Here is a 57,142-nt window from a genome sequence, read left to right as displayed (position 1 = left end):
AGCCCGTCCAGAACCTGAAAGACGTACTGCGCGATGTCCCTGGGGTCCAGCTCACTAACGAAGGAGATAACCGCAAGGGCGTCAGCATTCGCGGTCTGAGCAGCAGCTATACCCTGATCCTCGTCGACGGGAAACGCGTCAACTCCCGCAACGCCGTCTTCCGCCACAATGACTTCGACCTGAACTGGATCCCGGTGGATGCCATCGAACGTATCGAGGTGGTGCGCGGCCCGATGTCCTCCCTTTACGGTTCCGATGCGCTCGGCGGCGTGGTCAACATTATTACCAAAAAAATCGGCCAGAAATGGACCGGGACGCTGAGCGCCGATACCACCATTCAGGAACACCGCGACCGCGGTGATACCTGGAACGGCCAGTTCTTCACCAGCGGTCCGCTGATCGACGGCGTGCTCGGGATGAAGGCCTACGGCAGCCTGGCAAAACGCGCCAAGGACGATCCGCAGTCTTCCAGCAGCGCCACCGGCGAGACGCCGCGCATCGAGGGCTTCACCAGCCGCGATGGCAATGTTGAATTCGCCTGGACGCCGGGCGAAAACCATGATTTTACGGCGGGCTATGGCTTTGACCGTCAGGATCGTGATTCCGATTCCCTTGACCGCAACCGCCTTGAGCGTGAGAACTACTCCCTGAGCCATAATGGCCGCTGGGATATGGGTAACAGCGAGCTCAAGTTCTACGGCGAAAAGGTGGATAACAAAAATCCGGGGCAGAACGGGACCATCACCTCGGAAAGCAATGCCATCGACGGCAAGTATGTCCTGCCGCTGGACATGATTAACCAGCTGGTGACCTTCGGCGGCGAATGGCGCCACGATAAACTCAAAGATCCGGTCAACCTGAGCAGTGGCGGCCAGTCGACCTCCGCCAGTCAGTACGCCCTGTTTATCGAAGACGAATGGCGCATTATCGAGCCGCTGGCGCTGACCACCGGCATTCGTATGGACGACCATCAGACCTATGGCGATCACTGGAGCCCACGGGCCTATCTGGTGTATAACGCCACCGATACCGTCACCGTCAAAGGCGGCTGGGCGACGGCGTTTAAAGCCCCGTCGCTGCTGCAGCTTAACCCCGACTGGACCACCAACTCCTGCCGCGGGTCGTGCAGCATCATCGGTAACCCGGACCTGAAACCGGAAACTAGCGAAAGCTTCGAGCTCGGTCTCTACTACCGTGGGGAAGAGGGCTGGCTGCAGGATGTTGAAGGCAGCATCACCACCTTCCAGAATAATGTCGACGATATGATCGATGTTCTGCGCACCTCCAGCGCCAGCGAAGCGCCGGGCTACCCGAACTTTGTCGGCTGGAAAACCGTCAACGGCAAGCGCGTGCCGATCTTCCGCTATTTCAACGTCAACAAAGCCCGCATCAAAGGGGTGGAGACGGAGGTGAAGATCCCGTTTGGCGATGAGTGGAAGCTGACGATGAACTACACCTACAACGATGGCCGCGATCTGAGCAATGGCGGCGACAAACCGCTGCAGACGCTGCCGTTCCATACCGCCAACGGCACGCTTGACTGGAAACCGCTGGACGACTGGTCCTTCTACGTGACGGCCAACTATACCGGCCAGCAACGCGCGGTAAGCGCCACCGGCAAAACGCCGGGCGGCTACACCCTGTTTGACGTTGGCGCGGCATGGCAGGTGACCAAAAACGTGAAACTGCGCTCCGGGGTGCAGAACGTGGGTGATAAAGATCTGAGCCGGGACGACTACAGCTATACCGAAGAGGGCCGTCGCTACTTTATGGCGGTGGATTATCGCTTCTGATCGTCGGCACTAAAACGTGGCCTGCGGGCCTGAGCATGCGCCGCGAAGCTGCTTCGCGGCGCATTGGCGTTTAGGCAAAGAGATGCTGCGCATGGAAGCGCAGATGGTCTTCAATAAACGAGGCAATGAAGTAATAGCTGTGGTCGTAGCCAGGCTGGATACGCAGCGTTAACGGCCAGGCCTTCTGGCGGGCGGTTTCCGCCAGTACGGCCGGCTGTAATTGCCCGGCGAGGAACGGATCGTTATCGCCCTGGTCGATCAGCGTCGGCACGGCGTCAGCCGGCTGGCTGGCCTGCATCAGCGCGCAGCTGTCCCACGACTGCCATGTCGATTCATCCGCGCCCAGATAGGCGGTAAACGCTTTCTTGCCCCACGGCACCTGGCCGGGATTGACGATCGGCGCGAAGGCGGAGACGCTGGCGTAGCGGCCCGGATTTTTGAGCGCCATCACCAGCGCGCCGTGACCGCCCATCGAATGGCCGCTGATGGCGCAGCGTTCGCCGACGCTAAACTCGCTACGGATCAGCGCGGGCAGTTCATCGCGCAGATAATCATACATCCGATAGTGCGCCGCCCACGGCGCCTCGGTGGCATTCAGGTAGAAGCCGGCGCCTTGCCCCAGATCGTATCCATCATCGTTGGCGACCTCATCACCGCGTGGGCTGGTATCCGGCATCACCAGCGCGATGCCCAGCTCAGCGGCAATGCGCTGGGCGCCCGCCTTGGTGGTAAAGTTTTCGTCGTTACAGGTCAGCCCGGACAGCCAGTACAGTACCGGCGGCGGCGTTTCGCGCTCAGGCGGTAAAAAAATGCTGAACGTCATGGCGCAGTTCAGGACAGGGGAGTGATGACGCCAGCGTTGTTGCCGACCGTCAAAACAGCGATGCTCTTCAAGCAGTTCCATGCAAGGCTCCTCGAAAGGGGGGTGCGCGTAAACGTTCATAATACAGATATTTCATTAGCCGGTGAGTAACTTTCACTTTCTCCTTTTGAGAACTTACTGCATCATTAATGCAACTTATAGCCAACATGCCGGTGTAGCGATGGCGCTTATGGATGCGTACAGCGGTTAGATCATTCCGGATTCGGCGATAAGGATTTGGCGCCGCGCCTGAGGCGCGGCTTCAGGCCCTAATAAAAGGCAGCGCCAATTTCAATAATTATCGTTACGGCTACTGGATTCTGTGCGCCACCTCACGCACAATGAATACAAACTTTGCCCCCAGAAAAAGCAAAGAGCGCCACACCTGCAGGAGAAACCCAAATGTCATCACTGAGTAAAGAAGCCGTCCTCGTTCATGAAGCGCTGGTCGCTCGTGGGCTGGAGACGCCGATGCGTGCGCCAGTACAAGAAATTGATAACGAAACACGCAAGCGTTTGATTACCGGTCATATGACCGAGATTATGCAACTGCTGAATCTGGATCTGAGTGATGACAGTCTGATGGAGACCCCGCATCGCATCGCCAAAATGTATGTCGATGAGATCTTCTCCGGGCTGGATTACTCCCGCTTCCCGAAAATCACCGTCATTGAAAACAAAATGAAGGTTGATGAAATGGTTACCGTGCGCGATATCACCCTGACCAGCACCTGCGAACACCATTTCGTCACCATCGATGGTAAAGCGACAGTAGCCTATATCCCGAAAGATGCGGTGATCGGCCTGTCGAAAATCAACCGCATCGTGCAGTTTTTCGCTCAGCGTCCGCAGGTCCAGGAGCGTCTGACCCAGCAGATCCTGATCGCGCTGCAGACGCTGCTCGGCACCAGCAACGTGGCGGTATCCATTGACGCGGTGCATTACTGCGTGAAGGCGCGCGGCATTCGCGATGCGACCAGCGCCACCACCACCACCTCTCTCGGCGGCCTGTTTAAATCCAGCCAGAATACCCGCCAGGAATTCCTGCGCGCAGTACGTCACCACAACTAAAACGGAGCAGGGTACATGGAGAGAAATGTCACGCTGGACTTTGTCCGCGGCGTCGCCATCCTCGGTATCCTGCTTCTCAATATCAGCGCCTTCGGCTTGCCGAAGGCCGCTTACCTCAATCCCGCCTGGTCAGGAAGCGCGACCCTCAGCGATGCCTGGACGTGGGCACTCCTCGACCTGCTGGCGCAGGTGAAGTTTCTCACCCTGTTCGCGTTGCTGTTTGGCGCCGGTCTGCAGCTATTGCTCCCGCGAGGGAAGCGCTGGATCCAGTCGCGGCTGACGCTGCTGGCGCTGCTCGGTTTCATTCACGGTCTTTTTTTCTGGGATGGCGACATTCTGCTGGCCTACGCCCTGGTGGGGCTGGTGAGCTGGCGCATGGTGCGTGAGGCGCACCATGTCAAATCGCTGTTCAATACCGGGGTGGTGCTCTACCTCATCGGCATTGCGGTGCTGGTCCTGCTGGGAGTCATCTCCGGGACGGCGGCGAATCGCTCCTGGGTGCCGGATGCGGCGAACCTGCAGTATGAGCAGTACTGGAAGCTGCACGGCGGCATGGAGGCGGTCAGCAACCGGGCGGATATGCTATCGGACAATCTGCTGGCGCTGGGCGCCCAGTATGGCTGGCAGCTGGCGGGGATGATGCTGATGGGCGCGGCGCTAATGCGCAGCGGCTGGCTCAAAGGGCAGTTCAGTCTGCGTCACTACCGGCGCACGGGTGCCCTGCTGGTGGTTGCCGGCATGGCGGTAAATCTGCCGGCAATATTCGCCCAGTGGTATCTGGCCTGGGACTATCGCTGGTGCGCGTTTTTGCTGCAGGCGCCGCGCGAACTGAGCGCCCCCTTACAGGCGATCGGCTATGCCTCGCTGGCCTGGGGCTACTGGCCGCAGCTGTGCCGTTTCCGCCTGGTGGGCGCTATCGCCTGCGTCGGACGCATGGCGCTGACCAACTACCTGTTGCAGACCCTGATCTGCACCACCCTGTTTTATCATCTCGGGCTGTTTATGCGCTTCGAACGTCTGCAGCTGCTGGCCTTTGTTCCCCCCATCTGGGCCGTTAACCTCCTTGTCTCATCGCTGTGGCTGCGCCGCTTCCGCCAGGGGCCGGTGGAATGGTTGTGGCGTCAGTTAACCCTGCGTGCGTCAGGCACATCATTGAAAGACACATCCAGATAACGATCTCGATCACAATCATTAACAAAACGGATGTAAACGTTTCCAGCCGTGTGACCTCACTCACGTAGCGGACCGCGGGTCGCTGCCAGAATAGCCTCCTTGCTGAGCACAGGAGGTGAATGTGACGTGCTGTAATTCTCTTAAGGTCGCTGAGTATGATCACCATTCGTGATGTCGCCCGCCAGGCGGGTGTATCCGTGGCCACCGTGTCGCGGGTGCTGAACAACAGCGCGCTGGTGAGTCCGGATACGCGCGACGCCGTGATGAAAGCGGTGACCCAACTGGGCTACCGGCCCAACGCCAACGCCCAGGCGCTGGCCACCCAGGTGAGCGATACCATCGGCGTGGTGGTGATGGACGTCTCCGATGCCTTCTTCGGCGCGCTGGTGAAAGCGGTGGATACCGTCGCCCAGCAGCATCAGAAGTATGTGCTGATCGGCAACAGCTATCACGAGGCGGAAAAAGAGCGCCACGCCATCGAGGTGCTGATCCGCCAGCGCTGCTCGGCGCTGATTGTCCATTCGAAAGCGCTCAGCGATGATGAACTGAGCGACTTTATGCAACATATCCCGGGAATGGTGCTGATCAACCGCATTGTGCCAGGCTTTGCCCATCGCTGCGTCGGGCTCGACAACGTCAGCGGCGCGCTGATGGCCACCCGCATGCTGCTCAATCACGGTCACCAGCGCATCGGCTATCTCTCCTCAAACCACGGCATTGAAGATGACGATATGCGCCGGGAAGGGTGGAGCAAAGCGCTGCAGGAGCAGGGCATCATCGCCCCGGACAGCTGGGTCGGTTCTGGCTCCCCGGATATGCAGGGCGGCGAGGCGGCGATGGTCGAACTGCTGGGGCGCAATCTCGGTCTCACCGCGGTATTTGCCTATAACGACAGCATGGCGGCCGGCGCGCTGACGACCCTGAAGGACAACGGCATTGTCGTGCCGCAGCATCTGTCGCTGATTGGCTTTGATGATATTCCTATTTCCCGTTACACCGATCCTCAACTCACTACCGTGCGCTATCCGGTAATGTCGATGGCAAAGCTGGCCACCGAGCTGGCGCTGCTGGGGGCGGCCGGCAAGCTGGATCGCGAGGCAACGCACTGCTTTATGCCGACGCTGGTGCGCCGTCATTCCGTTGCCCAGCGGCAAACTGTGGGGCCGATCACTAACTGAAGCGGTGATGGGATGTAACCGCTTTCAATTTGTGAGTAAATTCACAGTATATTAACATTCGCCTGATTATGATGGCAGCGTTTACCAGTCTGAACCACGAGGTGATGGGTTATCCTCACTTTTTTAAGTAGGAACAAGGCGTTAAACGAGTTTTAGAGTCGTATTTTTCTGGAGCGTTACCCGACACGGAAGACCGAATTTTCGTCGTGAAATGCGTTGTGCGGTAACACTAATGCAACAAACCCCGCCCGCACTTTTTCACAATAATGACCCTGCATAATAAAACCGGAGATTCCATGAATAAGAAGGTGTTTACCCTGTCTGCTGTAATGGCTGGTCTGTTATTTGGCGCCGCCGCACACGCAGCAGATACCCGTATCGGCGTGACGATTTATAAATATGACGACAACTTTATGTCGGTGGTGCGTAAGGCGATTGAAAAAGATGGCAAATCCGCGCCTGACGTCCAGCTGCTGATGAATGACTCGCAGAACGACCAGTCGAAGCAAAACGATCAGATTGACGTGCTGTTGGCGAAAGGCGTGAAGGCGCTGGCGATTAACCTGGTTGACCCGGCGGCAGCGGGAACAGTGATTGAAAAAGCGCGCGGGCAGAATATTCCGGTGGTGTTCTTCAACAAAGAGCCTTCCCGCAAAGCGCTGGATAGTTATGACAAGGCTTATTACGTCGGTACCGATTCGAAAGAGTCCGGGATTATTCAGGGCGATCTGATCGCCAAGCACTGGAAAGCCAACCCGAACTGGGATCTGAATAAAGACGGTCAGATCCAGTTCGTCCTGCTGAAAGGCGAGCCGGGCCATCCGGATGCGGAAGCGCGTACCACCTACGTTATCAAAGAGCTGAATGATAAAGGTCTGAAGACCCAGCAGCTGCAGCTGGATACCGCCATGTGGGATACCGCGCAGGCGAAAGACAAAATGGACGCCTGGCTCTCCGGCCCGAATGCGAACAAGATTGAAGTAGTGATCGCGAACAACGATGCCATGGCGATGGGTGCGGTTGAAGCGCTGAAAGCGCACAACAAGAGCAGCATTCCGGTGTTTGGCGTCGATGCCCTGCCAGAAGCGCTGGCGCTGGTGAAATCCGGTGCGATGGCCGGTACCGTGCTGAACGATGCCAACAACCAGGCGAAAGCGACCTTCGATCTGGCGAAAAACCTCGCGGAAGGTAAAGAAGCCGCGGCGGGCACCAACTGGAAAATTGACAACAAGATTGTTCGCGTACCGTACGTGGGCGTCGATAAAGACAACCTGAGCCAGTTTACCGGCAAGTAATCGTGATGTGAGTTGCGGGCGTGGTTTAACCACGCCCGATTATTCCTGATACAGAACCAGACTCCTGCTGGCGTAATTGCGCCGGACGGGGCGTGCATGAACGCAGCCAGGTATAACTATGGTCAGCAATAATAGCGAACGGTCAGGCGAATATTTGTTGGAAATGACCAACATCAACAAATCGTTTCCTGGCGTCAAGGCTCTTGATAATGTCAACCTGAAGGTTCGTCCGCACTCCATTCATGCGTTAATGGGTGAGAACGGCGCCGGCAAATCGACATTATTAAAATGCCTTTTTGGGATCTATCAAAAAGATTCCGGTAGCATTCTTTTTCAGGGAAAAGAGATCGATTTCCATTCGGCGAAAGAAGCCCTGGAAAACGGTATATCGATGGTGCATCAGGAATTAAACCTGGTTTTACAGCGTTCAGTCATGGATAACATGTGGCTCGGACGCTATCCCACCAAAGGCATGTTTGTCGATCAGGACAAAATGTACCGGGATACCAAGGCCATTTTTGATGAGCTGGATATTGATATCGACCCGCGTGCCCGCGTCGGTACCTTATCGGTATCCCAGATGCAGATGATTGAGATCGCTAAGGCGTTTTCCTATGACGCCAAAATCGTCATCATGGACGAGCCGACGTCATCGCTGACGGAAAAAGAGGTCAACCATCTGTTTAAGATCATCCGCAAGCTGAAAGATCGCGGCTGCGGTATCGTCTATATCTCGCATAAAATGGAAGAAATTTTCCAGCTGTGCGATGAAATAACCATCCTGCGCGACGGCCAGTGGATCGCCACCCAGCCGCTGGAAGGGCTGGATATGGACAAGATTATCGCCATGATGGTCGGGCGCTCGCTCAACCAGCGTTTTCCGGATCGCGAAAATACCCCGGGAGAAGTGATCCTCCAGGTGCGCAATCTCACCTCGCTGCGTCAACCCTCCATTCGCGATGTCTCCTTTGATCTGCATAAGGGCGAAATTCTCGGTATCGCCGGCCTGGTAGGCGCTAAACGCACCGACATCGTGGAGACCCTGTTCGGGATCCGTGAGAAGGCCAGCGGCACCATCACCCTGCACGGTAAGAAGATCAACAACCACAGCGCCAACGAGGCGATTAACCACGGTTTTGCACTGGTGACCGAGGAGCGGCGCTCCACCGGGATTTATGCCTATCTGGATATCGGTTTTAACTCGCTGATCTCCAATATTAAGAAATATAAAAACAGCATCGGCTTGCTGGATAACTCGCGAATGAAGAGCGACACCCAGTGGGTTATTGACTCGATGCGCGTTAAAACACCCGGCCAGCATACGCAGATCGGTTCGCTTTCCGGTGGTAACCAGCAAAAGGTCATTATAGGCCGCTGGCTGCTGACCCAGCCGGAGATCCTGATGCTGGATGAGCCAACGCGCGGTATCGACGTCGGCGCCAAATTCGAGATCTACCAGCTGATTGCCGAGCTGGCTAAAAAAGACAAAGGGATCATTATTATTTCTTCCGAAATGCCGGAACTGCTGGGGATTACCGACCGCATTCTGGTGATGAGCAATGGCCTTGTCGCGGGCATTGTAGAGACTAAAACCACCACGCAAAACGAAATACTGCGTCTTGCGTCATTGCACCTTTAAGATCAGGGGCTTCACATGAGTGCGTTAAATAAAAAGAGTTTTCTCACTTACCTGAAAGAGGGTGGGATATATGTCGTCCTTCTGGTCCTGTTGGCCATTATTATTTTCCAGGATCCGACATTTTTAAGTCTGCTCAACCTGAGTAATATCCTGACCCAGTCTTCGGTGCGTATTATTATTGCCCTGGGCGTGGCCGGACTTATCGTCACGCAGGGGACCGACCTCTCCGCCGGCCGTCAGGTGGGACTGGCGGCGGTCATTGCCGCCACCATGCTGCAGGCGGTGGATAATGCCAACAAGGTGTTCCCGGATATGGCGACCATGCCGATCCCGTTGGTGATCCTGCTGGTGTGCGCCATCGGGGCGGTCATCGGCCTGATTAACGGGATCGTCATCGCCTACCTGAACGTGACGCCGTTTATTACCACCCTCGGCACTATGATCATCGTGTACGGCATTAACTCGCTGTACTACGACTTCGTGGGCGCGTCGCCGATCTCCGGTTTTGACAGCCACTTCTCCCATTTTGCCCAGGGGTTTGTGGCGCTGGGCTCGTTCCGCCTGTCCTACATTACCTTCTACGCGCTGATTGCCGTCTTCTTTGTCTGGATCCTGTGGAACAAGACGCGCTTTGGTAAAAACATCTTCGCTATCGGCGGTAACCCGGAAGCGGCGAAAGTCTCCGGGGTTAACGTGGCGCTGAACCTGCTGATGATCTATGCCCTCTCCGGGGTGTTCTACGCCTTCGGCGGCCTGCTGGAAGCCGGTCGTATCGGCTCGGCGACCAATAACCTCGGCTTTATGTACGAACTGGACGCCATCGCCGCCTGCGTGGTGGGCGGCGTATCGTTCAGCGGCGGGGTAGGGACCGTATTCGGCGTGGTGACCGGGGTGATTATCTTCACCGTCATCAACTACGGCCTGACCTATATCGGCGTCAACCCTTACTGGCAGTACATCATTAAGGGGGCGATTATTATCTTCGCCGTGGCGCTGGATTCCCTGAAATACGCCCGTAAGAAATAAGATTGAACGCATCAAAAACCCGCGCCTGGCGCGGGTTTTTACTATTTAAATAGAGAAGAAATAAGTGTTTTAGAAATAGGGACGAGTCCTGTTTCAAGGCCAAACGGCTTATAGATTTTATTAATGATCTCGGCAGAATAATTGCCTTTATCATTTTCCACATCAGATAAGGTCTTACGAGAGACATCCACTAGCCGGGCATATTCATCCTGGCGTAAACCCAGAACTTCTACTCTCAGTTTTTTCAGGGCCTCTCCCTGGCTGATGGCGCCTAGCATGATGTCATGGATAATGGCGTGAATGACCGCCTGACGATCGACCGTATTGACTTTTTTTAAACCAGCCGAGACGCGTTGTCTGCTTATCTCTGAACGAGCTTTTTTTTCCGTAGCCGTTACCCCGGTGGCGGGTAGGGATGGTGGGTTATCCGCCCGTAGCCTGGCTAAGGTATTTTGGGTTTCTGTTTCTTTTTTATTCAGGGTCTTCATAACAGCCCCCAGCGAGCGAGTTTGTCAGGTATAAATTTAAAACCAATTGATGGCATTTCCAGAATCTGAACAGGAACGCCGCGTACTTTAAGACGGGATGGTAAATCAACGAGTTGAGATGCGGTTTCACTTAAAGCATTAAGCAATGTGTCAGGGGTGATCCATTCAGCCAAAGCTTGTGCGATGGCGCCAAAGTTATATTCGCCTCCTGATTCGCAGGCTAATGACCACTTCATCGTGCGCGGTATACCTTCCGGGTCGGCTTTCATTGGTGCAAAATCGTAGATTGGCGCAAGGATAATTTCATTATCTGCTTTCATAAATGCAGTATTACGTCCATGGTTATCACTATTGCCAAAAATAATGTTTAATAAGTCTCGACGTACCCAATCGATGATAAATCCTTGAACATCAAAGCGATAATTCTGTACTCTTACCATATTACTGGATGTGATCTTTTCGATCAGGATCCGCAGCGTGGTTTCATGATCAAGTATCGTCGCTGGCGCTTTTTGTAACAGAGAATAGACTGACTCCATTCCCAATCTCATTATCCGGCCATCACCGTCTCTTCTGATATCAAATCGCGGCAACCAGAGAGAGGGATAATGTAGCCCCTCCTGCTGCGGCTCCTCGTTCCTGGTCATAGTCGAGAAAATCACTGGCACGATTCATGACATCAGTGACAGAGAACGTTTTACTGCTTGCCAGACTATCCCAGTCCGGCACCGAGTCTTTAATGCGTAAATTTCCCACTGGCGACATCGTGCCGAATTTGAGCAAGATGAAATTCTGCTGGCCCTGAGGAAGTTCACTGATATCTAAAAAGTTAACCCAGTAACGTCGGCTGGCGCCGCCTGGAATGATATCGTCTATAAATCTTAACCATCCAGGATTTCCGTGATCCTCAAAATAAAGCGAAACGGGATGGTTGAGCGACACGGCGTGAAAGTCATCGCGTTCCAGAAAGTCGATGGCGTAATCGATAAGATAGTCGATTTGTGTTGTAAACCAGTCCCCTTGCTCACTACCGGGGAATTTTATCAACGCAATGTCTTGCCACTCCGCATTGAGAAAGGCTTGTACCGTTAATGTTTCCATCGCGCCCTCCAAAAAGGATGATGAGTGAAATATTACTCATTAAAGAGCATTCATGCAATTAACGTTACTTATAATACGCATTGTTTTGGCATCGCATGATTAATGCATCTTATATCACTCATTGGCGGGTTTTGTGTTTTTCTGCAGTTCCAGCAGCTGCTCCGGAGTGACTGCCGGGTAGGACTGGGCGTCATCCGGTACGTCATGCTGTTGAGCCGGAATCGGGATGAGAGGGCCGAGAAAGCGCGGTTCCCGTTTGAAGATATAGAGGTCCGCCAGCGCGCCAAAGCGGGCGCCGAACTCGCGCAGCCGCACGCTCCACATATCCTTCGGCGACGGCACCGCGTAGCACTGGGCCTGGATCCCCATATGCAGGGCGATAAACAGCGCCCGTTCGCAGTGGAAGCGCTGGGTGATGATAATGAAGTCGTTGGTATCGAACACTTTGCGGGTGCGGACAATCGAGTCGAGCGTACGGAAGCCGGCATAGTCCAGCACGATATCGGCGGGATCGACGCCGCCTTTAATCAGGTCCCGACGCATGGTCATCGGTTCATTGTAGCTTTGCAGAGCATTATCGCCGCTCAGCAGCAGATAGTTGACCTTGCCGCTGTTGTAGGCGTTCAGCGCACCCTGGATGCGGTAGCGGTAATACTGATTGATGACGCCGGTGCGGTAATATTTGGCGGTGCCCAGCACCACGCCGACCTGACGGTAGGGCAGGTCCTGCAGCTCATCATAGATATAGGGCGCGGTTTTCCAGCTCATCCAGCGGTCAAGGCCCAGCACGGTCAACAGCAGCAGGCCGAGCAGGACTAACAGGCTGTAGAACACACGCTTTAACATGAACTTGGCTCAATAATAGACAACGGAGTCTTCAGGCTACTTTACCCGCCGGGTAAGCGCAAGAAACCCGCGTTTGATTGCGGGGATTTTCAGCAATATAGACAGATCGCCGAACGCAGGTCGGGTAAGGCGTGAGCCGACACCCGGCATAGTGATCTTCAGCTCGCCATGGCGCGAACCGTAGGTCGGGTAAGCGTAGCGCCACCCGACAACATCTCGGTATATCAGGTCGACGGTATATCAGGTCGGCCGGATAAGGCGAAACCGTCATCCGGCAATCTGCTCAGGCTGATCAACCTAACAGGACGCGCTCGATATTCTGGCAGCCCAGCGCCTTCAGGGTGGCGACGGTGGCATCCCACTGGATCAGCGCCGCGTCGGCTTTCTCCGCGAGGATTGCCCGCTGGATAGCGGGATAATCATAGCCGTTGAGGCTCAGGAGATTCAGCGCCCCCTGCAGCGGCGGCAGCGTCGGATTGAACGCCGCGTTTTCCGCATAGCTGCCGCTGAAAATGGTGCCGTCTTTCAGCTCCAGCGCCACGCCGGAGGGCGAGTGGCTGTAGGGCGCATGGCAGCGGTTGGCGGCCTGAATGGCTGCCTGGGTCAGGGCATCGCCGCTCACCGGGTAGCCATGGTCCTGTGCATCCATCAACAGGGTTTTTATCTCCAGATCTTTCGGACCAAAGGCGTCCGGCAGATAGTGCTCCAGGGCATGCGCTTCGCGGCCCGGCAGATGAATGCGCAGCGCCAGTCCGCTGTTCAGTTCGTTCATAAACTGACGGCAATGGCCGCACGGCGTGTAGTTCACCGTAATAGCGCGCAGGGAGGTCTCGCCGCGCAGCCAGGCGTGGCTGATGGCGCTCTGCTCGGCGTGAACGGTCTGCTGCATGGTCGCCCCGAGAAATTCCATATTGCCGCCAAAGTACCAGCGGCCGCTGACGCCGCGGGCGATCGCCCCGACGTTAAAATGAGAAAGGTCGGCGCGCGCGCAGGCGGCAGCAAGCGGCAGTAGCGCAAAGGCCAGCGCGTCTTCGTCCAGACCTGTCGCCTGCTGCAGCGTCGCCACCTGATCGGCTTCGAGCAGCGCCGGGAAGTGCGGGTCGGCGAGCATCGGGGCGATGGCCGCCTGCAGGTCTGCTGCCAGAGTCGTCAAAGCAGCTTGAAAACGTGAGTGCATAGCGTTGCCTCATAACAATGTAATGGGAAGCCAGTGTACGGGCGTCCAGCAGTCTCATATGTGACGAATATCTCATTGTTTATGCAACTTTGATTTGTTGCATTAAAAAATGTGATTTAAATCACAATTTATCCCACCACCGCGAGGATCAGCGGAAATAAGAACGGTGCCATCAACGAGGTGATGATCCCGCACAGCACCAGCGCCAGCGAGCTAAACGCCCCTTCCTGGTAGTCCAGTTCCGCACAGCGGGCGGTGCCGAGGGCGTGCGAGGCGGTACCCATTGACAGGCCGCGTGACGCTTTGGTGCGAATGCGCATCAGGTTAAGCAGCGTATGGCCGAATACCGCGCCGAGGATGCCGACAAAAATCACGCACACGGCGCTGATAGCCGGAATACCGCCGATGCTGCCGCTGACCGCCATGGCAATTGGCGTAGTGACTGACTTAGGCAGAATAGAGGCGGCGATTTGCGGCGTGGCGCCCATCAGCAGGGCGACGGTAGTACCGGTGATCATCGCCACGCAGCTGCCGATAAAGCAGATGGTGATGATTGATTTCCAGCGCGCGCGGATCTGGTGCAGTTGCTCATACAGTGGAAAGGCCAGCGCGACCACCGCCGGCTGCAGCAGATCGTTCAGGACTTTGCTGCCGGCAAAATAACGCCCATAGGAGATCCCGGTCAGCAGCAGAAACGGAATTATAACTACCATCGCCACCAGCAGCGGGTTGAGCAGCGGGAACTTAAAGCGGGCGGCCAGCCTGCGGGCGAGAAAAAAGACGATCAGGGTTAGCGGCAGCGACCACCAGATTTCATGCATCATTTTTCTTTTCCTTTTGCCCAATCACTTTACGTTCGCCATGCACCAGGTGAGAGCTCCAGCTCACCACCACAAACACCACCAGCGTGCTGATGGCGCAGGAGATGACGACTGGCCCCAGCTGGGCGCGCAGCAGATCCCAGTATTGCATCACGCCGACGCCGATGGGCACGAACAATAGCGCCATATAGCGGATCAGGATATTGCAGCCAGGATTGACCCACTGCGGCGGCATAATTTGCAGCGCCAGCAGCACGAAAAGGATCAGCATGCCGATGATGCTGCCGGGGATAGTGATGGGCAGCAGTCCGGCGATAAAAATTCCGGCGTATAAGCAGGCGTAAATCAGGACGAAGGCCCGCAGGTACTGCCAGATAATAGTCAGCGATTTACTCATGGTAATAACCCTTGATGAAGTGCATTCATCATACAATTAATCCCTAAAATGTGCTACCGATCACATCATGAATTCTACGCATAGCGCTGATAGCGTACGGGAACAATAGCCTCTCCCGGCAGGACCCGACAGCTCGCAGCTTAGGGTATATGGAGTCCCACGCTACCTTTTTGAACGAGGCGCGGCAAATAAAGGCGGCATGAGACGCCGCAGACTCCTGTAAAGCATAGAGATTATCTCCTCGCTTTGCCGCATTCGCCGAACGGGGAATGGCGTACGGCAGGCCGGACGCATTGAGCGCTTTCCACCAATGCCTGGAGGCGCTACCATAGCGCCTCTTTTTTTTCCGGATAACGATATGCGTGTTCTACTGGCGCCGATGGAAGGCGTGCTCGATTCGCTGGTGCGCGAGCTGCTGACCGAGGTTAACGATTACGATCTGTGCATCACCGAATTTCTGCGCGTGGTGGATCAACTGCTGCCGGTAAAATCGTTCTACAGGCTGTGCCCGGAACTGCATCATCAGAGCCGCACGCCGTCCGGCACCCGCGTGCGCGTCCAGCTGCTGGGACAATATCCCGAGTGGCTGGCGGAAAACGCCGCCCGCGCGGTGGAGCTGGGGTCGTGGGGGGTGGATTTAAACTGCGGCTGTCCGTCTAAGCTGGTGAACGGCAGCGGCGGCGGGGCGACGCTGCTGAAAGATCCGGAGCTGATCTATCGCGGTGCGAAAGCCATGCGCGAAGCGGTTCCCGATCATCTGCCGGTGACCGTCAAGGTGCGACTCGGCTGGGACAGCGGCGAACGGCGCTTCGAAATCGCCGATGCGGTGCAGCAGGCCGGGGCCAGCGAGCTGGTGGTTCACGGCCGCACCAAAGAAGATGGCTACAAAGCCGAACGGATTAACTGGCAGGCGATCGGTGAGATCCGCCAGCGTCTGACCATTCCGGTGGTGGCCAACGGCGAGATCTGGGACTGGCAAAGCGCCCAGGATTGTATGGCCGTCACCGGCTGCGATTCGGTGATGATTGGCCGCGGGGCGCTCAACGTGCCGAACCTCAGCCGGGTGATCAAATACAACGAACCGCGCATGCCGTGGCCGCAGGTGGTTCAGCTGTTGCAAAAATATACCCGCCTGGAAAAGCAGGGCGACACCGGTCTGTATCATGTGGCGAGAATTAAGCAATGGTTAGGCTATTTACGCAAGGAATATAGTGAGGCGCTGACCCTGTTTAATGAAATTCGCGCCCTGCAAACATCTGCTGAAATAGCGGCGGCCATCGCCCGCTATTAAACACCATACTGTTATTTGCTTCACATATTATTACTTGCCTGCCTATTGCTGGTAGGCACGAGTTGAATAAAGTGATAATGTGCGGTCAATCAATTCAGGATTGCTACTGAACCCAGGCAAAACCTAAGCACTTTCGTCATTCGTGGCGGAAAGTGCTTAGGTTTTTTTTTGGCTAAAATTCAATGGTGAAAAAATGGTTATGTAAAAAAATAGGTTGTAATTAACGTTTTCTCTGGCATCGTCGCGGTTTTATTACCGGCGGACGCCCTTTGCCATTCATTTTTTAAAAAAGAAAACAGGTAAATAAATAGCCTGGGGATCCCCTTTGTTTTTATTCAGTCACGGTGGATATCACAATGCATAACAAAAAAATAAATCAGCTTTTGATCGGCGCGGCGCTGGCGGCAATGGTGCCTGCCGTGAGCGCCGCGGAAACTCCGGCGTGGAACGGCAGCGTGCTGGGGTTCGAAGCCGGGCAGCAGGGGCTGCTGGGCGATATGCTGGGCATTCGTCCGATCCTCGAAGAGAACGGCTTTCATTATAATCTCGGGTATCTTAACGAGATGGCCTACAACGCCGGCGGCGGTTACGACCATGATAAACACCTGGCCTATATTGACCAGGTGGCGCTGACCTTTACCCAGGATCTGGAGCGCTGGACCGGCATACCGGATGCGCGTCTCGAAGGCAACATCGTCAACCGTAACCACGATGATAACCTCACCACGAAACGGCTGCAGGATCCGCGGGTGAGTTTCAACGATCTGTCGCAGGAGAGTTGGGGCGGCGGGTCGATCACCCGCCTCGGCTGGCTGACCTTTGCCCGCAGCTTTGACGACCGTCGCCTGACCTGGCGCATCGGCATGATGAACAAGGTGCAAACTTTCGACCAGATCATTCCCTGCGATTTTCAGCTACTGACCCAGTGCGGTGGGAAATCGGCCAACTCGCTGACCTGGAATAACTGGAACATCCACACCTGGGGCACCACCCTGGAGTACAAGCTGACGCCGACGGTCACCCTGAAAGGCGGGGTGATGGAGCAAAACCCGCAGGCTACCGCGCGCAGTCACGCCTGGAGCGGGTCGACGAAGGGCAGCAAAGGCATTTTACTGCCGATGGAGATCGAAACCCGTCCGCTGATGAATGGCCTGCCGGGAGCCTATAACCTGGGTGTGGTCTGGACCAACGCGCCGCAAACCGACCTCTACAGCGGCAAATCCGGCGGCGCCGGGGCGACCGATCCGCAAGGCTACGCCGAGCACGACAGCACCTGGTTTATGTACGCCGGCCTGAATCAGCAGATCACCCGCCACGCCGACGACCCGCTGCGGGGGATGAGCGTCTCGCTGAGCGGCAGCCTCAGCGACCAGCGCAGTAACTATATCCACTCCGCCGTCGCCGCCTCCATGCGCTACCGCGGGCTATTTGACGCCCGCCCGGAGGACTGGATTGGCTTTGGTCTGACGTGGATCGACATGAGCAGCCACTACGCACGTAACCAGCGCTATATGAATCAACTCAGCGGCGCCACCGACTATAACGATCCGGCTTACCAGCCGGTGGCCGGTCATTCGCTGAACGGCGAGCTCTATTATCGCTTCCGCCCGGTTTCCTGGCTGGAGCTGCAGCCGGGCCTGCAGTACTGGCACCGTCCGGGCGGCGTCGCGCAGACCCAGGACGCATGGGTGGTGGAGTGGAAAACGGTGGTGACTTTCTGATAGTCGCGATCTTAATCACGTTTTTTCACTTGTCAGGTTGAGCGCGCAGCAGAAGTTGTTACAGTGCGGGTGTTGGATTGCAACTGCTGCGGCAGGCAAAACCTGATCACCTGGCGTTTCGTCGGGGGTCAGGTTTTTTTGTTTCTGGGGTCTATATGCAAATCGCCAAAGTACTCAATAACAATGTGGTGGTGGTTCTTGACGAGCACCGGCGCGAACAGGTGGTGATGGGGCGAGGGCTGGCCTTTCAGAAACGCCCGGGCGACGTGCTGGACGACAGTAAAATTGAAAAAGTCTTCGCCTTACAGAGCGATGAACTGGTAGGCCGTTTAGGTGAGTTACTCAGTCAGATACCGCTAGAAGTGATGACCACCTGCGATCGCATTATCGACCTGGCACGCGGGCGGCTGGGCAAGCTACAGGAAAGTTTGTACATCACATTAACGGATCACTGTCATTTTGCTATCGAGCGGCAGAAAAAGGGCATCGCACTGCGTAACGTGCTGCTGTGGGAGATTAAGCGGCTGTATCCGAAGGAGTTCGCGCTGGGTCAGGAGGCAAGGGCCATTATTGCCAAAAGGCTTGGTGTGGAGCTGGCGGAGGATGAAGCCGGATTTATCGCCCTGCATCTGGTGACGGCGCAGCTCAACAGCGAAATGCCGGAGGTCATGCACGTGACCCGGGTGATGCAGGAGATCCTGCAGCTGGTGAAGTATCAGCTGCAGCTTAACTATGACGAAGAGTCATTGAGCTATCAGCGCTTTGTCACTCATCTCAAGTTCTTCGCCCAGCGGATGCTGACGCGCACGGTGGTGGAAGATGACGACGTCTCGCTGCACAGCGCGGTGAAAGATAACTACGCTAAAGCGTGGAAGTGTGCGGAAACGGTGGCGACGCATCTGCAAAAGCAGTATCAGCGGTCGCTGACCACCGAAGAGATTATGTTTCTTGCCATTCATATCGAACGGGTAAGAAAAGAGGGGCGTTAATTCCCCCCAACAAAACTGGATTGTTACTGCATGATGCAGGCAAAACCTGAGCGCGACGCCCACCGGCGTGGTTCTCGGGTTTTTTTATTTTTTACTACTCAGTCGCCGGTTGTCTGCGGGCAGCGGCAGTAAGGAAAAGAGCATGGAATATAAAGCACTCGCGCAGGATATTCTCAACCGCGTCGGCGGCAAAGAGAACATTGTGAGTCTGGTTCACTGTGCGACACGTCTGCGTTTTAAACTGAAAGATAACGGCAAAGCCGATGCCGAAGGGCTGAAGGCCAATCCGGGCGTCATTATGGTGGTGGAGAGCGGTGGCCAGTTTCAGGTGGTGATTGGCAACCACGTTCACGACGTCTGGCTGGCGGTGCGCCAGGAGGCGGGGTTAAGCGATGACAGCGAACCGGTTGCCGGGGAAAAAGCGGCCAAAGGATCGGTGTTAAGCCAGCTTATCGACATCATTTCCGGCATTTTTACACCGTTTATCGGCGTGATGGCGGCGACCGGTCTGCTGAAAGGCCTGCTGGCGCTGGCGGTGACCTGCGGCTGGCTTACGCCGGAGCAGGGGACTTATAAAATCTGGTTTGCCGCCAGCGACGCGCTGTTCTTTTTCTTCCCGCTGTTTCTTGGCTATACCGCCGGGAAGAAGTTTGGCGGCAACCCGTTTATCTCGATGGTGATTGGCGGGGCGTTAACCCACCCGCTGATGATTCAGGCCTTTGAGGCCAGCCAGGCGCCGGGCGCGGCGGTGGAGCACTTTCTCGGCATCCCGGTGACCTTTATCAACTACAGCTCGTCAGTGATCCCGATTATTCTCGCCTCGTGGGTCTGCTGCTGGCTGGAGCGCAAGAGCAACGCGCTGTTGCCGTCATCGATGAAAAACTTCTTCACCCCGGCGATCTGCCTGGCGGTGGTGGTCCCGCTCACCTTCCTGGTGATTGGCCCGGTCGCCACCTGGCTGAGCCATCTGCTGGCCAACGGCTACCAGTTCATTTATGCGTTTGCCCCATGGCTGGCGGGCGCGGTACTGGGCGCCATGTGGCAGGTGTGCGTTATTTTTGGCCTGCACTGGGGGCTGGTGCCGTTGATGATCAACAACATGACAGTACTTGGTCACGACTCCATGCTGCCGATTATTCTTCCGGCGGTGATTGCCCAGGTGGGGGCGGTTCTGGGGATTTTGCTGGCCACCCGCGATGCGCGTCAGCGGATGCTGGCCGGTTCCGCCTTCTCTGCCGGGCTGTTTGGCATCACCGAGCCGGCTATCTACGGTCTGACCCTGCCGCTGCGTCGTCCGTTTATCTTCGGCTGTATCGCCGGCGCCATCGGCGGGGCGATCACTGCCTTCAGTAATAGCCATGCTTACTCGTTCGGTGTGCCGAATATCTTTTTCCCGGCGCAGATGATCCCGCCCGGCGGCATTGACGCCAGCGTCTGGGGCGGGCTTATCGGCACCGGCGTGGCTTTCGTGCTCGCCTGCGTGCTGACCTTCTTCGCCGGCATGCCGCGCGCCAGCGCTGCACCGGGCGCCGTGACGGTAGCCCCGGCCTCGGCAAACGATATTCTGGCGCCGATGAGCGGCAGCGTTATCGCCCTCGAGCAGGTGCCGGATAGCACCTTCGCCAGCGGCCTGCTCGGTAAAGGGGTCGCCATTATCCCGGCGGTGGGCCAAGTGATTGCCCCGTTCCCGGGCGAAGTGGCTTCCCTGTTTCAGACTAAACATGCCATCGGCCTGCAGAGCGACAGCGGCATTGAGCTGTTGATCCACGTCGGCATCGACACGGTCAAACTCGACGGCGTGCCGTTTACCGCACATGTCAAAGAGGGCGACAGGGTGCAGGCCGGCGATCTGCTGATCGAGTTCGATCGTCAGGCGATTCTGGATGCCGGTTACGACCTGGCGACCCCGATCATTATCAGCAACAGCGACGACTACCGGGAAATTGATACGGTGGCGTCCAGCGCCGTCGAAGCCGGCCAGCCGCTGTTGTCAGTCAGCCATTAATCACAGGAGAGAGAGATGAAAACATTCCCGGCGGATTTTTTATGGGGCGGCGCGACCGCGGCGAATCAGGTGGAAGGGGCTTATCTGGAAGAGGGCAAAGGCTTATCCACCTCCGATGTGCAGCCGCACGGCGTGTTCGGCGAGGTGGTCGAGCGCGTACCCGGCGACAGCGGTATTAAGGATGTGGCGATCGATTTTTACCATCGCTACCCGGAAGATATCGCTCTGTTCGCCGAGATGGGCTTTAACTGCCTGCGGGTGTCCATCGCCTGGACCCGCATCTATCCCAACGGCGATGACGCCGAGCCCAACGAAGCCGGTCTCGCGTTCTACGACAAGCTGTTCGACGAGATGGCGAAGCACAACATCACCCCGCTGGTGACGCTGTCGCATTATGAAATGCCGTGGGCGCTGGTAAAAAACTACGGCGGCTGGGGCAGCCGGGAGGTGATTGGTTTCTTTGAGCGCTACGCCCGCACGGTGTTCAGCCGCTATAAAAATAAGGTCAAATTGTGGCTGACCTTTAACGAAATCAATATGTCGCTGCATGCTCCGATGACCGGCGTCGGCCTGCCGGCCGGCAGCAGCAAAGGCGAGGTGTATCAGGCGATTCACCACCAGCTGGTGGCCAGCGCTCTGGCGGTTAAAGCCTGTCACGAGCTGGTGCCCGAGGGCAAAATCGGCAATATGCTGCTCGGCGGGCTGATGTATCCCCTGAGCTGCAAACCGGAAGATGTGTTTGAGACGCTGCAGGAGAATCGCAGCTGGCAGTTCTTTGGCGACGTGCAGGCGCGCGGCGCGTACCCGGGCTATATGCAGCGCTTTTTCCGCGACAACGGCATCACGCTCACCATTACCGATGCCGATCGCGAGGCGCTGAAAACCACCGTCGACTTTATCTCCTTTAGCTACTACATGACCGGCTGCGTCACCGCCGACGAGGCGCTGAACCAGCAGGCGCGCGGCAATATTCTCAGCATGGTGCCGAACCCGCACCTGGCGAGCTCGGAGTGGGGCTGGCAGATAGACCCGCTGGGCCTGCGTACGCTGCTGAACGTGCTGTGGGATCGCTATCAGAAGCCGCTGTTTATCGTGGAAAATGGTCTGGGCGCCAAGGATAAGGTGGAAGCCGATGGCAGCATTAACGATGGCTACCGCATCAGTTACCTGAACGACCATCTGGTGCAGGCGCGGGAAGCCATTGACGATGGCGTTGAGCTGATGGGCTTTACCAGCTGGGGGCCGATTGACCTGGTGAGCGCCTCGAAGGCGGAGCTGTCGAAGCGCTATGGCTTTATCTATGTCGACCGTCATGATGACGGCACCGGCACCCTGGCGCGCAGTAAGAAGAAGAGTTTTGACTGGTATAAAGAGGTGATTGCCAGCCGCGGCGCCAGCCTGAAAGCGTAAAGCATGCCCGCCCGGCCATCGCCGGGCGGGGAATTAGCCCGGTTTACGCGCGCGCAGTAAAAAGATCATCGGACGTTCTTTCTCTTCATCCAGGGCGGGCTGTTGGACAATCTGTTCGGCGCTCGGACCCCACTCATCCAGCTGCTCCAGCACAAAACCCGCGGCGATAAGCGCGTTTATCCAGCTTGAGAGCTTGCGATGTTGCTTGATGACGCCCTCGGCAAACCAGTTGCTGACGCGCTCACCCTCCTGCTGATAGTGACTGACCGGCCAGCTTTTCTGTCCCTGGTCATCCACCCGCCAGCCCTGCTGCAAGGGGGCGGTATAGATGGGATGTTCGGCGGAAAAGACCAGGGTGCCGCCGGGAACCAGCGCCTGCTGCAGGGTGGCGAAGAGCGGGGCAATGTCCGGTAAATAATGCAGCGCCAGCGAGCTGTAGACCAGATCGCAGCTGTTGGCGGGCAGCGTCAGGGTTTGCAGATCGGCGCAGCGGTAGACAATCTCATCCCCGCGGGTCATCTCCCGCGCCTGCGCCAGCATGCGCTGGGAGATATCAAAACCGGTTATCTGGCTGGCTCCCTGCTGCTGTGCCCAGCGGCAAAACCAGCCGTAGCCGCAGCCGAGATCCACCACCCGCAAACCGGTTATCGGCGGCAACATTGCCTGCAGGGAAGGCCACTCCGGTGCGCCATCCAGCCCCTTCACCGAGCGATCGAGGGTCGCATAGCCGGCAAAAAACTGCGGGTCGTCATAAATATTCTGACTCATATTCATCCCTTGAATTGATAAGGTTGTTTATTTTTAGCTAACTAATAATTTAGTCACACGCTTTACTAAACGCGTTTAATTCAATTAACTTATGATAACCAACCTGATTAAGTTATCTGACCTGTCTAATGAAATTGATATTAAATAAAAGCGTGCTGGCGGCATTGCCCCTGGCCATCGCGCTGGCTGGCTGCGCGCCATCTCATGAGGTTGCTAATCCGCCGCAGCAGCAAATTCCAGCCTCCCATGTTTCCATGGATCTCCCTGCCGCCGTGAAAAATGGCTGGCCGCAGACCGACTGGTGGAAAGACTACCACGATGCCCAACTGGATAATCTGATTCAGCGCGCACTCGCCAATGCGCCGGATATGCAAATTGCCGAACAGCGCATCAGGCTTGCCGAAGCGCAGGCGCGAATGTCGCAGGCGAATCTTGGCCCGGAGATGGATTTCTCCGCCGATGTTGAACGCCAGCGCATGTCGGCCGAAGGCCTGATGGGGCCGTTCGCCACCGACACCGACGGCAATACCGGCCCGTGGTACACCAACGGCACCTTCGGCCTGACCGCTGGCTGGGATCTGGACCTGTGGGGTAAAAACCGCGCGCTGGTGAAAGCGCGCATCGGCGAGCTGAAAGCCCAGGTGGCGGAGCAGGCCCAGACCCGCGAATTGCTTTCTGGCAGCGTGGCGCGCCTGTACTGGCAGTGGCAGACGGAAGCGGCGATTAAAGCAGTGCTGCAGCAGGTGAAGGGTGAGCAAAATAATATCGTGACGGTCGACAAGGCCCTGTTGCAGCGCGGGATCACCAACTCCGCCGAAGGGGCGGAGAACGATATTAACGTCAGCAAAACCGACCAGCAGCTGGCGGACGTGGCGGGCACGATGAAAGAGATTGAAGCGCGCCTGATGGCCCTGACCAACAGCCAGAGCCAGTCGCTGAACCTCAAACCGGTCAGCCTGCCGACGGTCAGCGCGCAACTGCCTGATACCCTCGGCTATGAGCTGCTGGCGCGCCGCCCGGATCTGCAGGTTGCTCACTGGTACATTGAGGCATCGCTGAGCGAAGTGGACGCGGCGAAAGCGGCGTTTTATCCCGACATCAATCTGATGGCGTTCCTGCAGCAGGATGCCCTGCACTTAAGCGATCTTTTCCGTCACTCGGCGCAGCAGATGGGCGTCACCGCCGGACTGACGCTGCCGATCTTTGACAGCGGCCGCCTCAATGCCAATCTGGATATTGCCAGCGCGCAGAACAGCCTGTCGATAGCGCAGTACAACAAAGCGGTGGTGGATGCCGTCAACCAGGTGGCGAAAACCGCCAGCCAGGTCGAGACGCTGATGGCCAAAAGCCAGCAGCAGCAGCAGGTTGAAAAAGACGCCCAGCGGGTAGTGAACCTGGCGCAGGCCCGAATGGCGGCGGGGATCTTACCCGGCTCCAGAGTCAGTATGGCGAAGCTCCCGGCGCTGCAGGAGCGCATTACCGCATTGCGCCTGCACGGCCAGTGGATTGACGCCAGCATTCAGCTGACTTCTGCTCTCGGCGGCGGCTATCACCAGAGCGTGAAATAACCGGCGCAACGGCGCGCCTGCGGGTGCGCCGTTTAGTCTTTCTTCTTCCTTTCTCGCCGCCTGAGCCACCAGTGGGCGGCAACCACAAGTCCTACCGCGAGGATCAGCCAGATCCAGTGCTTCAGATGGGCGTCCAGATGGTGCAGCCACGGGCCAACCACCTCGCCGCCGAGATAGCCAATGGTGGTAAACAGCAGGGCCCACACCAGCGCTCCGACAATATTCAACGGCAGGAAAATGCGCGGCGGCAGGCGGCTGGCGCCGATCAGCAGGGGGCCGATTACCCGGAAGCCATACATAAAGCGGGTGCCGATGACAAACAGCCACGGCCGGTGCTGGATCATGCGCTGCGCTTTACGTATTCGCGCCTTCTGGCTGGCGAAACGGCGCAGAATGCGTCCCCCGAAGCGGCGGCCGACCAGATAGAGCAGCTGATCGCCAATCATCCCGCCGAGGGCGACGGCGATCACCACCAGGGGAAACTTCAGTAACCCCTGATGCGCTGCGACGCCGCCCAGCAGGGTAATGGTCTCACCTTCCGCCATGCTGCCGACGATCAGCGCCGCGTAGCCATACTGGGAAATCAGGTGATTGATATCCATAAACAGCTTATCTCCTTATCTCATCACCTGTTAATCATACACCCTGCTGACCAAAACGCGGCGACGCAGTTTTTTTGCGCTGTACACAAAATAATCTACAGGGTGAATTATACTTGGATCAGTGCAGTACGAAGCCGTGACAAGGGGGACGCTATGAACCATGTCTGGGGGCTCTTCGCTCATCCCAACCGGGAGATGAGCGTGATAAAGAGCGAGAATGAAACCATTTCTCATCACTATACGCACCATGTGCTGCTGATGGCGGCGGTTCCGGTGGTGTGCGCCTTTATCGGCACTACGCAGCTGGGCTGGAACTTCGGCGACGGCACCGTTATTAAACTGTCGATGTTGACCGGTCTGGCGCTGGCGGTACTGTTTTACGCCGTGATGCTGGCCGGGGTGGCGATCATGGGGCGGGTTATCTGGTGGATGGCCAGGCAGTATCCGCAGCAGCCTTCGCTGAAACGCTGCATGGTGTTTGCAGGCTATGTGGCCACGCCGCTGTTCCTGAGCGGGATTGTGGCGCTCTATCCGCTGGTCTGGCTGTGCGCGCTGATCGGTACCATCGCGCTGTTTTACACCGGCTATCTGCTCTATCTGGGCATCCCGACCTTCCTGAGCATTAACCGGGAAGAGGGTTTAAGCTTCGCCAGTTCGACGCTGGCCATCGGAGTGCTGGTACTGGAAGTGCTGCTGGCGATCACCGTGGTACTGTGGGGGTATGGTTACCGACTCTTCTGATCGCACGTCACTGGATAATATGCATTGCCGGCAAATATGTATTTTGTGTCGGCAATGCAGCATTTCTTCACGATTCTTATTAGGCACAGGGCCTTACGGCGCGGTATGATGGCGTTTGCCAGCGATGTTGCCCACTTAACCTCGCGGCGTACGTTCCATAACGTGCAAAAATACTTTTCAGAATGCCCATGATGCCGAAATTTCGAGTCTCTTTGCTCAGCCTGACCTTGCTGCTGGCTGTGCCTTTTGCGCCCCAGGCGTTAGCAAAAACCTCCGTGGCGGTTGCCGCCTCGCAGCCGGATATCGCCTCCGGCAGCGCCATGATCGTCGATCTGGCCACCAAAAAAATCATCTATGCCAGCCAGCCGGATCTGGTGCGCCCGATGGCGTCAATCACCAAAGTGATGACCGCCATGGTGGTGCTCGATGCCCATCTGCCGATGGATGAGATGCTGACGGTGGATATCAGCCATACGCCGGAAATGAAGGGGATCTACTCCCGCGTGCGCCTCAACAGCCAAATCAGCCGCCGCACGATGCTGCTGCTGGCGCTGATGTCTTCCGAGAACCGCGCGGCCGCCAGCCTGGCGCATCACTATCCAGGCGGCTACGATGCCTTCATTCGCGCGATGAACGCCAAAGCCCAGGCGCTGGGCATGACTCATACCCGCTACGTGGAGCCGACTGGCCTGTCGGTGCATAACGTCTCCACCGCCCGCGATCTGACCAAACTGCTGATCGCCAGCGAGCAGTATCCGCTGATCGGTCAGCTGAGCACCACCAAAGAAGAGACCGCCACTTTCGCCCATCCGGCCTACAGCCTGCCGTTCCGCAACACCAACCATCTGGTGTATCGCGATAACTGGAATATCCAGCTGACTAAAACCGGCTTCACCAACGCTGCCGGCCACTGCCTGATTATGCGTACGGTGATTAACCAACGCCCGGTGGCGCTGGTGGTGATGGATGCCTTCGGTAAATACACCCACTTCGCCGACGCCAGCCGCTTGCGGACCTGGATTGAAACCGGGAAGGTGATGCCGGTACCCGCCTCGGCGCTGAGCTATAAAAAGCAGCGCGAAGCGCAGATGGCAGAGGCGATGCTGAAAGGCGGCGCGCAGACCGCGCAGAACGATTAATCTGCCTGTCCCCCGGATGGCGGCGCATTGCGCCTTATCCGGGCTACGTGATTTGGCACCGGGTTCGCCCCCTTCGCAAGCCCGGCAAGCGCAGCACCGCCGGGCAATATACCCGACACCGTGCCGCGTTTGTGCCGGATGGCGGCGCATTGCGCCTTATCCGGGCTACGTGATTTGGCGCCGGGTTCGCCCCCTTCGTAGGCCCGGCAAGCGCAGCGCCGCCGGGCAATATACCCGACACCGTGCCGCGTTTGTGCCGGATGGCGGCTCGCGCCTTATCCGGGCTACGTGATTTGGCGCCGGGTTCGCCCCTTTCGTAGGCCCGGCAAGCGCAGCGCCGCCGGGCAATCAGGCCGAGTGCCGGTGTTTGTGCCGGATGGCGGCTGACGCCTCTCCGGAACCGCGCTGAACGGTAGCCCGGCTAAGGCGTTTACGCCGCGAGCCGGGGATTTGACGCCGTATATCACTCCGGCAGCGTCCAGTCGCCGTCACCCAGCGCGCGCTGCATAATCAACGTATCTCGCCAGTCGCCCATCTTGTAGCCCACGCTGCGCAGTTGACCCGCCACGGTAAAACCAAACTTTTTATGGATCGCCAGCGAACCGGCATTGTTATGGCCATCGCCAATGATCGCCAGCATCTGCCGCCACGGGCCTTTCTCGCATTCGGCGATCAGCCGCGACAGCAACGCGCTGCCGATGCCGCGCCCGCCCATCCCGGATTCCACGTAGATCGATTCCTCAAGCGTGTAGCGATAGGCCGGACGAGGCCGATAGAAGGTGGCGTAGCAGTAGCCGACGATGGCGCCGCGCCACAGCGCCACCAGCCAGGGCAGCCCGTTATCGCGGACGGTTTTGATCCGTTTACGCATTTCGTCAACGGTAGGGGGGATCTCTTCAAAGGAAGCGCGGCCATTGAGCACGTGCCAGACATACAGCGCGGCGATGGCGTGCGCATCGTCGGGCAGCGCTTCACGAATTTCTAAATCACTGTCGAGTAACGGGGCCTCTGCGGGCATGGCGGCGCTCCTGAATCTGCCGGAGAGACATTCTCCGGCGTGCAGCGTAATACAGAAGCGCCAGGCTGAATAGTCCTGCCGCTGATTATTGCGGATCTGCCGGGGAGACCGGCGTTGGTGCCGCTTCACCCCAGTATTTCTGCTTACTGGTTTTACCAATCCCCGGGTTCATGCTGTTGGTCGGATCGTTCTGGCGATAGAACTGCTGCAGGCTCTCCGGGGCCTCATACAGATGACCCACGTTATGCTCCGCCGGGTACTGGGCGCCGCGCGCTTTCAGCAACGCCAGCATCTGCTCTTTCAGAGCGTGGGCGTCGACCCCTTTCTTGACGATGTAATCCTGATGGAACACATGGCACATAAAGTGGCCATAGTAGAGCTTATGCACCAGCTGGCTGTCGATCTCCGGCGGCAGATGTTCGAACCACTCGGTATCGTTGCGGCGCAAGGCGATATCCAGCGCCAGAATATCTTCCACTTCGTCAGCATGCACCGCCTGATAGCGGATGGCCGCGCCGGCGGCGGCAAAGCGGTGCAGAAACGCCTTGCTGCCTTCCTCCGGCGTACAGGCGAAGAAATCCCCCTCGGCCTGCTGGAAGTATTCCGTCAGCCAGCGCTGCGCTTCTTCGATGCCATCCCCGGCCATCTTCAGCAGCAGATGATGTTCATATTTATCACGCCAGGTTTTCATCCGCTCCGGTAAGTGCGCCGGGAAGACGTGGCCGAGCTTCTGCATAAAGCGGTCGGTAAAGTGCGGCTTAAACAGCGAGACTTTCTCCAGCATCGCGTCGGTGCGCCCCTTCATGGTGAAGAAGAACGGCATTTTGTCGGTGCCGAGCTTGTCGATCATCAGGAAGGTGTCTTTGCCATACTTCTCGGCGATATCGTAAATATCGCGGTGCATATATTCCCCGGCCACCGGCAGATGCTGGAACTCGGCGAGGATATGGCGGCGGATCTCGGTCAATACCTGCGGCTGGTTGGTGCCAATGTAAAACACCTGCTGGCGTTTTTCCGCCGGGAAGGTATCCAGACGCGCGGCGAAAACCGCCAGCTTGCCGGCGCAGCCGGAGGATTCGAACAGGCGGTCCGGGTCGGCGTTGTAGCGCGCCGGGGTGTCGGCATCGACATCGCGCACGCGGGTCACATAGTCGTGATCGTGGGCGTGGCGGCCGTCGTGCAGCACATCGCTATCGCTGATGCGCTCGTCGTCGAGGCGGCTGAGGATCTGCTCCGGCGTGCTGCCGAGATCAATGCCCAGATGGTTGACCAGCTTCAGCTTGCCGTCGGCGTCAATCTGCGCGAACAGCGACATCTCGGTATAGGCGGGCCCGCGCTGCACCAGCGAACCGCCGGAGTTGTTGCAGATCCCGCCGATCACCGATGCGCCGATGCATGACGAGCCGATCACCGAGTGCGGCTCGCGACCCAGCGGTTTGAGCGCTTTTTCCAGCGAATAGAGGGTAGTGCCGGGCCAGGCCAGCACCTGCTCGCCTTTGTCCAGCAGATGCAGTTTGTCCAGGCGCAGGGTGCTGATAATCACGATCTCGCGATCGTAATCATTGCCGTTGGGGGTCGAACCTTCGGTCAGGCCGGTGTTGGCCGCCTGCATCAGAATAATTTTATCGGCGTCTACGCAGGCGTTGAGCACGCGCCAGAGTTCCAGCAGGGTGCCGGGAAAGACAACCGCCAGCGCCTCGCCCTGACCGGAGCGGAAGCCTTTGCGGTAGCGTTGGGTTTTTGCCGGGTCGGTCAGCAGATGCGAAGGGCCAACCAGGCGCGCCAGATCCGCCAGAAACGTTTTATGGGTATTAGTGGGTGCAGATGACATGTTCCACTCCTTGTGGTGGTGCGCGAAATATCGAGGATAAGCATAGCGCTTTGTATGACAATTTGATGCATGAATGTTTCGCAAAAATCAGAGAAGAACCTTAGCATTCTGCGGGCGCGTTGTTTATATATATGGCAAACTGCGGTTTTTATTATGTTTTACCGAGTCCCCGTCTGAGAAAAAGCGAGATAACAATGAAATGGCTCTGCACTGTAGGCGTCGCCGTGAGTCTGGCGCTGCAACCCGCGCTGGCGGATGAACTGTTTGGTAACCACCCTCTGACCCCGCAGGCGCGGGATGCCTTTGTCACCGATCTGCTGAAAAAAATGACGGTAGACGAGAAAATCGGCCAGCTGCGTCTGATAAGCGTTGGCCCGGATAACCCGAAAGAGGCGATCCGCGAAATGATCAAAAACGGTCAGGTGGGGGCGATTTTTAACACCGTCACCCGGCCGGATATCCGCGTGATGCAGGATCAGGTGATGCAGCTTAGCCGCCTGAAGATCCCATTGTTCTTTGCCTACGATGTGCTGCACGGTCAGCGCACCGTGTTCCCGATAAGCCTCGGCCTGGCCTCATCGTTTAACCTTGACGCCGTGAAGACCGTGGGCCGCGTGTCAGCTTATGAAGCCGCCGATGACGGCCTGAACATGACCTGGGCGCCGATGGTCGACGTCTCCCGCGACCCGCGCTGGGGACGCGCTTCCGAAGGGTTCGGGGAAGACACGTATCTGACCACGATGATGGGCCAGGCGATGGTGGAGTCGATGCAGGGCAAGAGCCCGGCGGACCGCTATTCGGTGATGACCAGCGTCAAGCACTTCGCCGCCTACGGCGCGGTGGAGGGCGGGAAAGAGTACAACACGGTCGACATGAGCCCGCAGCGCCTGTTCAACGACTATATGCCGCCGTACAAAGCCGGGCTTGATGCCGGCAGCGGCGCGGTGATGGTGGCCCTGAACTCGCTGAACGGCACCCCGGCGACTGCTGATTCCTGGCTGCTGAAAGACGTCCTGCGCGACCAGTGGGGCTTTAAAGGCATCACGGTCTCCGACCACGGCGCCATCAAAGAGTTGATTAAGCACGGCGTGGCCTCCGACCCGGAAGACGCGGTGCGCGTGGCGCTTAAGTCCGGCATCAACATGAGCATGAGTGACGAGTATTACAGCAAGTACCTGCCGGGGCTGGTGAAGTCTGGCAAGGTGACCATGGCCGAGCTGGATGACGCCACCCGTCATGTGCTCAACGTCAAATATGACATGGGGCTGTTCAACGATCCTTACAGCCACCTGGGACCAAAAGATTCTGACCCGCAGGACACCAACGCGGAAAGCCGCCTGCATCGCAAAGAGGCGCGGGAAGTGGCCCGCGAAAGTCTGGTACTGCTGAAAAACCGTCTCGATACGCTGCCGCTGAAAAAATCCGGCACTATCGCGGTGGTCGGTGCGCTGGCGGACAGCAAACGCGACATGATGGGCAGCTGGTCCGCGGCCGGGGTGGCCGACCAGTCGGTGACCGTCCTGACCGGCATCAAAGAAGCGCTGGGTGATAACGGTAAAGTGATTTACGCCAAAGGGGCGAACGTCACTGACGATAAAGGCATCGTCGATTTCCTTAACCTGTATGAGAACGCGGTGCAGGTTGACCCGCGCTCGCCACAGGAAATGATCGACGAAGCCGTCGCGGCGGCGAAGCAATCCGACGTGGTGGTTGCCGTGGTGGGCGAAGCGCAGGGCATGGCGCATGAGGCCTCCAGCCGGACCGACATCACCCTGCCGCAGAGCCAGCGCAATCTGATTGCCGCCCTCAAAGCCACCGGCAAACCGCTGGTGCTGGTGCTGATGAACGGGCGTCCGCTGGCGCTGGTGAAAGAGGATCAGCAAGCCGATGCGCTGCTGGAGACCTGGTTTGCCGGCACTGAAGGCGGTCACGCCATCGCCGACGTGCTGTTTGGCGACTATAACCCGTCGGGCAAACTGCCGATGTCTTTCCCGCGCTCGGTGGGGCAGATCCCAACCTACTACAGCCACCTGAATACCGGCCGGCCGTATAATCCGGAGAAACCGAACAAGTACACCTCGCGTTACTTCGATGAAGCCAACGGCCCGCTGTATCCGTTTGGTTACGGCCTCAGCTACACCACCTTTAGCGTCTCCGATGTCACCATGTCGTCAGCCACCCTGCCGCGCGACGGCAGCGTGACCGCCAGCGTGCAGGTGACCAACACCGGCAAACGCGAAGGGGCAACGGTCATTCAGCTGTATCTGCAGGACGTCACTGCCTCCATGAGCCGGCCGGTGAAAATGCTGCGCGGCTTTAAAAAGGTCAACCTCAAGCCGGGCGAAACGCAAACCGTCAGCTTCCCGATTGACGTCGACGCGCTGAAGTTCTGGAACCAGCAGATGAAATACGTTGCTGAGCCGGGCAAATTCAATGTCTTTATCGGCGTGGACTCCGCCCGCGTGAAGCAGAGCGAGTTTGAACTGTTGTAAGGAATAGCCCTTAAGCTCAACGTGACACGTTAAAGGCCGATTAATCGGCCTTTTCTTTTTCGCATCGCTGGCAAATGGACTACGCTTTTCTCTTAAGCTTCTGTAAGCGAAGCGCAAAAGAACTGAGGGAAGCGGGATGAAGATGGCAATGAAATGGTCCGGTGCGCTGGCGCTGGCCGCCCTGATAAGTTTACCGCTGCAGGCGGCGGAGCCGGTGAAGGTCGGCTCGAAAATTGATACCGAAGGCGCGCTGCTGGGCAATATGATCCAGCAGGTGCTGGAAAGCCACGGCGTAAAAACGATTAATAAAATCCAGCTCGGCACCACGCCGGTGGTGCGCGGGGCGATTGTCGCCGGCGAGCTGGATATCTATCCGGAATATACCGGCAATGGCGCCTTCTTCTTCAAAGATGAAAACGACCCGGCGTGGAAGCATGCCCAACAGGGCTATGAGAAGGTGAAGCGTCTCGACCAGGAGAAACATCAACTGGTGTGGCTCACCCCGGCGCCAGCGAACAACACCTGGACCATCGCGGTGCGCCAGGACCTGGCGGAGAAAAATCACCTGACCTCGCTGGCCGACCTCAGTCGCTACCTGAAGCAGGGCGGTGAATTTAAGCTGGCGGCCTCGGCGGAGTTTATTGAGCGCCCGGACGCGCTGCCGGCGTTTGAGAAAGCGTATGGCTTCAACCTCAACCAGAACCAACTGTTGTCGCTGGCCGGGGGCGATACGGCGGTGACCATCAAAGCGGCGGCGCAGCAGACCTCGGGCGTAAACGCGGCGATGGCCTACGGCACTGACGGCCCGGTCGCGGCGCTGGGGTTACAGACGCTGAGCGACCCGCAGGGCGTGCAGCCGATTTATGCCCCGACGCCGGTGGTGCGTGAGGCAGTGCTCAAAGCCTACCCGCAGATCGCCGACTGGCTGAAGCCGGTCTTTGCCAGCCTCGATGAAAAAACCTTGCAGCAGCTGAACGCCCGTATTGCGGTGGAAGGCCAGGATGCGAAGCGCGTGGCGGCAGATTATCTGCAGCAGAAAGGCCTGCTGAAGTAAGCCACCGGTGACCATTCGCTGTACTCACCGCGTCGGCCTGCTGCTGACTGGTCTGCTGCTGGTTACGCTGGCGCTGCCGTTTATCACTTACGCGCCGAATCGCTTACTCTCCGGCGAAGGGCGCGGGCTGTGGCAGGTGATGCCCTGGCTCGCCGGCGTTCAGCTGGCGGCAGTCCTTGCCGGGATGCTGCTTTGCTGGCTGCCAGGCAGGGCCGCGCCGCTTCTTCACCTGCTGCTGGCCGAACTGCTCTTCCCGCTGCTTATCTGGGGCAGCGGACAGGCGGCGCTTGAGCTCTCCCGGCACGGCTCGCCGCTGGCGCGCACCTCGCCCGGCAGCGGCCTGTGGCTGTCGCTGGCGCTTTGTCTGCTGCTGGCCAGCGAGGCCATCCGTCATCTTACCGTCCGGCCGCTGTGGCGCTGGCTGCTTAATGCGCAAGTCTGGCTGTTGCCCATCATCCTGCTTGCTACCGGGGCGCTCGATCAGCTCTCTCTGCTGAAGGAGTATGCCAACCGTCAGGAGGTATTTGACGACGCCCTGCGCCAGCATCTGCTTTTGCTGTTCGGCACCCTGCTGCCGGGCCTGCTCATTGGCCTGCCGCTGGGGGTATGGCTGTGGCGACGTCCGCGCTGGCAGGCGCCGGCCTTCACCGTGCTCAATGTGATCCAGACTATCCCGTCGGTGGCGCTGTTCGGCCTGCTGATTGCACCACTTGCCGGTCTGGCGCGCTATTTCCCGGCGCTGGGCGAGCTGGGCGTCTCCGGGACCGGCATAGCGCCGGCCCTGATCGCCCTGACTTTGTATGCGCTGCTGCCGCTGGTGCGCGGGGTGGTGACCGGCCTGCAGCAGGTGCCGCAGGACGCCCTGGAGAGCGCGACGGCGATGGGCATGAGCGCCGGGCAGCGCTTTCGTCAGGTGCAGCTTCCGCTGGCGATGCCGGTGCTGCTGCGCAGCCTGCGGGTGGTCAGCGTGCAAACCGTCGGCATGGCGGTAGTGGCCGCGCTGATCGGCGCCGGCGGCTTTGGCGCGCTGGTGTTTCAGGGGCTGCTGAGCAGTGCGCTGGATCTGGTGCTGCTGGGCGTGGTGCCGACCATTGCCCTGGCGGTGGTGGTGGATGCCCTGTTCGCCCTGTGGGGCGCCTGGCTAAAAGGAGAGGCCAATGATTGAGTTTGAAGGGGTCAGCAAAGTGTTTGCCGGCCACCCGGCGGTGAAGGACCTGACCCTGGAGCTGCGCGAAGGCGCCTTCTCGGTGCTGGTGGGGACCTCCGGCTCGGGCAAGTCGACGACGCTGAAGATGATCAACCGCCTGCTGGAGCCGGACCGGGGCACTATTCGTTTTGCCGGCGAGGACATCCGTCAGCAGCCGGTCCTGACTCTGCGGCGGCGGATGGGCTATGCCATCCAGTCCATCGGCCTGTTTCCGCACTGGACGGTGGCGCAGAATATCGCCACTGTGCCGCAGCTGCAAAAATGGCCGCGGGCGAGGATCGCCGACCGGGTCGACGAGCTGATGGCGTTGTTAGGGCTGGAGGCGACGCTGCGCGACCGTTACCCGCATCAGCTTTCCGGCGGCCAGCAGCAGCGGGTGGGGGTGGCGCGGGCGCTGGCGGCGGATCCGGAGGTGCTGTTGATGGATGAGCCCTTCGGCGCCCTCGACCCGGTGACCCGCGAGGCGCTGCAGCAGGAGATGCTGCGCATCCACCGGCTGCTGGGGCGGACGATTGTGCTGGTGACCCATGATATTGACGAAGCGCTGCGTCTGGCGGACCACCTGGTGCTGATGGACGGGGGCGAGGTGGTCCAGCAGGGGGCGGCGCTGGAGATGCTCCTGCGGCCGAAAAATAGCTTTGTGCAGACCTTTTTTGGCCGCAGCGAGCTGGGCGTGCGCCTGCTGTCGCTGCGCGAGGTGGGGGACTATTTGCGTCCCGGCGAACGGCTGGCGGGCGAGGGGCTGACCGTCACCATGACCCTGCGGGAAGCGCTGTCGCAGTTTGTCGCCCGGCGCTGCGAGGCGCTGCCGGTGGTCGATGACGAAGGCAGGCCCTGCGGCACGCTGCATTTTGCCGATCTGCTGCGCCAGGAGGCGAGCCATGAAGGCGCTTCGTGAGCCGCTGTGGTGGCTTATCGCGCTGTTTATCGGCCTGCTGGTAGGGCTGCCCTACAGCGCGCCGCTGTTCAGTCGGCTGTTCCCGGAGCTGCCGCGGCCGGTCTATCAGCAGGAGAGCTTCTGGGCGCTAACCCTCGATCACGGCTGGCTGGTGGTGGCGTCCAGTCTCGCGGCAACGGTTGTGGGACTGGGGGCAGGGGTGGCGGTCACCCGGCCCGCCGGCAGCGCGTTTCGCCCGCTGGTGGAGACCATCGCCGCTATCGGGCAGACCTTTCCGCCAGTGGCGGTGCTGGCGATGGCGGTGCCGGTGCTGGGATTTGGCTGGCTGCCCGCGCTCATCGCCCTCGCGCTGTATGGCATACTGCCGGTGCTGCAGGGGACGCTGGCCGGGCTGGGGTCGATACCGTCGGGGGTGACAGGGGTGGCCGAAGGGATGGGAATGACCGGCTGGCAGCGTCTGTATAAGGTGGAGCTACCGCTGGCGGCCCCGGTAATACTGGCGGGGATCCGCACCTCGGTCATCGTCAATATTGGTACCGCGACCATTGCTTCGACGGTGGGGGCCAGTACGCTCGGGACGCCGATCATCATCGGCCTGAGCGGCTTTAATACCGCCTATATTGTTCAGGGGGCGCTGCTGGTGGCGCTGGCGGCGATTATCGTCGACCGCGCGTTTGAGCGTCTGACCCGCTGGATCAGCCGACACCGCCACGCACAATAAAGGAATAGCCGGCCAGCATTACGCCGCTGATCCCGCCGATGGCCATAAGTAAGAAGAGGGTGACGACCGCGATTTTCGCTGGCTTCATAATAGGCTCCTGATGTTAACAGGGGGATTATACGGTGAAGCGCAGGTGTTAATGAAACATTAATTGCGGTTTAGCGTGCCGCGCCGGGATTTTTGCCGCGTTTGCTGCGCAACGCGCCGGAAAAAAGTGTGATCCTGTCCGTCATTTTTCATTTTTATGCAGGGCTTCAAAGAAAGTTTTCGCCAGGCAGGGTATGGTACGCGCTTTCAGGCATGTGTGGTTTGCGGGTATGTACGAGTTTGATCTGGTGTTGCTGCTGCTTCAGCAGATGTGCGTATTTTTGGTCATCGCGTGGTTGATGAGCAAAACCCGGCTGTTTATCCCCCTGATGCAAGTCACCGTTCGCCTGCCGCACAAGCTGCTGTGCTACGTCACCTTCTCCATTTTTTGCATTATGGGGACCTATTTCGGTCTGCATATCGAAGACTCCATCGCCAACACCCGCGCCATCGGCGCCGTGATGGGCGGCCTGCTCGGCGGCCCGGTGGTCGGCGGGCTGGTGGGGCTGACCGGCGGCCTGCACCGCTACTCGCTGGGGGGAATGACCGCCTTAAGCTGCATGGTCTCCACCATCGTTGAGGGGCTGCTGGGCGGGCTGGTGCACAGCGTGCTGGTCAAACGCGGCCGGCCGGACAAGGTCTTTAGCCCGCTGACCGCCGGGGCGATCACCTTCGTGGCCGAGCTGGTGCAGATGATGATCATTCTGCTGATTGCCCGCCCGTTCCAGGACGCCCTGCATCTGGTGCAGAGCATTGCTGCGCCGATGATGGTCACCAATACCGTCGGTGCGGCGCTGTTTATGCGCATTCTGCTGGATAAACGGGCGATGTTCGAGAAATACACCTCCGCCTTTTCCGCCACGGCGCTGAAGGTGGCGGCCTCGACCGAGGGGATCCTGCGTCAGGGATTCAACGAAGAGAACAGCATGAAGGTGGCCCAGGTGCTGATCCAGGAGCTGGATATCGGCGCGGTGGCGATCACCGATCGCGACAAGCTGCTGGCGTTTACCGGCATCGGCGACGATCACCATCTGCCGGGCAAGCCTATCTCCTCCTCGTATACGCAACGGGCGATTGAGACCGGGGAGGTGGTCTACGCCGATGGCAACGAGGTGCCTTACCGCTGCTCGATTCATCCGCACTGTAAGCTGGGGTCGACGCTGGTGATCCCCCTGCGCGGTGAGAACCAGCGGGTGATAGGCACCATTAAACTGTATGAGGCGAAAAATCGCCTGTTCAGTTCGATCAACCGCACCCTCGGGGAGGGGATTGCCCAGCTGCTGTCGGCGCAGATCCTCGCCGGACAGTACGAGCGGCAGAAGGCGCTGCTGACGCAATCTGAAATCAAGCTCCTGCACGCCCAGGTCAACCCGCACTTCCTGTTTAACGCGCTTAACACGCTGAAGGCGGTGATCCGCCGCGACAGCGATCAGGCCGGCCAGCTGGTGCAGTATCTGTCGACCTTCTTTCGTAAGAACCTGAAACGGCCGACGGAAATTGTCACGCTTGCCGATGAGATCGAGCATGTTAACGCCTATCTGCAGATTGAGAAGGCTCGCTTCCAGGCTAACCTGCAGATCCAGATGGCGGTGCCCGAGGGGCTGGCGCATCACCAGCTGCCCGCTTTCACCCTGCAGCCGATCGTGGAGAACGCCATTAAGCATGGTACATCGCAACATCTTGGCGTCGGCGAAATTACCATCCGCGCCAGCCAGGACGATCGCTGGCTGCAGCTGGATATCGAAGATAACGCCGGGCTGTACCGGGCCAACCCCCAGGCCAGCGGGCTGGGGATGAATCTGGTGGACAGGCGTCTGCGGGCGCGTTTTGGCGCCGACTGCGGCATCAGCGTCACCTGCGAGCCGGAGCGCTTTACCCGTGTCACCCTACGTCTGCCCCTGGAGGAGAATGCATGCTGAGAGTATTGATCGTCGATGATGAGCCGCTGGCGCGGGAAAACCTGCGTATTTTGCTGGAGACTCAGCGCGATATCGAGATCGTCGGCGAGTGCGGCAACGCGGTGGAGGCGATTGGCGCAGTACATAAGCTGCGCCCTGACGTGCTGTTTCTCGACATCCAGATGCCGCGCATCAGCGGTCTGGAGATGGTCGGGATGCTCGACCCGGAGCATCGCCCCTATATCGTGTTTCTCACCGCTTTTGATGAGTACGCGGTGAAAGCCTTTGAGGAGCACGCTTTTGACTATCTGCTCAAGCCGATTGAGGCCGTGCGGCTGGAGAAAACCCTGGCCCGCCTGCGTCAGGAGCGCAGCCTGCAGGACGTGTCGCTGCTGGATGACGCCCGGCAGACGCTGAAATACATTCCCTGTACCGGCCACAGCCGTATCTGGCTGCTGCAGATGGAGGATGTGGCCTTCGTCAGCAGCCGGATGAGCGGCATCTACGTGACCGATCGCGAGGGAAAAGAGGGCTTTACCGAGCTGACCCTGCGCACCCTCGAGAGCCGCACGCCGCTGCTGCGCTGCCATCGCCAGTATCTGGTGAATATGGCGCACCTGAAGGAGATTCGCCTGGAAGAGAACGGCCAGGCGGAGCTGCTGATGCGCGCCGGGCAAACGGTGCCGGTGAGCCGGCGCTATTTAAAAAGCCTGAAAGAAGCGATTGGCCTGTAAAACTGCTACACTGCGCCCCATTGCAACATCGACAGTAAAAGGCACTCATGCTCAGTAATGATATTCTTCGTAGCCTGCGCTACACCCTGAAAGCCAATAATAACGATATGGTGCGCATTCTTGCGCTTGCCGATATGGAATCCACCGCCGCCAGCTTCGATACCTGGATGACGAAAGAGGATGAAGAGGGTTTTGTCCGCTGCCCGGATATTATCCTGTCGGGTTTCCTCAACGGCCTTATCTATGACAAGCGCGGCAAAGATGATTCGGCGCCGGAGCTGGCGCTGGAGCGTCGGGTGAATAACAACACGGTGCTGAAAAAGCTGCGGATCGCCTTCTCGCTGAAAACGGACGATATCCAGGCGATCATGAGCGAGCAGAAATACCGGGTGTCGGTGCCGGAAATCACCGCCATGATGCGCGCCCCGGAGCATAAAAACTACCGCGAGTGCGGGGATCAGTTTATGCGCAACTTCCTGCGCGGGTTGACCCACCGGGTGCATCACCCGAAGGCGTGATGTTTAGCCGGGTGGCGGCTTCGCCTTACCCGGCCGACAAAACCCGTCGGCCCGTGCAAGCGTAGTGCCGCCGGGCAAAAAAAAGCCGGAGATACTCTCCGGCTTTTTTGTTATTTCACCTGCTGACCCGGCTTCGCGCCGTCGTCAGGGCTTAACAGGAAGATATCCTTCCCGCCAGGGCCGGCGGCCATCACCATGCCCTCGGAGATGCCGAAGCGCATTTTCCGCGGCGCCAGGTTGGCGACCATCACCGTCAGGCGGCCAATCAGCGGCTGCGGATCCGGGTAAGCGGAGCGGATGCCGGAGAAGACGTTACGTTTTTCGCCGCCGAGATCCAGCGTCAGGCGCAGCAGCTTGTCGGAGCCCTCGACGAATTCCGCGTTTTCAATCAGCGCCACGCGCAGATCGACTTTGGCGAAATCGTCAAAGGTGATGGTCTCCTGAATCGGATCGTCCGCCAGCGGACCGGTGACCGGCGCCGCGGTGGCTTTCACCTCTTCTTTAGAGGCTTCCACCAGCGCTTCCACCTGTTTCATCTCGATGCGGTTATACAGCGCCTTGAACGGATTCACCTTATGCGCCAGCAGCGGCTGCTGAATGGCATCCCAGCTCAGTTCGCTGTTGAGGAATGCCTCCGCACGCGCCGCCAGCTGCGGCAGCACCGGCTTCAGCCAGGTCATCAGCACGCGGAACATGTTCAGGCCCATGGTGCAGATGGCCTGCAGGTCGGCGTCGCGGCCTTCCTGTTTCGCTACCACCCACGGCGCCTGCTCATCGACGTAGCGGTTAGCCACGTCGGCGAGGGCCATGATTTCGCGGATTGCCTTACCGAACTCGCGGCTGTCCCATGCTTCACCGATGCTTTCTGCCGCGTCGGTGAAGGTTTTATACAGCGCCGGGTCGGCCAGCTCAGCGGCCAGCACGCCGTCGAAACGCTTGCTGATAAAGCCGGCGTTGCGTGAGGCGAGGTTAACCACCTTGTTGACGATATCCGCGTTCACGCGCTGCACGAAATCTTCCAGGTTCAGGTCGATGTCATCGATGCGCGAGGAGAGCTTGGCGGTGTAGTAGTAGCGCAGGCTGTCAGCGTCGAAATGATTTAACCAGGTGCTGGCCTTGATAAAGGTCCCGCGCGACTTGGACATCTTCGCGCCGTTAACCGTCACGTAGCCGTGCACGAACAGGTTAGTCGGCTTACGGAAGTTGCTGCCTTCCAGCATCGCCGGCCAGAACAGGCTGTGGAAGTAGACAATGTCCTTGCCGATAAAGTGATACAGCTCGGCCGTGGAGTCTTTCTTCCAGTATTCGTCGAAGCTGGTGGTGTCGCCGCGCTTGTCGCACAGGTTCTTGAAGGAGCCCATGTAGCCGATCGGCGCGTCCAGCCAGACGTAGAAATATTTGCCCGGCGCGTTGGGAATTTCGAAGCCGAAGTACGGCGCATCGCGGGAGATGTCCCACTGCTGCAGGCCGGATTCGAACCACTCCTGCATTTTGTTCGCTACCTGCTCCTGCAGCGCGCCGCTGCGGGTCCACGCCTGCAGCATTTCGCTGAACGACGGCAGGTCGAAGAAGAAGTGCTCGGAGTCTCGCATCACCGGCGTAGCGCCGGAGACCACCGATTTCGGGTCGATAAGTTCGGTGGGGCTGTAGGTCGCGCCGCACACTTCGCAGTTATCGCCATACTGGTCCGGAGATTTGCACTTCGGACAGGTGCCTTTCACAAAACGGTCCGGCAGGAACATGCCTTTTTCCGGATCGTAGAGCTGAGAGATGGTGCGGTTTTTAATAAAACCGTTCTCTTTCAGGCGGGTGTAGATAAGCTCCGACAGCTCGCGGTTCTCGTCGCTGTGCGTCGAGTGATAGTTATCATAGCTGATGTCGAAGCCGGCAAAATCGGTCTGATGCTCCTGACTCATCTCGCCAATCATCTGCTCCGGTGTGATACCGAGCTGCTGCGCTTTGAGCATGATCGGCGTGCCGTGGGCGTCGTCGGCGCAGATGAAGTTGACCTCGTGGCCGCGCATTCGCTGGTAACGGACCCAGACATCAGCCTGGATGTGCTCCAGCATGTGGCCGAGGTGGATGGAGCCGTTGGCGTACGGCAGGGCGCACGTTACCAGAATTTTCTTCGCGACTTGAGTCATAGTGAGCATTACATCTTCTGTTGTAAAAAGGGCTTCCGATATTACCAAAAGGGCTGTGGGTGCGCCATAAATGGCTGCCCATATATGGATAATCGTTAGCTGTGATAAACTCTGTGATTACTGAAAGCATCTCAAAACAACAAAGGAGTCGGGATGAATTCGCAATCCCAGGCCAAATCCCCTGAGCGCCTACGTGCGATGGTCGCCGGGACGCTGGCCAATTTCCAGCACCCAACCCTGAAGCATAATCTCACCGCCCTCAAGGCGCTGCACCATGTCGCCTGGCTGGACGATACCGTTCATATTGAGCTGCAGATGCCGTTCGTCTGGAGCAGCGCCTTCGAAGTGCTGAAAGAGCAGTGCAGCGCCGAGCTGCTGCGCATCACCGGCGCGAAGGCCATCGACTGGAAGCTGACCCACAGCATCGCGACCCTCAAGCGCGTGAAAAACCAGCCTGGGGTCAACGGCGTGAAGAACATTATCGCCATCAGCTCCGGCAAAGGCGGCGTCGGTAAATCTTCTACTGCCGTAAACCTGGCGCTGGCCCTGGCGGCGGAAGGGGCGAAGGTGGGCATTCTGGATGCCGATATCTACGGTCCGTCGATTCCGACCATGCTGGGCGCCGAAGACAGTCGCCCGACCTCACCGGACGGCACCCATATGGCGCCGATCATCAAGTATGGCCTGGCCACCAACTCTATCGGCTACCTGGTGACTGACGACAACGCCATGGTCTGGCGCGGTCCGATGGCCAGCAAGGCGCTGATGCAGATGCTGCAGGAGACTCTGTGGCCGGATCTCGACTACCTGGTGCTGGATATGCCGCCGGGCACCGGCGACATCCAGCTGACCCTGGCGCAGAACATTCCGGTGACCGGTGCGGTGGTGGTCACCACGCCGCAGGACATCGCGCTGATCGACGCCAAAAAAGGCATCGTGATGTTCGAGAAAGTGGAAGTGCCGGTGCTGGGGATCGTGGAAAACATGAGCATGCATATCTGCAGCAACTGCGGGCACCACGAGCCTATCTTCGGCACCGGCGGCGCGCAAAAACTGGCCGAGAAATACCACACCCAGCTGCTGGGTCAGCTGCCGCTGCATATTACGCTGCGGGAAGATCTGGATAACGGCACGCCGACGGTGGTGGCGCGTCCGGACAGCGAATTTACCGACATCTACCGCCAGCTGGCGGGCCGGGTGGCGGCCCAGATGTACTGGCAGGGAGAAGTGATCCCGGGTGAGATTGCCTTCCGCGCCGTTTAAGGCCGCGGCGAGCGCATCAGCCAGTATCTGCCCTCGGGCGACGCGCCCTGTGCTTCGATGGTCCAGCCATGACGCTGGTAGAAGCGCAGGGCGTTTTTATTTTCCATCAGGCATTTCAGCGTTCCGCTGGCGGTAAAGCTCTGTTCAACCTGCGCCAGCAGCGCGCTGCCGATATGTTTGCCCTGCCAGTCGGGGTCGACAAACAGATGGTGAAGGAAATTATCGGCGGTCCATACGGCGGCAAAGCCCACCGGCTGGCCGTCGCATTCCGCGACCCACAGTTGTTCATCCGCGGTGGCGGCATCGAAATCCTCCAGCCGCCACGCCGCGGCGGGAAGCCAGGTCCACGATAAACTGCGCGCCCGCAGGAAGATCTGGCGCAGCGCCGGAGAGTCCGCTGGCTCGCCGGGGCGGACGTGGAGGTTGCGCGGATCAGCGATGATAGAAGATCTCGCCATCGTACACTTTGAGAATTTTGCCTTCGGTATCGGTGATCAGCACGTAGTTACCGCCCATGTAGGTCCAGTGGCTGCCGGCGTCCGGTGCAGGCAGGTTACGCTGCTGCCACTGTTTGATGTTGTATTCCGGGGTGAGGTACATCGCCGGAACGGTGTCGCCGATGTGAAACTGGGTGAAATCGGCAGTGAACTCTTTCAGCGCATACTGATCGATCCCCGCGGCAGTAGCCGTCCAGCTGGCGCCAGCGGTGGCAATAAGTACGCCCAGAAGCATCATTTTTGTTTTACGCATAATTTCCTCATTATTACCTGGACTCAAATTAGCAGCCTCGTATCATTCCTGATGCGTTGCTGAAATGGCAAGCACTGGATTTTTAAAAAGTGTAAGCAAAACACGGCACAAGTCTTGCGCCGCTTGCGTTGCAGCGACGGTGATGCGTATTTTGGGAGCAATCTGAAGCAGGGGAGAATCGGCATGTTCAGGCTGGAAGATCTGACCTTATTTGTCCGCGCCGCGGCACTGGGCAGTTTTAGCGATGCGGCGCGTGAATCCGGGCAGCAGCCGGCGCAGGTCAGCGCGGCGATTAAGCGTCTGGAGACGATCCTCAATATTCGCCTGTTTGCCCGTTCGACCCGCAGCCTGCGCCTGACGCCGGAGGGGGAGACCTGGCTGCCCTACGCCACCCAGATGCTCGATACCCTCGAGGCCGGTCTGCAGAAGATCCAGACCCCGGACGATGAAGTTCGCGGCATGTTGCAGATTGCCGTGCCGTCGGACCTCGGGCGTAACCTGCTCCTGACCCTGTTCCGTGATTTCCGCCAACGCCACCCGGCGCTGCGTTTGCGGTTGCTCTTTTCCGACCAGCTAACCGACGTGTTTAAAGATCCGGTGGACGTCGCGTTTCGCTATGGTAATAACGACGATGCCTCGTTTATCTCGCTGCCGGTGGCGCCGGAAAATCGTCGGGTGCTGGTGGCCTCGCCTGAGTGGATCGCCCGCCACGGCGAACCGCAGACCCTCGAGGAGCTCAGCCAGCACAATGCGTTGATCTACATTTTGCGCGGCCGTCCGTTCGACCGCTGGTCGCTGAGCCTCGACGGAGTGGTTCAGCAGCAGAAGGTCTCCGGCACGGTGATGAGCGACGACGCCGAGGTGATCCGTCGGCTGGCGGTGGCCGGGGAGGGCATTGCCTATAAATCGATGCTCGACGTCAGCGACGATCTGCGGGCGGGGCGCCTGCGGCGCCTGCTGCCGCGTTATCAGGGGGATGTGGTGCCGTTGAATCTGATTTGCCCGCACCGCAAACAGCTCTCTGCCGCGGTGCGTTTGTTATATGAAGAGGTGAAATCACATTGTGAAGGGCTTAATGCCTGACTAAGGTCGCGAAGTAATACCCCAGCGGGACAGCCAGCACCCACAGGCCAATCGGGATTTCCCGCCACTTGCCGGCGATAGCCTTGATCACAATGTAAAACAGCAGCCCGCCGGCAATCCCGGTGCCGAAGCTGTTGGCGATAAGGGTGATCATCACCATCATCAGCACCGGCAGCCCGTCGGTGAAGTTGCCAAGATCCACTTTGCGCAGGCCGCTGAACATGTTGAGGCCAATCAGGATCAGCGCTGGGGCGGTGGCTTCTTTCGGGATCATCAACGCCACCGGCGTGAACAGCAGCATCAGCAGGAACATTACCGCCGCCGACAGGGCGGTGAGGCCGGTTTTGCCGCCGGCTTCCGCTGCCGCCGAAGACTCAATCAGTGCCGTCGCCGCCGGGATGCCCACCCATGGGCCGAGCGCGGCGGCAATCGAATCGACCATAAACGGGCGATTAATCTGCGGCATGTTGCCTTCTTCATCCAGCAGCCCCGCCTCGCCGCCCACCGCCAGCGTCGTCCCCATGGTGGAGAAAAACTCAGAAGCGAAAAAGACGAACAGGAACGGCAGGAAGGCGATGTTTAACGCCCCCAGCAGGTCAACCTGCCCCAGCACCGGGGTTAGCGAATGGGGAACGTCGATAAAACTTGTCGGCAGATGGGTGACGCCGAAGGGGATGCCCACCAGCGTGGCGCACAGAATGGCCCACAAAATCGCGCCCGGAACCTTACGCGCCTGCAGGGCTATCGCCAGGAACAGGCCGCACAGCGCCACCAGCGCGCCGGGGGCGAGAAAGTCGCCGAGCATCAGCGCGTTGGTTTTCGCATTGGCCAGCACCAGCCCGGCATTGCGAAAGCCGAGGACGGCGACAAACAGGCCGATGGAGGCCGTTAGCCCCAGCTTGATCGACTGCGGTACCGAGCGGGTGACCACTTCGCGCAGGCCAAAGCGGGTCAGCAGGAAGAAGAGGATCCCCGACCAGCAGGCAATCCCGAGGCCAGTCTGCCAGCCAATCCCTTCGCTACCGGCCAGCGTCACTCCCACCAGCACCGAGCCGCCAATCCCCGGGCCAACGATAAACGGCAGGTTGGCATAAAACGCCATCAGCAGAGAGCCGACGACGAAGACCAGAATGGTGCCGGTGGTGGCGGCGCCTTTGTCCATCCCGCCGATCGCCAGCAGCCCCGGGATGACCACCAGTAAATAGGCGGCGGCGAGAAAGCCGGTGATCCCGGCCAGGCATTCAGTGCGTAGCGTACCGCCGCGCGAGCGCAGCGCAAAGCGGCGCTCCAGCCAGTTAGCGCGGTCGGATGAGTGAAGTGTGTTATCGGCCATGCTCAGGCTCCCTGAGGATTATTGTTCTGATCGGTTGGCTCCGGGGTCTCCCGGCAGGCTATCAACGGGTCGACTATCTGACGGCTGCCGCCGTCGGTCAGACCCAAATCGGTTAAATGCGGCCCGGCGTTACAGGCAAGGCAGGTTCCTTCAATGGCCTTGAACACCCGGTACGGTGGCTCCCAGTCGGCGACTTGGCTACTCAGATCGCGCAGCTCGCGGAACTGACGCGCCAGCTCGGCGGCCGGGAGATCCGACAGCATGCCGGCAATCGGCATTGCCACATGGGCAAGGATCTCGCCCTGTTGCGCCAGCGCCATCCCGCCGCCGGAGGCGATAAGCTGGTTGGCCGCCAGCGCCATATCATCAGCGTCGCGCCCGAGCACCACCAGATTGTGCGAGTCGTGGGAGTAGCTGGTGGCGATGGCGCCGCGCAGCTCACCCCAGCCTTCGAGCAGGGCGATTTGCGGTGTCGCCTGGTGGCGGCCGTGGCGGTGTTTAACCCAGATCAGACTGAAGCCGGCGGGCAGCTGGACTTTCCCGTCACGAACCTGCACTTCCACTTCGCCCCACTGGGTGAAGCGCGCGCCGCGGATATGACGCAGGCGGGCGATGCCGTGACGAATGCCCTGGACGCGCAGAACAAAGTCATCGGCGCGGAGGGGGGCGATCGGCAAAGTATCGCGCGGCGGCGTCACGCCCGGCGCGGGGGCGATCGGCTTCAGCAGGCGGCCAGCATGGGCCAGCCGTTCCCCCCCAACGTAGACTTCACGGGCCACCAGTTTCTCCAGGGAATCAAACACCACCAGATCCGCGCGCCGCCCGGCGGCAATCAGCCCGAGATCGTGGCGCTGCAGGCGAAGAGCGGCGTTGAGGGTGGCGAATCGCAGCGCATCGACCGCCGGTAAACCGTGCTCGATCAGCAGATTAAGCAGGGCGATGATCCCGCCTTTCTCCAGCAGCATATCCGGCGGCACGTCATCGGTGCAGACGGTGATTTGCGAGGAGAGGTGCGGCAGCGTTTTTAACGCCGCGACGATATCCGGCAGCAGATAGGGGTGCGAGCCGCGGATCTCGATCGTCAGACCGGCGCGCAGTTTTTCCAGCGCGTCGTCCGCCGAGGTCAGTTCATGATCGGAGGTGACGCCGGCGGCGAGGTAGGCCTGCAGATCAGCGCCGCTCAGGCCGCGGGCGTGGCCTTCAATCAGTTTGCCGCTGTTGAGACCGGCCTGGACAATCTCCTGCATCCGCTCGCTACCGTGCAGCACGCCGTGCATATCCATCACTTCCGCCACACCGCGCACTTCCGGCCAGCCGAGCATGGTCTCCATCTCCGCGCCGGCGAAATCGGCGCCGGACATTTCGAGACCTGGCGTGGAGGGGACGCTGGACGGCGCGGCGACCATCACCTGCAGCGGCAGATGGCGGCTGGCGTCAACCGCGTAGCGCACGCCCTCGACGCCGAGGACGTTGGCCAGCTCATGCGGATCCCAGAACACCGCGGTGGTGCCCTGGGTGAGGACGATTTCCGCGTAGCGCTCCGGCGGCAGGTGCGAGCTTTCGAGGTGTACGTGGGTGTCCATCAGGCCGGGGGACAGGTAGCCACCGGCCAGGGAACGTACTTCATGGGCGTCGGTGCGGCTGCCGCGCGGGTGGACGCTGGCGATCATTTCGCCGACGATACCGACGTCAGCGGGGCGAATTTCGCCCGTGGCCATATCGACGATCTGCGCCTCGACCAGCAGCAGATCAAACGGGGATTCGCCGCGCGCGGCCTGCACGGCGCGACGACGGACTTGAGCATTGCTGGACATAACCACTCCGGCACAAGGATAATGCGGATACTCTATGGGCACAGCAAACGTTTGCCCAGATGAATAAATTTATCACCCGATAAGCTCGGGTTATTGTGCAGGACCACCGTAGCGAACCCGATAATGAACGAACCCTGGCAGCGTCTGCCCGCGCTCTCTCTTAAACAGCTTCAGTATTTCGTCACCCTGGCCCAGCTGCGCCATTTTACCGATACCGCCAGTCGGCTGGCGATTAGCCAGCCGGCGCTGAGCAGCGCGCTGCGGCAAATTGAAACGGTGCTCGGCGGCAAGCTGGTCAACCGTACCGCTTCGGCGGTCACCCTGACTGAACTGGGGGCGGCGATTTTACCCCACGCCCAGCGGATCCTCAGCGTAGCGCAGGCGGCCTTTTTCGATATGCAGCAGATCGTCGAGGCGGGCGGCGACGGGACAGTGCGTATCGGTCTGGTGCCGTCGGTCAGTTCGCTGCTGTTTCCGCTGCTGCCGCAGACCCTGGCTAAGGCCTTTCCGCGTCTGCGCATTGAATTTCACGATCAGACCAACGATGCGCTTATCCAGGCGCTGCTGCGCGGCGAGATTGATTTCGGCATCGGGGCGATCGACAGCTCAGTGCCTGCTGAACTGCTGGTCTATCCGCTGCGCGAAGATCCCTTTGTGGCGGTGCTGCACCGTGACGATCCGCTGGCCGCGCAGGCGCACTTGCCGTGGAAACAGCTGGTGGGGCGGGATATTGCCGTCTTCTCGAAGGGTAATATTCAACGGCTGGTGGCGGCATTAGTGGAGAGCCATCGCCTGACGCTGACCACGCGCTATCAGGTGGACTATATCGAAACCCTGTATGGCCTGGTGCGCTCGCGCTTAGCGGTGGCCATTCTGCCGGCGCTGTACACCACCCATCTGCAGGACCCGGCGCTCCAGGTCGCCCAGTTGCAGCAGCCGGCGCTGACCCGTACGGTGGCCCTGATGCGCGGCCCGCAGGCGCTGCCGCCGCTTATCGAAGCCTGTTTTTCCCTGCTGCAGGGAGAATTGCGCTAGGGCAGGTGCTTGATCAGCACGTCTACGGTTAAGTGATTGATGTACTCCAGCGAGTGTGAGGAGAGGACGCCCAGCAGTCGATTATGGTGCCCGGCAATAATTAAATCGATCTGCCGCTGCCGAACGCAGGTTTCCACGTCTTCAAACCGGCGGGTGGTCACCAGCGAGAGGGTTTCAACCTGCAGGGAGACAGTGCAGGCCAGCTCGTTGAGCAGGGCCTTGGCCTGGATCACCTCCTGTGAAACCTGATCGTCGCGCAGGCTGTCGGAAACATAGTTCAGCGCCCGATAGTCGGTGCTGATGTGGGCGATGGTGATGCGCATGCCGTTCTCTTCTGCCATTCTGGCGGCATGCTCGAGCAGCGGGACGCCGTCCTGACTGCTGTTAATCAGTACCAGCGCATGGTGATAAACGGCCATGGCGTATATCCTCGGTAGGCTAAATAGCGCATGATGTCATCATTTTCCGCCCGCCAGCAGCGGAATGCAATCCCGCCCGGTCGCTTGATAAGCATGATGGCCGCGCGGGTGTCGTTGCAGGGCTAAAGGCTTGTTGTATGAACCGGTGAGTTGCGGTAAATTCCACAACGCTTAACAATTTCACTATTTTGACTCGGGGTGCCCTTCATCGTTGAAGGCTGAGAAATACCCGTACCACCTGATCTGGATAATGCCAGCGTAGGGAAGTCAGAGACCGCAGGGTCATTGCTTCTACCTCGTCTGGCGGGAGCAAACCATGCCTGAGCTGCTGAATCCCGCGCCTGTCGCGCACCTGCGCCATCTGCTGCGCGCCCATTCCCCCCTTGTGCACTGCATGACCAATGATGTGGTGCAGACCTTTACCGCCAATGTTCTGCTGGCCGTCGGCGCCTCGCCGGCGATGGTGATCGATCCCCGCGAAGCGGCGCAGTTTGCCGCTATCGCCGATGCGCTGTTAATTAACGTCGGTACCCTGACCGAAGATCGCGCCGTGGCGATGCGCGCCGCGGTGGAGCACGCCCGTCAGGCCGGCAGGCCCTGGACGCTGGATCCGGTGGCGGTCGGCGCCCTGACCGTGCGCACGGCCTTTTGTCATGAGCTGCTGGCCCTGCAGCCGGCGGCCATTCGCGGCAATGCCTCTGAAATTCTGGCGCTGGCCGGGATGAGCGCCGGCGGGCGCGGGGTGGATACCACCGATACGGCCGCCGCGGCGCTGCCGGCGGCCCAGGCGCTGGCTCGTCGGCTGGCTACCGTGGTGGCGGTCACTGGCGAGGTGGACTACGTCACTGACGGCGAGCGGGTGCTCAGCGTGGCGGGGGGTAATCCGCTGATGACCCGGGTGGTGGGCACCGGCTGCGCGCTGTCGGCGGTGGTGGCGGCGAGCGCGGCGCTGCCGGGGGACCGGCTGGAAAACGTGGCCGCCGCCTGCGGGCTGATGAAACAGGCCGGGCAGATCGCCGCCCGTCAGGGAGGCCCTGGCAGCTTTATTCCGGCGTTTCTCGACGCGCTGTATCAGGAGGTGCAGGGATGAAACGCATCAACGCCCTGACCATCGCCGGCACCGATCCCAGCGGTGGGGCCGGTATCCAGGCCGATCTGAAAACCTTCTCCGCGCTGGGGGCCTATGGCTGCTCGGTGATCACCGCCCTGGTGGCGCAGAATACCCGCGGCGTGCAGTCGGTCTATCGCATCGAACCGGATTTTGTGGCCGCGCAGCTCGACTCGGTGTTCGGCGATGTGCGTATCGATACCACCAAAATCGGCATGCTGGCGGAGACCGATATTGTGGAAGCCGTGGCCGAGCGGCTGGCGCGCTACCGGGTGGCCAACGTGGTGCTGGATACCGTCATGCTGGCGAAAAGCGGCGATCCGCTGCTGTCGGCCTCGGCGGTGGAGACCCTGCGTCAACGATTGTTGCCGCAGGTGTCATTGATCACCCCGAACCTACCGGAAGCGGCCGCGCTACTCGATGCCCCCCATGCGCGCACCGAGCGCGAGATGCTGGAGCAGGGGCGGGCGTTGTTGGCGCTGGGCTGCGGCGCGGTATTAATGAAGGGCGGCCATCTCGACGACGCCGAAAGCCCGGACTGGCTCTTCACCCGCGAAGGGGAACAGCGGTTTACCACGCCTCGCGTGCAGACCAAAAATACCCACGGCACCGGCTGCACGCTCTCCGCCGCGCTGGCGGCGCTGCGCCCCCGTCATGCGGACTGGGCGGCCACCGTCGCCGAGGCGAAGGCCTGGCTGTCGGCGGCCCTGGCGCAGGCCGACTCTCTGGAAGTGGGCCACGGCATCGGGCCGGTGCACCATTTCCACGCCTGGTGGTAAATGGCAGCGCAACGGGACAGCAGAATCTCCTGAAAAAATGGCACCCCGGCTGGAAAATAGGCTAAGTCGGTACCAGGCTTAACCTGCCCAAAAAAATTGGGTTGGGATAATGCATGCCGGCTTCGGCCGGCCTTACGGGAGATTGCTATGACTGATATTACGCAGTTGCTGGGCAAAGATGCCGAGAGCCTGTTGCAGCACCGTTGTATAACCATTCCGGCCGACCAGCTGTATCTGCCTGGGGCAGATTATGTTGATCGGGTGATGGTGGATAATAACCGACCACCGGCGGTGCTACGCAATATGCAGACCCTGTACAATACCGGACGCCTGGGGGGAACCGGCTACCTTTCCATTCTGCCGGTTGACCAGGGCGTGGAGCACTCGGCGGGCGCCTCCTTCGCCGCCAACCCGCTGTACTTTGATCCGAAAAATATCGTCGAGCTGGCGATCGAAGCCGGCTGTAACTGCGTGGCGTCGACCTACGGCGTGCTGGCCTCGGTGTCGCGCCGCTACGCGCATCGCATCCCTTTCCTGGTGAAGCTCAACCATAACGAAACGCTGAGCTACCCCACCGAATACGACCAGACCCTCTACGCCAGCGTTGAGCAGGCGTTCAATATGGGGGCGGTGGCCGTGGGAGCGACGATCTATTTCGGCTCGGAACAATCGCGTCGTCAGATAGAAGAGATTTCCGCCGCCTTTGAGCGGGCCCATGAGCTGGGCCTGGTCACCGTGCTGTGGGCCTATCTGCGGAATTCGGCGTTCAAGAAAGATGGCGTCGACTATCATGTCTCCGCGGACCTGACCGGTCAGGCCAACCACCTGGCGGCCACCATCGGCGCCGATATCGTTAAGCAAAAAATGGCGGAGAATAACGGCGGCTACAAAGCGGTTAACTTCGGCTATACCGACGATCGGGTGTACAGCAAACTGACCAGCGATAACCCCATCGATCTGGTGCGCTACCAGCTGGCCAACTGCTATATGGGCCGCGCCGGGCTGATTAACTCCGGCGGCGCGGCGGGCGGGGAGACCGACCTTGCCGACGCGGTGCGCACGGCGGTGATCAATAAACGCGCCGGCGGTATGGGGCTGATCCTCGGCCGGAAGGCGTTTAAGAAATCGATGGCTGACGGCGTGAAGCTGATCAATGCCGTGCAGGACGTCTACCTCGACGGGAAAGTGACTATCGCCTGATAAGCACGAGTACCGTTGGGATCCCCGGTGGCGCCACGCGCACCGGGGTTACCGTTGTATATGCGCCTTCAGGCCGCGACGTTACCGCGTCAGCAGCCAGCGGGCGGTATGTTCATCGGTCACCAGACCATTGATCCAGCCGCCTTTAAGGGCGGCCAGGATCGCCGGTCGTTTGTATTCTCCACAGGCCGCGGCAATACGCGGGCAGTGGTTCTGACGGATATCATAGCTGGTGATCATGCGGTTGATCTCGCTGTCTACCACGTGGCCTTCCGCATCGATAAACCGTCCGAGGATCTCTCCGATGCCGCCGCGCGCGGTCAGCTCATCCATTTGCGCCTGATTGATAAACCCGTCTTTAAAGATCGGACTTTGCGTGCCCAGGGGACCAATGCCGACAAAAATCACGTCCGCCTCTTGGGCGACGCCGGAGACGCTGCGGAATAAGCGGTTGGTGCACCACATCTCATGCTCCTCCGCGCTCTGGGCGTAGCGCGGCGCCGGCCACTGATAGTACTTGGCCTTAATTTTGCGGGTCAGCAGCAGGGGCACGTCATCGTAATAGTTGCACTGCCCGTCGGCGTTCATGGCGCTGATCAGCGCCACGCAGCGGGTATTCAGGCTGTCAAAATCGATGCGCTGCAGCGCTTTTTTCAGGGTCAGGCCCGAGCCCAGGCCGATGATTTTCTCCTTATCATCCTGCAGATAGCGAGCCATCAGCTGATAGCAGCCAAACGACACGCTGTCGAGGGTGCTTTCTTCGCTAAAGGCGGGGACCACATTGCACTCGATCAATCGATACTTTTCCTGCAGCAACTGCGCATAATCGAGGCAGTTTGCTACCGGATGGTGCAAATTAATCGACACTATCCCTTCTTCTTTCGCCGCGGCGATCAGCCGTTGCACCACCGGTCTGGAGGTGCCCAGCTGGCTGGCAATCTCGCTCTGATTCTGACCGGCGATGTAGTACATCCATGCGGCACGCACCTTCTGATCCAACCGGATATCGTCTTCTTTACTCATGGTTTCCCGCCCTAAGTTGCTGACCAGGGCTCGCAATTGGCCCGGCGAATACCCGCATTCTCGCCGTGGTTGGCATAACTGGCAAGCTTTTGCTCTTGTCTGGTCATTTGTAATTTAATTGGGTAATTGTTCTTTTGTGATCCGTGGCTCTTATTTTGGTCAAATGATCAATTACAGTGGCGCCATCAACTCAAGGAAAACAGAACATGAACAATCAATTCACATGGCTTCATATCGGTCTGGGTTCTTTTCATCGCGCGCATCAGGCGTGGTATCTGCATCGTCTGATAGCGTCCGGGGATAAGCGCTGGCACATCGCGGCAGGAAATATTCGTAACGACGCCGAGCAGGTGGTGCAGGCGCTGGCGGCGCAGGGAGGACGTTACGTCCTGGAGACCGTCAGCCCGGAAGGGGAGCGCGACTATGAAGAAATTACTTCTATCCAGAAATTGCTGCCGTGGCAGGCCGGGCTGCAGCCGCTGATTAACGAAGGGGCTAACCCGCAGACCAAAGTTATCGCCTTTACTGTGACGGAAGGGGGGTACTACCTGAACACCCGCCATCAGCTGGAAACCAGTAACCCCGATCTGCAGGCCGACCTGCAAGGCGAGTGCAAAACTATTTATGGCACCCTCGCGCGGATCCTGGAGAAGCGCATGGCCGACGACGCCGGGCCGCTGACCCTGCTCAACTGCGACAACGTGCGCCACAACGGCGAGCGTTTCCACGACGGCATGGTCGAGTTCCTGCAGCTCACCGGCAAACAGGCGGTGATTGACTGGATGGCGGCCAATACCACCTGTCCGAACACCATGGTGGACCGCATCACCCCGCGTCCGGCGGCCGATCTGCCGGCCCGTATCAAAGCGCAAACCGGGATTGATGACAAAGCGCCGGTGATGGGGGAGACCTTTATCCAGTGGGTGGTGGAGAACCACTTCCGTGATGCCCGCCCGAACCTGGAAGCGGTCGGCGTGGAGATGGTCGAGTCGGTCATCCCGTATGAAGAGGCGAAAATCCGCATTCTGAACGCGTCGCACAGCTGCATTGCCTGGGCGGGAACCTTAATTGGCCAGCAGTATATTCATGAAAGCACGCTGACCGATGTTATCTACGCCATTGCCGACCGCTACGTCACGGAGGATGTCATTCCCTGCCTCGGCGATAACGGCATTGATCTGCCCACCTACCGGGATGTGGTGCTTAAGCGCTTTACCAATCCCTATATCCAGGACACCAACCAGCGCGTCGCCGCCGACGGCTTCTCGAAAATTCCGGCGATGATCGCCCCCACGCTGCAGGAGTGCTATCAGCGCGGCGTCCGCCCTGAGGCGACCGCCATGCTGCCGGCGCTGTTCTTCGTCTTTATGGAGCAGTGGCATAAGGGAACGCTGCCCTATCAGTACCAGGACGGCATCCTGGATGCGCAGGCGGTGCATGAGATGTATGAGGCTCAGGATCCGGTGGCTGTCTATGCCCGCGATAAAGCCCTGTTTGGTGACCTTGCCAATAACGCGGATTTCCTGGCGCTGATGCGCGAGAAAGTCGCCGCCGTTTACACGCTGATTAAATAAAGAGGTGGCTATGTATCTGGGTATCGATCTCGGCACATCAGAAGTCAAAGCGCTGGTCATTGATGAGAACTATGAGGTTATCGCCAGCCATAGCGCGCCGCTGAGCATTCAGCGGCCCCATCCGCACTGGTCAGAACAAGCGCCGGAGCTATGGTGGGAGGCGACGGAGTACCTGATGAGCACGCTACGGGAAAAATGCGCGCAGCACTGGCCGGCCATCAAGGCGATTGGTCTCTCCGGACAGATGCACGGCGCGGTGTTGCTGGATGAAGAGGGGGAGACGATCCGTCCGGCCATTCTGTGGAACGACACCCGCTGCGCCGCAGAGTGCGCCGAGCTGGAGGCGATGGCGCCGGAGCTGCATCAGGTGGCGGGCAACCTGGCGATGCCGGGCTTTACCGCGCCGAAGCTGCTGTGGGTGCGCCGTCATGAGCCGCAACACTTTCAGCGCACCGCAACGGTGCTGCTGCCGAAGGATTATCTGCGCTATCGGATGACCGGGAAGAAAGTCTCCGACATGTCGGACGCCGCCGGGACGCTGTGGCTGGACGTGGCGAAGCGCGACTGGTCCGACGCTCTGCTGGACAAGTGCGGCCTGTCGCGCAGCCACATGCCGACACTGGTCGAAGGCTGCGAGGTTTCCGCCACCCTTGATCCGCAGGTGGCGGCGCGCTGGGGGCTGAACGCCTCGGTGGTGGTGGCCGGGGGCGGGGGGGATAACGCGGTTAGCGCCATTGGCGTCGGCGCGGTCTCGCCGGGGGATGCGTTTATTTCGCTCGGCACCTCCGGGGTGCTGTTTGTGGTGACCGACGCCTATCGTCCGGCGCCGCAGTCGGCGGTACATGCGTTTTGTCACGTGCTGCCGAACCTGTGGCACCAGATGAGCGTCATGCTGAGCGCCGCCAGCTGTTTGCAGTGGTTCTGCCGCCTGACCGGCACCACGGAGGTGGCGCTGCTGGCGGAAATTGCCGAGCTCAGCGAGGAGGAGAAAGCCCACGCCCCGTTCTTCCTGCCCTATCTCTCCGGCGAACGTACCCCGCATAACGATCCTGACGCGCGCGGCATGTTCTGGGGCATGACCCACGCCAGCCTGCGTGCTCAGCTTGGCTACGCGGTGCTGGAAGGGGTGAGCTTCGGTATCAACGACGGCCTGCAGGCGTTGAAAGAGAGCGGTACGCCGATCGCGCAGTGCTCGCTGGTGGGCGGCGACGCCCGCAGTCCTTTCTGGGCCCAGCTGCTGGCCGACATTCTCGCTATGCCGGTGGTGACCCATAAAGGGGGAGAGACCGGCGGCGCGCTGGGCGCGGCGCGGCTGGCCTGCCTGGCGGTGGGCAAACCGATTGCCGCGGTGTGTGAAAAACCGGAAGTCTGGCAGACCTGGCGTACGGATCCCGTTCGCCACCACACCCTGATGCAACGCTACGCGCAGTTTAAAGACCTGTATTTAAACGACCTGAATTACCGGCAGCACTGATTTTCATCATAACAGCCGCTTCGTTGCACATCGCGGAGCGGCCACCCTGTACCCTGAAAACGAGGTCATTATGTCTATCAATAATAAACAGTGGCTCGGTTTACCCCTGAACCTGCTCTGGGGATACATCGCCATTGCCGTATTTATGACCGGCGACGGTTTTGAATTAGCCTTTCTGTCGCACTATATCAAAGCGCTCGGCTTCTCTCCGGCGGAGGCCTCCTTTGCCTTTACCCTCTACGGCCTGGCCGCCGCGCTATCGGCGTGGATTTCCGGCGTGGTGGCGGAAATTATCACCCCGCTGAAAACGATGATGATTGGCTTCGTGCTGTGGTGCGTGTTCCACGTGCTGTTCCTCGTTTTCGGCCTCGGTCACGCCAACTATGCGCTGATCCTGATTTTCTACGGCATCCGCGGCTTCGCCTATCCGCTGTTCCTCTACTCGTTTATCGTGGCGATTGTCCATAACGTCAAAAGCGACAATGCCAGCTCGGCCATCGGTTGGTTCTGGGCGGTCTATTCCATCGGCATCGGCGTGTTCGGCAGTTATATTCCGAGCTTCACCATTCCGCACATTGGCGAAC

The 57,142-nt window shown here is 59.2% G+C and carries 51 protein-coding genes, 1 pseudogene and 1 riboswitch (2 of these 53 only partly in view); of the genes and pseudogenes, 32 read left to right on the top strand and 20 right to left on the bottom strand.

From position 1 onward, the window contains the following. Nucleotides 1-1,793, top strand: partial view of a catecholate siderophore receptor CirA gene (cirA, locus tag NKJ21_RS15405; RefSeq protein ID WP_016161549.1) — the 3' portion only. Its footprint begins 181 nt before the window's first position; the window shows 1,793 of its 1,974 coding nt (coding positions 182-1,974); the start codon falls outside the window, past its left edge; it ends in the stop codon at nt 1,791-1,793. A gap of 70 nt (nt 1,794-1,863) precedes the next feature. On the opposite strand, the gene fghA is transcribed toward cirA, so the two are convergent. Then, on the bottom strand, nt 1,864-2,697 hold the full coding sequence (gene fghA, locus NKJ21_RS15400) for an S-formylglutathione hydrolase (protein WP_008804024.1): 834 nt from the start codon (nt 2,695-2,697) through the stop codon (nt 1,864-1,866). A gap of 360 nt (nt 2,698-3,057) precedes the next feature. Here fghA and folE point away from each other — a divergent pair, with 360 nt between their 5' ends. From folE to mglC, 6 genes are all read left to right on the top strand, one after another. Further along, a complete protein-coding gene (gene folE, locus NKJ21_RS15395) occupies nt 3,058-3,726 on the top strand; it encodes a GTP cyclohydrolase I FolE (RefSeq protein WP_008804025.1) in 669 nt (222 codons plus the stop codon). 15 nt (nt 3,727-3,741) lie between these two features. Further along, nucleotides 3,742-4,899 (top strand): DUF418 domain-containing protein YeiB, encoded by a 1,158-nt coding sequence (gene yeiB, locus NKJ21_RS15390; protein WP_239270695.1) that lies wholly within the window; start codon nt 3,742-3,744, stop codon nt 4,897-4,899. Between the two features lie 155 nt (nt 4,900-5,054). After that, the gene (galS, locus tag NKJ21_RS15385; RefSeq protein ID WP_012967553.1) at nt 5,055-6,077 is read left to right on the top strand and encodes an HTH-type transcriptional regulator GalS; all 1,023 of its coding nucleotides are present in this window, start codon (nt 5,055-5,057) and stop codon (nt 6,075-6,077) included. A 296-nt stretch (nt 6,078-6,373) separates the two neighbouring features. Next, complete coding sequence (gene mglB, locus NKJ21_RS15380) at nt 6,374-7,372, top strand: galactose/glucose ABC transporter substrate-binding protein MglB (protein WP_008804028.1); 999 nt, start codon at nt 6,374-6,376, stop codon at nt 7,370-7,372. Nucleotides 7,373-7,490: 118 nt separating this feature from the next. Beyond that, nucleotides 7,491-9,011: a galactose/methyl galactoside ABC transporter ATP-binding protein MglA gene (gene mglA, locus NKJ21_RS15375; RefSeq protein WP_008804029.1), complete on the top strand. Its 1,521-nt coding sequence runs from the start codon at nt 7,491-7,493 to the stop codon at nt 9,009-9,011. Nucleotides 9,012-9,026: 15 nt separating this feature from the next. Beyond that, nucleotides 9,027-10,037 (top strand): galactose/methyl galactoside ABC transporter permease MglC, encoded by a 1,011-nt coding sequence (mglC, locus tag NKJ21_RS15370; protein ID WP_002912871.1) that lies wholly within the window; start codon nt 9,027-9,029, stop codon nt 10,035-10,037. Nucleotides 10,038-10,078: 41 nt separating this feature from the next. Here mglC and NKJ21_RS15365 read toward each other — a convergent pair whose 3' ends face one another. The 7 genes from NKJ21_RS15365 to NKJ21_RS15335 all read right to left on the bottom strand — a co-directional run bounded on the left by NKJ21_RS15365 (nt 10,079) and on the right by NKJ21_RS15335 (nt 14,867). Continuing rightward, nucleotides 10,079-10,525 (bottom strand): helix-turn-helix transcriptional regulator, encoded by a 447-nt coding sequence (locus tag NKJ21_RS15365; protein ID WP_254732973.1) that lies wholly within the window; start codon nt 10,523-10,525, stop codon nt 10,079-10,081. Continuing rightward, a complete protein-coding gene (locus NKJ21_RS15360) occupies nt 10,522-11,076 on the bottom strand; it encodes a HipA domain-containing protein (RefSeq protein ID WP_229531768.1) in 555 nt (184 codons plus the stop codon). Before NKJ21_RS15360 ends, NKJ21_RS15365 begins: the two co-directional genes overlap by 4 nt. 28 nt (nt 11,077-11,104) lie before the next feature. Continuing rightward, nucleotides 11,105-11,626 carry a phosphatidylinositol kinase gene (locus tag NKJ21_RS15355; protein ID WP_239270694.1) on the bottom strand — a complete coding sequence of 174 codons (522 nt, stop codon included), beginning with the start codon at nt 11,624-11,626 and terminating at the stop codon, nt 11,105-11,107. Between the two features lie 114 nt (nt 11,627-11,740). Beyond that, entirely contained in the window at nt 11,741-12,472 is a 732-nt protein-coding gene (gene sanA, locus NKJ21_RS15350; RefSeq protein ID WP_008804033.1) for an outer membrane permeability protein SanA, read from the bottom strand. A gap of 292 nt (nt 12,473-12,764) precedes the next feature. Further along, entirely contained in the window at nt 12,765-13,649 is an 885-nt protein-coding gene (cdd, locus tag NKJ21_RS15345; RefSeq protein WP_012967554.1) for a cytidine deaminase, read from the bottom strand. 128 nt (nt 13,650-13,777) lie between these two features. Further along, entirely contained in the window at nt 13,778-14,473 is a 696-nt protein-coding gene (locus NKJ21_RS15340) for a CidB/LrgB family autolysis modulator (RefSeq protein ID WP_012541035.1), read from the bottom strand. Continuing rightward, nucleotides 14,463-14,867 carry a CidA/LrgA family protein gene (locus NKJ21_RS15335; RefSeq protein WP_004201620.1) on the bottom strand — a complete coding sequence of 135 codons (405 nt, stop codon included), beginning with the start codon at nt 14,865-14,867 and terminating at the stop codon, nt 14,463-14,465. Before NKJ21_RS15335 ends, NKJ21_RS15340 begins: the two co-directional genes overlap by 11 nt. Before the next feature lie 358 nt (nt 14,868-15,225). On the opposite strand from NKJ21_RS15335, the gene dusC reads away from it, so the two are divergent. The 5 genes and pseudogenes from dusC (at nt 15,226) to NKJ21_RS15310 (ending at nt 22,283) form a co-directional block, all read left to right on the top strand. Next, nucleotides 15,226-16,158: a tRNA dihydrouridine(16) synthase DusC gene (dusC, locus tag NKJ21_RS15330; protein WP_012541036.1), complete on the top strand. Its 933-nt coding sequence runs from the start codon at nt 15,226-15,228 to the stop codon at nt 16,156-16,158. 356 nt (nt 16,159-16,514) lie between these two features. Next, complete coding sequence (locus tag NKJ21_RS15325) at nt 16,515-17,879, top strand: carbohydrate porin (RefSeq protein ID WP_012541037.1); 1,365 nt, start codon at nt 16,515-16,517, stop codon at nt 17,877-17,879. A 155-nt stretch (nt 17,880-18,034) separates the two neighbouring features. Next, the gene (bglG, locus tag NKJ21_RS15320; protein ID WP_002912842.1) at nt 18,035-18,868 is read left to right on the top strand and encodes a transcriptional antiterminator BglG; all 834 of its coding nucleotides are present in this window, start codon (nt 18,035-18,037) and stop codon (nt 18,866-18,868) included. A gap of 30 nt (nt 18,869-18,898) precedes the next feature. Then, nucleotides 18,899-20,873 (top strand): annotated as a pseudogene (gene bglF, locus NKJ21_RS15315) (PTS beta-glucoside transporter subunit IIABC). Nucleotides 20,874-20,888: 15 nt separating this feature from the next. Beyond that, nucleotides 20,889-22,283, top strand: a complete 1,395-nt coding sequence (locus NKJ21_RS15310; RefSeq protein ID WP_088717730.1) for a glycoside hydrolase family 1 protein — start codon at nt 20,889-20,891, stop codon at nt 22,281-22,283. Nucleotides 22,284-22,316: 33 nt separating this feature from the next. Here NKJ21_RS15310 and NKJ21_RS15305 read toward each other — a convergent pair whose 3' ends face one another. Next, nucleotides 22,317-23,051: a bifunctional 2-polyprenyl-6-hydroxyphenol methylase/3-demethylubiquinol 3-O-methyltransferase UbiG gene (locus NKJ21_RS15305; RefSeq protein WP_008804040.1), complete on the bottom strand. Its 735-nt coding sequence runs from the start codon at nt 23,049-23,051 to the stop codon at nt 22,317-22,319. A gap of 128 nt (nt 23,052-23,179) precedes the next feature. Here NKJ21_RS15305 and mdtQ point away from each other — a divergent pair, with 128 nt between their 5' ends. Further along, on the top strand, nt 23,180-24,619 hold the full coding sequence (gene mdtQ, locus NKJ21_RS15300; protein WP_008804041.1) for a multidrug resistance outer membrane protein MdtQ: 1,440 nt from the start codon (nt 23,180-23,182) through the stop codon (nt 24,617-24,619). Between the two features lie 32 nt (nt 24,620-24,651). On the opposite strand, the gene NKJ21_RS15295 is transcribed toward mdtQ, so the two are convergent. Beyond that, on the bottom strand, nt 24,652-25,221 hold the full coding sequence (locus NKJ21_RS15295; protein ID WP_008804042.1) for a DedA family protein: 570 nt from the start codon (nt 25,219-25,221) through the stop codon (nt 24,652-24,654). A 153-nt stretch (nt 25,222-25,374) separates the two neighbouring features. Between NKJ21_RS15295 and NKJ21_RS15290 the strand changes: the two genes are divergently transcribed. Both NKJ21_RS15290 and pbpG read left to right on the top strand, forming a co-directional pair. After that, nucleotides 25,375-25,962: a Yip1 family protein gene (locus tag NKJ21_RS15290; RefSeq protein WP_008804043.1), complete on the top strand. Its 588-nt coding sequence runs from the start codon at nt 25,375-25,377 to the stop codon at nt 25,960-25,962. A gap of 188 nt (nt 25,963-26,150) precedes the next feature. After that, nucleotides 26,151-27,101 (top strand): D-alanyl-D-alanine endopeptidase, encoded by a 951-nt coding sequence (pbpG, locus tag NKJ21_RS15285; RefSeq protein WP_162542788.1) that lies wholly within the window; start codon nt 26,151-26,153, stop codon nt 27,099-27,101. Nucleotides 27,102-27,564: 463 nt separating this feature from the next. Here the strand turns inward: pbpG and NKJ21_RS15280 are convergent, their stop codons facing one another. Both NKJ21_RS15280 and dld read right to left on the bottom strand, forming a co-directional pair. Continuing rightward, nucleotides 27,565-28,119, bottom strand: coding sequence for a GNAT family N-acetyltransferase (locus tag NKJ21_RS15280; protein WP_008804045.1), 555 nt, complete (start codon nt 28,117-28,119; stop codon nt 27,565-27,567). Between the two features lie 85 nt (nt 28,120-28,204). Continuing rightward, nucleotides 28,205-29,950 carry a D-lactate dehydrogenase gene (dld, locus tag NKJ21_RS15275; RefSeq protein WP_008804046.1) on the bottom strand — a complete coding sequence of 582 codons (1,746 nt, stop codon included), beginning with the start codon at nt 29,948-29,950 and terminating at the stop codon, nt 28,205-28,207. A gap of 194 nt (nt 29,951-30,144) precedes the next feature. Between dld and bglX the strand changes: the two genes are divergently transcribed. From bglX to NKJ21_RS15250, 5 genes are all read left to right on the top strand, one after another. Continuing rightward, nucleotides 30,145-32,442, top strand: a complete 2,298-nt coding sequence (gene bglX, locus NKJ21_RS15270) for a beta-glucosidase BglX (protein ID WP_004201601.1) — start codon at nt 30,145-30,147, stop codon at nt 32,440-32,442. 136 nt (nt 32,443-32,578) lie between these two features. After that, nucleotides 32,579-33,496 (top strand): ABC transporter substrate-binding protein, encoded by a 918-nt coding sequence (locus tag NKJ21_RS15265; RefSeq protein ID WP_008804048.1) that lies wholly within the window; start codon nt 32,579-32,581, stop codon nt 33,494-33,496. A gap of 7 nt (nt 33,497-33,503) precedes the next feature. After that, on the top strand, nt 33,504-34,661 hold the full coding sequence (locus tag NKJ21_RS15260; RefSeq protein WP_109910076.1) for an ABC transporter permease: 1,158 nt from the start codon (nt 33,504-33,506) through the stop codon (nt 34,659-34,661). Further along, the gene (locus NKJ21_RS15255) at nt 34,654-35,601 is read left to right on the top strand and encodes an ABC transporter ATP-binding protein (protein WP_110227618.1); all 948 of its coding nucleotides are present in this window, start codon (nt 34,654-34,656) and stop codon (nt 35,599-35,601) included. The genes NKJ21_RS15260 and NKJ21_RS15255 overlap by 8 nt, the downstream gene beginning before the upstream one ends. Then, a complete protein-coding gene (locus NKJ21_RS15250; RefSeq protein WP_038421536.1) occupies nt 35,585-36,322 on the top strand; it encodes an ABC transporter permease in 738 nt (245 codons plus the stop codon). Before NKJ21_RS15255 ends, NKJ21_RS15250 begins: the two co-directional genes overlap by 17 nt. Here the strand turns inward: NKJ21_RS15250 and NKJ21_RS15245 are convergent. Continuing rightward, a complete protein-coding gene (locus tag NKJ21_RS15245) occupies nt 36,297-36,410 on the bottom strand; it encodes a protein YohO (protein WP_002912762.1) in 114 nt (37 codons plus the stop codon). The genes NKJ21_RS15250 and NKJ21_RS15245 overlap by 26 nt on opposite strands. A 229-nt stretch (nt 36,411-36,639) precedes the next feature. On the opposite strand from NKJ21_RS15245, the gene NKJ21_RS15240 reads away from it, so the two are divergent. The 3 genes from NKJ21_RS15240 to NKJ21_RS15230 are packed head-to-tail and all read left to right on the top strand — an operon-like array spanning nt 36,640 to nt 39,559. Then, a complete protein-coding gene (locus NKJ21_RS15240; RefSeq protein ID WP_002912760.1) occupies nt 36,640-38,328 on the top strand; it encodes a sensor histidine kinase in 1,689 nt (562 codons plus the stop codon). Next, nucleotides 38,322-39,041, top strand: coding sequence for a two-component system response regulator BtsR (btsR, locus tag NKJ21_RS15235; protein WP_008804052.1), 720 nt, complete (start codon nt 38,322-38,324; stop codon nt 39,039-39,041). Before NKJ21_RS15240 ends, btsR begins: the two co-directional genes overlap by 7 nt. Before the next feature lie 47 nt (nt 39,042-39,088). Continuing rightward, entirely contained in the window at nt 39,089-39,559 is a 471-nt protein-coding gene (locus NKJ21_RS15230) for a DUF1456 family protein (protein ID WP_008804053.1), read from the top strand. Nucleotides 39,560-39,669: 110 nt separating this feature from the next. Here the strand turns inward: NKJ21_RS15230 and metG are convergent, their stop codons facing one another. Beyond that, complete coding sequence (gene metG / locus NKJ21_RS15225) at nt 39,670-41,703, bottom strand: methionine--tRNA ligase (protein ID WP_002912753.1); 2,034 nt, start codon at nt 41,701-41,703, stop codon at nt 39,670-39,672. A 153-nt stretch (nt 41,704-41,856) separates the two neighbouring features. Between metG and apbC the strand changes: the two genes are divergently transcribed. Continuing rightward, on the top strand, nt 41,857-42,966 hold the full coding sequence (gene apbC / locus NKJ21_RS15220) for an iron-sulfur cluster carrier protein ApbC (protein WP_008804054.1): 1,110 nt from the start codon (nt 41,857-41,859) through the stop codon (nt 42,964-42,966). Here the strand turns inward: apbC and NKJ21_RS15215 are convergent. Both NKJ21_RS15215 and NKJ21_RS15210 read right to left on the bottom strand, forming a co-directional pair. Then, on the bottom strand, nt 42,963-43,424 hold the full coding sequence (locus NKJ21_RS15215) for a GNAT family N-acetyltransferase (protein ID WP_022064805.1): 462 nt from the start codon (nt 43,422-43,424) through the stop codon (nt 42,963-42,965). The genes apbC and NKJ21_RS15215 overlap by 4 nt on opposite strands. Then, nucleotides 43,399-43,716 (bottom strand): RcnB family protein, encoded by a 318-nt coding sequence (locus NKJ21_RS15210; RefSeq protein WP_110227616.1) that lies wholly within the window; start codon nt 43,714-43,716, stop codon nt 43,399-43,401. The genes NKJ21_RS15215 and NKJ21_RS15210 overlap by 26 nt, the downstream gene beginning before the upstream one ends. Nucleotides 43,717-43,899: 183 nt before the next feature. Between NKJ21_RS15210 and NKJ21_RS15205 the strand changes: the two genes are divergently transcribed. Then, the gene (locus NKJ21_RS15205) at nt 43,900-44,799 is read left to right on the top strand and encodes a LysR family transcriptional regulator (RefSeq protein ID WP_023323022.1); all 900 of its coding nucleotides are present in this window, start codon (nt 43,900-43,902) and stop codon (nt 44,797-44,799) included. Here the strand turns inward: NKJ21_RS15205 and NKJ21_RS15200 are convergent. After that, the gene (locus NKJ21_RS15200; protein WP_050887508.1) at nt 44,789-46,132 is read right to left on the bottom strand and encodes an NCS2 family permease; all 1,344 of its coding nucleotides are present in this window, start codon (nt 46,130-46,132) and stop codon (nt 44,789-44,791) included. The genes NKJ21_RS15205 and NKJ21_RS15200 overlap by 11 nt on opposite strands. Before the next feature lie 2 nt (nt 46,133-46,134). Further along, nucleotides 46,135-47,946 (bottom strand): adenine deaminase, encoded by a 1,812-nt coding sequence (locus NKJ21_RS15195; protein WP_110227615.1) that lies wholly within the window; start codon nt 47,944-47,946, stop codon nt 46,135-46,137. A 120-nt stretch (nt 47,947-48,066) separates the two neighbouring features. On the opposite strand from NKJ21_RS15195, the gene NKJ21_RS15190 reads away from it, so the two are divergent. Further along, entirely contained in the window at nt 48,067-48,981 is a 915-nt protein-coding gene (locus tag NKJ21_RS15190) for a LysR family transcriptional regulator (protein WP_181404843.1), read from the top strand. Here the strand turns inward: NKJ21_RS15190 and NKJ21_RS15185 are convergent. Beyond that, nucleotides 48,978-49,400, bottom strand: coding sequence for a universal stress protein (locus NKJ21_RS15185; protein WP_016161535.1), 423 nt, complete (start codon nt 49,398-49,400; stop codon nt 48,978-48,980). The genes NKJ21_RS15190 and NKJ21_RS15185 overlap by 4 nt on opposite strands. Before the next feature lie 184 nt (nt 49,401-49,584). Continuing rightward, nucleotides 49,585-49,682: riboswitch (TPP riboswitch) on the top strand. A gap of 34 nt (nt 49,683-49,716) precedes the next feature. On the opposite strand from NKJ21_RS15185, the gene thiM reads away from it, so the two are divergent. From thiM to fbaB, 3 genes are all read left to right on the top strand, one after another. After that, nucleotides 49,717-50,490, top strand: coding sequence for a hydroxyethylthiazole kinase (gene thiM / locus NKJ21_RS15180; RefSeq protein ID WP_064171358.1), 774 nt, complete (start codon nt 49,717-49,719; stop codon nt 50,488-50,490). After that, nucleotides 50,487-51,287 carry a bifunctional hydroxymethylpyrimidine kinase/phosphomethylpyrimidine kinase gene (gene thiD / locus NKJ21_RS15175; protein WP_023323018.1) on the top strand — a complete coding sequence of 267 codons (801 nt, stop codon included), beginning with the start codon at nt 50,487-50,489 and terminating at the stop codon, nt 51,285-51,287. The genes thiM and thiD overlap by 4 nt, the downstream gene beginning before the upstream one ends. 147 nt (nt 51,288-51,434) lie before the next feature. Beyond that, nucleotides 51,435-52,487 (top strand): class I fructose-bisphosphate aldolase, encoded by a 1,053-nt coding sequence (gene fbaB, locus NKJ21_RS15170; protein WP_004201578.1) that lies wholly within the window; start codon nt 51,435-51,437, stop codon nt 52,485-52,487. An 81-nt stretch (nt 52,488-52,568) separates the two neighbouring features. Here fbaB and NKJ21_RS15165 read toward each other — a convergent pair whose 3' ends face one another. Next, a complete protein-coding gene (locus NKJ21_RS15165) occupies nt 52,569-53,510 on the bottom strand; it encodes a sugar-binding transcriptional regulator (RefSeq protein WP_008804065.1) in 942 nt (313 codons plus the stop codon). A 206-nt stretch (nt 53,511-53,716) separates the two neighbouring features. On the opposite strand from NKJ21_RS15165, the gene dalD reads away from it, so the two are divergent. The 3 genes from dalD to dalT form a co-directional block, all read left to right on the top strand. Next, complete coding sequence (dalD, locus tag NKJ21_RS15160; RefSeq protein WP_016161512.1) at nt 53,717-55,084, top strand: D-arabinitol 4-dehydrogenase; 1,368 nt, start codon at nt 53,717-53,719, stop codon at nt 55,082-55,084. 10 nt (nt 55,085-55,094) lie between these two features. Continuing rightward, the gene (gene xylB, locus NKJ21_RS15155; RefSeq protein ID WP_254732971.1) at nt 55,095-56,558 is read left to right on the top strand and encodes a xylulokinase; all 1,464 of its coding nucleotides are present in this window, start codon (nt 55,095-55,097) and stop codon (nt 56,556-56,558) included. 70 nt (nt 56,559-56,628) lie between these two features. Beyond that, nucleotides 56,629-57,142, top strand: the 5' portion of a protein-coding gene (gene dalT / locus NKJ21_RS15150; RefSeq protein WP_008804068.1) for a D-arabinitol transporter. 764 nt of this gene lie beyond the right edge of the window; only the first 514 of its 1,278 coding nucleotides appear in the window; its start codon is at nt 56,629-56,631; its stop codon lies beyond the right edge, outside the window.

It is taken from the genome of Klebsiella sp. SWET4 (assembly GCF_024296565.1).
In the GTDB taxonomy this organism is placed as follows: domain Bacteria; phylum Pseudomonadota; class Gammaproteobacteria; order Enterobacterales; family Enterobacteriaceae; genus Klebsiella; species Klebsiella variicola.
This window is presented reverse-complemented; position numbering and strand designations above follow the sequence as displayed.

Coding starts and splice junctions, on each gene's coding strand:
- fghA (WP_008804024.1), bottom strand. CDS start 2,697: ATGGAACTGCTTGAAGAGCATCGCTGTTTTGACGGTCGGCAACAACGC.
- folE (WP_008804025.1), top strand. CDS start 3,058: ATGTCATCACTGAGTAAAGAAGCCGTCCTCGTTCATGAAGCGCTGGTC.
- yeiB (WP_239270695.1), top strand. CDS start 3,742: ATGGAGAGAAATGTCACGCTGGACTTTGTCCGCGGCGTCGCCATCCTC.
- galS (WP_012967553.1), top strand. CDS start 5,055: ATGATCACCATTCGTGATGTCGCCCGCCAGGCGGGTGTATCCGTGGCC.
- mglB (WP_008804028.1), top strand. CDS start 6,374: ATGAATAAGAAGGTGTTTACCCTGTCTGCTGTAATGGCTGGTCTGTTA.
- mglA (WP_008804029.1), top strand. CDS start 7,491: ATGGTCAGCAATAATAGCGAACGGTCAGGCGAATATTTGTTGGAAATG.
- mglC (WP_002912871.1), top strand. CDS start 9,027: ATGAGTGCGTTAAATAAAAAGAGTTTTCTCACTTACCTGAAAGAGGGT.
- NKJ21_RS15365 (WP_254732973.1), bottom strand. CDS start 10,525: ATGAAGACCCTGAATAAAAAAGAAACAGAAACCCAAAATACCTTAGCC.
- NKJ21_RS15360 (WP_229531768.1), bottom strand. CDS start 11,076: ATGAGATTGGGAATGGAGTCAGTCTATTCTCTGTTACAAAAAGCGCCA.
- NKJ21_RS15355 (WP_239270694.1), bottom strand. CDS start 11,626: ATGGAAACATTAACGGTACAAGCCTTTCTCAATGCGGAGTGGCAAGAC.
- sanA (WP_008804033.1), bottom strand. CDS start 12,472: ATGTTAAAGCGTGTGTTCTACAGCCTGTTAGTCCTGCTCGGCCTGCTG.
- cdd (WP_012967554.1), bottom strand. CDS start 13,649: ATGCACTCACGTTTTCAAGCTGCTTTGACGACTCTGGCAGCAGACCTG.
- NKJ21_RS15340 (WP_012541035.1), bottom strand. CDS start 14,473: ATGATGCATGAAATCTGGTGGTCGCTGCCGCTAACCCTGATCGTCTTT.
- NKJ21_RS15335 (WP_004201620.1), bottom strand. CDS start 14,867: ATGAGTAAATCGCTGACTATTATCTGGCAGTACCTGCGGGCCTTCGTC.
- dusC (WP_012541036.1), top strand. CDS start 15,226: ATGCGTGTTCTACTGGCGCCGATGGAAGGCGTGCTCGATTCGCTGGTG.
- NKJ21_RS15325 (WP_012541037.1), top strand. CDS start 16,515: ATGCATAACAAAAAAATAAATCAGCTTTTGATCGGCGCGGCGCTGGCG.
- bglG (WP_002912842.1), top strand. CDS start 18,035: ATGCAAATCGCCAAAGTACTCAATAACAATGTGGTGGTGGTTCTTGAC.
- NKJ21_RS15310 (WP_088717730.1), top strand. CDS start 20,889: ATGAAAACATTCCCGGCGGATTTTTTATGGGGCGGCGCGACCGCGGCG.
- NKJ21_RS15305 (WP_008804040.1), bottom strand. CDS start 23,051: ATGAGTCAGAATATTTATGACGACCCGCAGTTTTTTGCCGGCTATGCG.
- mdtQ (WP_008804041.1), top strand. CDS start 23,180: ATGAAATTGATATTAAATAAAAGCGTGCTGGCGGCATTGCCCCTGGCC.
- NKJ21_RS15295 (WP_008804042.1), bottom strand. CDS start 25,221: ATGGATATCAATCACCTGATTTCCCAGTATGGCTACGCGGCGCTGATC.
- NKJ21_RS15290 (WP_008804043.1), top strand. CDS start 25,375: ATGAACCATGTCTGGGGGCTCTTCGCTCATCCCAACCGGGAGATGAGC.
- pbpG (WP_162542788.1), top strand. CDS start 26,151: ATGATGCCGAAATTTCGAGTCTCTTTGCTCAGCCTGACCTTGCTGCTG.
- NKJ21_RS15280 (WP_008804045.1), bottom strand. CDS start 28,119: ATGCCCGCAGAGGCCCCGTTACTCGACAGTGATTTAGAAATTCGTGAA.
- dld (WP_008804046.1), bottom strand. CDS start 29,950: ATGTCATCTGCACCCACTAATACCCATAAAACGTTTCTGGCGGATCTG.
- bglX (WP_004201601.1), top strand. CDS start 30,145: ATGAAATGGCTCTGCACTGTAGGCGTCGCCGTGAGTCTGGCGCTGCAA.
- NKJ21_RS15265 (WP_008804048.1), top strand. CDS start 32,579: ATGAAGATGGCAATGAAATGGTCCGGTGCGCTGGCGCTGGCCGCCCTG.
- NKJ21_RS15255 (WP_110227618.1), top strand. CDS start 34,654: ATGATTGAGTTTGAAGGGGTCAGCAAAGTGTTTGCCGGCCACCCGGCG.
- NKJ21_RS15250 (WP_038421536.1), top strand. CDS start 35,585: ATGAAGGCGCTTCGTGAGCCGCTGTGGTGGCTTATCGCGCTGTTTATC.
- NKJ21_RS15245 (WP_002912762.1), bottom strand. CDS start 36,410: ATGAAGCCAGCGAAAATCGCGGTCGTCACCCTCTTCTTACTTATGGCC.
- NKJ21_RS15240 (WP_002912760.1), top strand. CDS start 36,640: ATGTACGAGTTTGATCTGGTGTTGCTGCTGCTTCAGCAGATGTGCGTA.
- btsR (WP_008804052.1), top strand. CDS start 38,322: ATGCTGAGAGTATTGATCGTCGATGATGAGCCGCTGGCGCGGGAAAAC.
- NKJ21_RS15230 (WP_008804053.1), top strand. CDS start 39,089: ATGCTCAGTAATGATATTCTTCGTAGCCTGCGCTACACCCTGAAAGCC.
- metG (WP_002912753.1), bottom strand. CDS start 41,703: ATGACTCAAGTCGCGAAGAAAATTCTGGTAACGTGCGCCCTGCCGTAC.
- apbC (WP_008804054.1), top strand. CDS start 41,857: ATGAATTCGCAATCCCAGGCCAAATCCCCTGAGCGCCTACGTGCGATG.
- NKJ21_RS15215 (WP_022064805.1), bottom strand. CDS start 43,424: ATGGCGAGATCTTCTATCATCGCTGATCCGCGCAACCTCCACGTCCGC.
- NKJ21_RS15210 (WP_110227616.1), bottom strand. CDS start 43,716: ATGCGTAAAACAAAAATGATGCTTCTGGGCGTACTTATTGCCACCGCT.
- NKJ21_RS15205 (WP_023323022.1), top strand. CDS start 43,900: ATGTTCAGGCTGGAAGATCTGACCTTATTTGTCCGCGCCGCGGCACTG.
- NKJ21_RS15200 (WP_050887508.1), bottom strand. CDS start 46,132: ATGGCCGATAACACACTTCACTCATCCGACCGCGCTAACTGGCTGGAG.
- NKJ21_RS15195 (WP_110227615.1), bottom strand. CDS start 47,946: ATGTCCAGCAATGCTCAAGTCCGTCGTCGCGCCGTGCAGGCCGCGCGC.
- NKJ21_RS15185 (WP_016161535.1), bottom strand. CDS start 49,400: ATGGCCGTTTATCACCATGCGCTGGTACTGATTAACAGCAGTCAGGAC.
- thiM (WP_064171358.1), top strand. CDS start 49,717: ATGCCTGAGCTGCTGAATCCCGCGCCTGTCGCGCACCTGCGCCATCTG.
- thiD (WP_023323018.1), top strand. CDS start 50,487: ATGAAACGCATCAACGCCCTGACCATCGCCGGCACCGATCCCAGCGGT.
- fbaB (WP_004201578.1), top strand. CDS start 51,435: ATGACTGATATTACGCAGTTGCTGGGCAAAGATGCCGAGAGCCTGTTG.
- NKJ21_RS15165 (WP_008804065.1), bottom strand. CDS start 53,510: ATGAGTAAAGAAGACGATATCCGGTTGGATCAGAAGGTGCGTGCCGCA.
- dalD (WP_016161512.1), top strand. CDS start 53,717: ATGAACAATCAATTCACATGGCTTCATATCGGTCTGGGTTCTTTTCAT.
- xylB (WP_254732971.1), top strand. CDS start 55,095: ATGTATCTGGGTATCGATCTCGGCACATCAGAAGTCAAAGCGCTGGTC.